The following is a 57,671-nucleotide window of genomic DNA, read 5'->3' on the forward strand; positions in this document are numbered from 1 at the left end:
GTGGTGACAGGAGCAGTGGGAGGACTCATTATTGGTTTTATTTAAAAAGCTAAAAGAGTTAGGAACCTGCTCCCTTGCTTTTTGATTTAAAGAGTTTTAAGGAAACGGTTTAGCACAGTGGAAAATAAAAAATGATCCGGGCAATAATGAACTATACCCCATAATTCGGACAGTTTTAAAAAAGAGCCTAGGCTGCTAATAAGTGACTCCGGTATTGTACCGGGGTCATTTTATTTATACCCCATTGATAACGCCGGTGATTATACTCCTCTATTACTCGATACACTTCCTTTCTGACTTCCCTAATATTCTTACATGTTTTATACTCTGCCCAATCCTTGAAGTGCCCAAAGAAACTCTCCATCGGGGCATTGTCCCAACAGTTCCCTTTACGTGACATCGATTGGGTTAATCCAAGTGTTTTCACCCTATTTTGAAATTGGGGATGTGTATAATGAAATCCCTGATCTGAATGTAATATGGCTTCAGAATGGAATGATTTCCCTACTGCGAGCTTTAATTTCTTAAGGGTACTATAAACGATATCCATTTCCAAGGAAGAGGATAGGTGATAAGCGACAATTTCCTTCGTCGTACTATCTTTCACACAGGATAAATAAGCTTTTTGCCCCTTTCCGTAATAAAGATACGTAATGTCAGTAAGGAGTACTTTGCCTGGCTCATTTTGATTGAATTCACGATTCAGGAGATTCGGACAGGTGCAGTGTTCTTTCGTCGCCTTAGCCATTTTCCGATAGGGATTAGCTCTTCTAATCTTTGTAATAAGATTATATTTAGCCATTAGTCGTCTAATCTTCTTGGGATTCATGACGGTTGAATGGTCATTCTCCATAAACATTTTAATCTGAAGAGCACCAGCTTTTTTATCTTTCTTCTCAAAAATTTCTTTGATTAGAACTATATCTGCTTCATCTTGTTCTTCTCGTTTCACACGCTTAGGGGAAGCGTTCAACCAATCGTAATAACCACTTCTGCTTACTCCTGCCAGTTCACATAGATAGGAAATAGTTTTCTTTAATCGGTGTTTTTGAATCGTTCTATCAATAAGATAAAACTTTTCGGACTGCCTCAATATCGTTTCTTCTTCAACGCCTGCCTTTCTAGAACTTCTAACTTTTTTAGGAAATCATTTTCTGCTTCCAGGAACTTAATTCTTGCCTCTGCTTTCTTCAATTGTTCTTCAGGAGATAGGGAACTTGAAGATGGGCGACCGGTGCTTCCTTTCCCTCTGCGTTCCGAAAGGAATCCTTCTTCTCCATAACGCTCAAACGTTTCTCTCCATCGCCGGAGACATCGTTTAGGCTGGTCCTTCCCAATCATTTCAATATCAAAACCATGTTCAATGAAGATTTGTGAAGGGATCTTCCCGTTTTTATATTCTTTAACTGCATTTATTTTAAACTTAGGGCTGTAGGAAATCGAGCGTTCGGAAACACTTGTGATATTCGAATTCTTCTTCAGTTCTTTCATTTGAAATTCACTATAAAGCTTCTTACTCATCTAAAAACCTCCGTCCATTTTCATTAATTCTATTGAAACACAAAAAAACCCGGATAAGGGGCACTTTTTTATCAGTGTCCGTTATCCGGGGTATAGTTCATAAATGCCTGGATCATTTTTATTTTTATCTTTTTATAAATCGATACGTCAGATATGCGATATACAGGGGTGTGGCAATGTAAATCAAATAGGGAAACTGCTCATAGGTCCCTTTGTAAATGACAAATAGTAATGCTCCAATGAAGAGTGTCACGATCGTTCCGTACTTAGGTAAAGGCACTTCCTTGAGGCTCGGAATTCGTATACGGCTCACCATGAGAAAGCACATTGCGGTGAAAATGACTGTTGTTACAATATTGGGTATGAAGTCGCCAAATAAGGTGAGAATGGCCAGGATACCACCTGCTGCCGTAATCGGAACCCCCACGAAATAATGAAGAGACGATTTTGGCGGGCTGGTATTGAACCTTGCCAGGCGGTAGGCTCCGAATAATGGAAATAACCCTGCCACAATTAACCCTAATAATCCAAATTGAAAGAAATATGTATAATACACAAGAAAAGAAGGTGCGACTCCGAACGTAACAATATCAGCTAATGAATCCAATTCCTTTCCTAATACACTATCCGCCTGCAGCATTCTCGCCAATCTGCCGTCCATGCTATCAAGCATCATGCCAATAATAATGAGTATAGCTGCGTTTTTAAATTGTCCGCTAGCGGCAAACCCAATGGATAAGAAACCGCAATACAGATTTCCCAACGTGACCATATTGGGGATTTTTTTCGTTAGTTTCATCTTATTTCCTCACTCTACCAAAAATTCTATTACTTCTAGGATACCATGTTACAGATTTTCTTAAAGAAATGTTGTGAAAAAACTTCTAATAACCTTATAAAATTTTATATTTAGAAACCAGAAAGTTGACCATACTATTTACTGAGTATGAAAGTAAACGATAATGGGTGTTGATCTCATGATTAGAAAAAAGCTTCGTGAATGTAAATGTCTTACTCTTAAACTATTGCGTCTTAAAGATAACACCCACAGTATTGCATTAGGATTCACGGTTGGATTATTAATCAACTTCGTTCCCTCTTTTGGCATAGGTCCATTCATTTCCACAGCAATTGCAAAGGTGTTTAAAGGGAACTCATTCGCTGGATTAGTAGGAGGGGTTTCCTTGATTTGGGCTTTCCCTTTTTTCTTCTACTTGAATCTATTTGTAGGATATCACTTCTACCCCATTGATGTAGTCGATCCGTCAATAAAGAACTCCAGTGAAGCAGTAGATGTAGGGCTGCAATTGGGGAAAGCATTTTTTATCGGGATGTTCATTAATATCCCGTTATTCGGCATCCTCACGTACTTCATCATGAATTCCATTGTTAGAAAGTACCGGGAGACAATGCTTACGTATGTGCATAAGAAGTGGAACTTATAGTTTATTCCATTTTGTCTTTAACGATAGAGGTTCTGGAATTCTCCGCAAAAGAATAATTGTTCCTGTAACTCTCCTCTTTATTTAGAAAACATGAAACTCTTTTATGTTTTGATCCGTATATTCTTCTATAAAGATTCTTTCTTAACATTATCACACTTTATACTAATCCACCTCGTGTTTTGTTATAATTTAACTATTAAGGAACGAATACGATTAGGAGAAAAAGGAGGATTGTCATGACTGGAACCATTGCTGTTATCATGATCTTTTCAATACCCATCCTCGGAATCATAACGGACCATTTCCAAAAACAATCCAAGCTAAAACAAAAAATGATAGAAGACCAACTCGAACTGGAAAAACTGAAACACGAAAATTTTGTGATTGAAACCCAGAAAATGAGACTGGAATTAGAACAAATGAAACTTCAGGATCACCAGGAAAAAACGCAAATTTTATAACTAATAGCGTCAGGATTTCCTGGCGTTTTTTTCTCTATGTGGCTATTTTTTTTGCACGTTAACTTAAGTTTTATTTCTGACATATTCCTTTCAGTGAAATTACCAATACTATTATCATTCTTAAATAAACATCATATCCCGTAAAAAACCCCTTGACTTTAGCGCTTAAAAGCGTTTAAGATATAAAGCATCTTGATCATACATATTTGTGAAGAGCTGTGATGGATTTGAAGTAGTGATCTCCTCCCTGTTATAGAGAGCTAGTGGTGCTGGGAACTAGTACATAGGAAAATCATGAATTACGTTTCTTGAGCTTCTTGTTCTGTAGTGGAATAAGACGGTTATTGTCCGTTATCAATTCGAGTGGTAGGCAATTTGCTTACAACAAGGGTGGTACCGCGATCTTTTTCGTCCCTGCTGATTTATTCAGCAGGGATTTTTTGTATGTATCTACTTTCGTGCATAAAAGCGTTTAAGCACTAAACAATTTCTTGAAATAAGGAGAATTTAATATGAACCAAACCATTCCAAGTCATTTACGCCCATTTGTAGCTGAACAGCATTATCATTCATACAGCCCTATCGATCATGCCGTGTGGCGTTATGTGATGAGACAGAATCATCACTTTCTTGAAGATACCGCACACGAAGCTTTCACTGAAGGATTAAAAGCCTCCGGTATTAACATACACGAAATTCCTAAGGTAAGTGATATGAACCGGCACTTAGCGAAAATTGGCTGGGGGGCTGCAATTGTAGACGGTTTGATCCCTGGCACAGCGTTCTTTGATTTCCAGGCTCACGGTATTCTCCCGATAGCTACAGATATTCGTCAAAAATCGAATATCGAATACACCCCTGCTCCTGATATATTGCATGAAGCAGCCGGACACGCTCCCATTCTGTTTGATGAAACCTATTCCCGATTTGTAAAGATCATCGGCAATATCGGAGCAAACGCTTTTGCCACTGAAGAAGAACACGAAGCATTTGAAGCAACCAGGCATTTATCCATTGTGATGGAGGATCCATGCTCTACTGAGAAAGAAATTGAAGAAGCAAAGCAGGTGTTAATTGAAAAGCAAGAGGCCGTTTCCGGTCTTTCTGAAGCAGAACAAATTTCACGAATCTTTTGGTGGACTGTTGAATTCGGTTTGATCGGTGATTTTCATCAACCGAAGATCTTCGGTGCAGGACTGCTTTCATCGGTTGGAGAAAGCAAGCACTGTTTATCAAGTGAAGTGATCAAAAGGCCGTTCTCCATCGAAGACGCCATCCATACCAGCTATGATGTTACCTCCATGCAAACTCAACTATTTGTTTGTGAAAGTTTCGAACAACTCATTGAAGAAGTCGAGAAATTCGGAGAGACCATGGCTTTCCGTAAGGGTGGAACAGACGCTATTGAGAAAGCGATTCATTCGAATCAACTTGCTCATATCGAATACAATTCCGGATTACAAGTCACCGGAATCTTCAAAGAAGTCATTAAAAATGAGCATGGTGAAGCTATCTACGTCAAAACCGTAGGACCAACATCACTTTCCATCCAAAACGATCAACTGGATCATCACGGGACAGATCATCATGCTGATGGCTTCGGTGCACCTATTGGTATCCTTGAGGATGGTACCATTCTTGAGAACCAAACCGAAGCGGAATTAAGGAAACTTGGTATTGAGATGAATAAAATGATGCAAATCACATTTCATGGTGGGATTGAAGTCTCTGGACATGTGACGAACCTCGTCTTTCACCATCATCATCTTGTTCTCATATCAATTGATGAATGTATGGTGACATTGGGTGAGCACGTTTTATTCCACCCTTCATGGGGAACTTACGATTTGGCAGTAGGCAGTGAAATTGTTTCAGCACGGCCACATGCGGCAGATTATGATGCTTTCTTCGGGGACACACCTCTTATCGAAGAAAAGGATGGCGAATCTCATGATCTTACACCATTGGACAGCCTCTTCAGAGAGGTCAGAGAACTGAGAGAACTAGCCTTTTCAAGAGATCTTATTCATAGTATAGTAGGCAGGCTGAAAGAGAATTTCCCTGAAGAGTGGCTGCTTAGACTTGAAATGATTGAACTACTGCAGATTCACGAGCCTGGGTCTCAGTTAAAGGAAGACCTTCTGAAAGACTTATATGCTTTAAGTAAGCAGGATCGGTTTGCACGTCTCATTCAAAATGGACTTGATGTCATTTATGGAACGAAAGGAGTTACAATATGAAAAAGTTGGGTGAAGCTGCCATTTCTCAAAATCTTGAAACTCTTAAGAAATGGTAGTTAAAAGAAGAGAAATGGATTGAACGGCGCTTTCGGTTCAAGGATTACCTTGAAGGAATACGGTTTGTCAACAAGCTGGCAGAGACAGCCGAGGAAGTGAATCACCATCCATTTATAACGATTCAATACAAATTGGTTATTGTAGAGTTGACTTCCTGGAGTGAAAATGGCCTGACAGATTTGGACTTCGATTTGGCCAATCAGTATGAAAAGCTCTATATGGAAATGGTGTAAACAAAGAGACAGTCACACGTGGCTGTCTCTTTTCTTCAATGCCTTCTAAACCAAATACTCAGCCGTCAAACTTGAATTCAAATATCTAGCCATACCCGTTTTCATTTTCTTCATTCCATGTTTTCTATAAAACTCTTCATTACCGGTTGTGGAGATTAATTGAACGCAAGAAACATCTTTTAACTGCTCTAAAAGGTCACTCATGATGAGACTGCCGATTCCAATTTTTTGATACTCTAGATGAACGACCACATCATATATTGCGGCATTGAATACACCATCCGTAAGGGCTCTTCCAACTCCAATGATCCTACCCTCACTTATTGCGAAAGTTATTATATCACTTTTTTGAAAAACCTTGTTAATTACTTCATTTGAATGCTTCAACCACCCTGCTGACTGATACACTTCACGTATCTCATCTATCTTATCCGGATCAAATCTGTTATGAATCCTGATATCCATTATGGTCTCCCTATTCTTTGTTTACTAAGAGGATAACTCATTTTAATAAATTCATAGCGACTTCCATTTGTTTCTTGAATGAATGTTCCAATGGGTACGAAACCCACTTTCTTATACACCTTGATGGCACGATTATTGAAGGACGCTACGGACAAAGTCAAAGTTTCAGGAGCATATTTCGCGATTGAGAAATCAACCCCCGCCCTTGTGAACGCTTCGCCCTTTCCCTTTCCTGTAAGATTCGGATGCATGCCTAAACCGATATCAATAGTCGACTCATTTAATTCATTAAATGAGTAAAAACCAATCATTTCCCCTTGATCAAGTACAGCATAGGTTGAATTTCCTCGCTGACCTCCATCTAAAAATTCCGCCAAATCCTCTTCATCCGCTGTAAGATCATAAAATGCGTATTCACCATCATATTTCCATTGGTAGGCAATATGCTGAGCTTGCTCCTGAGTTATGATTTGAAAAGAAAAATCCATCTTTAGGTTCCCCCATCTTTATTTATGTAAATGAAATGGCCATGATCAAAGTCTTGTCTCTTCATGGTTGATCAGCGTTCCCCACTTCTCACCTGAGCATATTTTCTCCATGATTCCTGCCTGGTCAAAGTTAAATATGTGTACAGGGAGTTTATAGTCCCTTGCTAACAGTAGAGCTGATTGATCCATGACTTTAATATTATTCGTTACAACGTCATCGTAATTTAAATTATGGTACATCTTCGCCTTTTTATCCCGTTTAGGGTCACATGTGAAAACACCATCAACTCCCTGCTTTGCTACAAGGATGGCCTCACTATTCGTTTCGATGGCTCTCTGAACGCTAGGGTAATCAGTCGTTACGAAGGGTTGGCCGTTTCCTCCACCAAATATGACAATGTATCCTTTGTCAAGATGGTGAACGGCACGAAGGCGAATATATGGTTCGGCAACCGTTGATACAGGGATAGAAGTCATCACTCGAACTTCTTTGTCGGTCTTACTTTTCAACACACCTCTAAGCATTAAACTGTTGATGATGGTTCCGAGAGTTCCGATACTATCCGCTTCTACTCGCTCTATTCCCCAAGTATCTGCCAGACTTCCTCGAAATATATTGCCACCGCCCACAACTAAGGAAACTTCAATTCCCATATTGACGATTGACATGATTTCGCCTGCAATGTGATCAAGCTCTTCAGTGCCAAAATTATTTCCTTCCTTATCCGCCAACGCTCCACCACTTAATTTAATTAACACACGCTTGTATCTCATCACTATTCCTCCCCTGGACATAAAAAAAGAACTAAAAAGGGAATGACTACCCTTTTAGTTCTTTTTATAGGAGAAGAAATGCTGAAATATGATTGACGATTGATTAACATAGCTTCTCCCCCTCTCGCACTATTCAGAATTTTCCTTTTCTCATTATATAGAAAATACAGGAAATATTCAAGGGATGTTTCATTTAATTCGCCTTACTACTCAAGTCGTTTACCTCTTCTTTTAATTTCGCTATAACCTCCCTTATCTTCAACATACCTACATTTCCTTCCTTCCTCTTACGTAACGAAATAGTATCACACTCGACCTCCTTATCTCCTATTACCATCATATAAGGAACTTTTTGCATCTCTGCTTCTCTGATTTTCAGACCGACTTTTTCTACACGATCATCGACTTCTACCCTAAACCCTTCACTTTCTAATTGAGACTTCACATGTTGAGCATATTGGAAATGTGTGTCGGAAATCGGAAGAATTTTGACCTGATGGGGAGCTAACCAAAGAGGAAAATCTCCTCCAAAATGTTCAATGATGATTGCCATAAAGCGTTCGATCGAACCGTAAATCGCTCGATGAATCATAATCGGTCTGACTGTCCCATTGTTTTCCCCGATATATTCACACTCAAATTTTTCAGGCATTTGGAAATCAAGTTGAACTGTTCCACATTGCCAGCTTCTCCCAATGACATCCAATAGATGAAAGTCTATTTTTGGCCCGTAGAAAGCACCGTCTCCTTTATTAACATGATAATTGACTCCTCTCTCTTTCAACACACCTTCCAAATCTCCTTCAGCTTGATCCCATAATTCAACGGAGCCCATAAAATCTTCCGGTCGAGTCGAAAGCTCAACTTTATAGTCAAACCCGAATTTGCTATAGAAAAGATCGATAAGATCCAATACGTTATGAAGCTCCGACCGAATTTGATCTTCCCTTACAAATAGATGAGCATCATCTTGAGTGAAGGAACGGACTCTCAATAATCCACTTAATGAACCCGACAGCTCATGCCGATGGACTAATCCCAATTCACCGTATCGAAGGGGTAACTCCCTATAACTTCTTCTTTTACTTTTATAGATTAAGACTGCTCCCGGACAACTCATTGGCTTTATCGCATATTTCTGATCATCTACCTCTGAGAAATACATATTCTCATGGTAATGATCCCAGTGACCTGACTTTTCCCATAGCTCCTGCTTCATCATAATGGGAGTTCTAATCTCCTGGTATCCAGCTTTTCGATGTTCCCTCTTCCAAAATTCCTCTAACTCATTTCGTAATAGCATCCCTTTCGGTAAATAAAAGGGCATGCCGGGTGCCTCCTCCATCGATACAAATAGCTCCAACTCCTGACCTAATTTCCTGTGATTTCGTTTTTCCACTTCAGATTGAATTGACATTTTGTTTCCTCCTAATCAATTTTTTTATATAAAAAACCGCATTCATCCCTGTCAAGGGACGAATGCGGTCGTGGTACCACCCTAATTCCGAAGTGCTAAACTAAAGCCCTCCGCTCAAAGCTGATAACGGTTTTCCCGATTATGGATACTGACATTTCACCATAATAGCTCCGAGGTGGTAAATCACTTCCTTTTCTTCAGGGCTTTCAGCCATGTGACCCTGTTCTCTGGTAAGAAATACAAGAAATGATTCGTGTCCTCTTCATCACTTTATTATACAATTAATAAAAAAACCGCACCCATCCCTAACCAAGGGACGAGTGCGGTCGTGGTTCCACCCTAATTCAGAAGTGTAAGATATTACTCTTCGCTTAAGTAAGATAACGGTTTTCCCGATTATGGATACTGGCATTTCACCATAATAGCTCCGAGGTGGTAAATCATTCATTTCTCTTCAGGGCTCTCAGCCGGTGACCCTGCTCTCTGATCAAGAAAAAACGGAATGAATCATGTCCTCATCTTTGCTTTCGTATAGTATATTCAATTTAGAATAAATTTGTTATTGAAATTATATGGTAGTATTTTCTAACTGTCAAGAGTGTTTAAATATAAACAAGGAAAATAATCGCGACTAGAACAAGCCGGTAGATCGCAAAAGGTATTAGCTTGATTTTATTAATCACCTTCAGAAAAAAGTGTATCGACAGATAAGCAAATAGAAACGCACTTAAGAATCCAACCAATAGAAACGGTAAAAACTCAGGGGTAAAATACATCCAGTTCTTCATAAGAGAAAGCGAACTTGCTCCCAACATTATCGGAACCGCCATAATGAATGTGAAATCTGATGCTGCCCGGTAGCTTAATCCAAGTAAAACTCCTCCAGAAATGGTCGATCCCGACCGGGAAAAACCTGGCCATAATGATAAGCATTGAATAAGCCCGATCACCAGCGCTTTTTTATGTGTTATCTGATCCACATTCTCCACTGTGACGATCTTGGGACGATACAAATCCGCTGCAATCATGAGGAAAGCACCGATTGTTAAACCCGCCAGAACCGTATTTAGTGAAAAAAGATGCTCATCGATATAATCCTCAAATAACAAGCCTAGAATCACTGCAGGAATCAATCCAGCCAGTATATGGGTCAATTTTAAATTGGACGATTTATTTGCGGTACGGTGATTAAATCCGAGTAATTCTTTAAATCTCTCTTTAAATACAATGACAACTGCTAAAATTGAGCCTAGTTGGATCACAACTTTGAATGTATTTGCCGGATATTTACCCAATACTTCTTTCGATTGAATCCATAAATCGTCTACTACTATCATATGGCCAGTGGAAGATACAGGCGCAAACTCCGTTAACCCTTCGACCATACCCAATATAAATGCTTTTATTAACAAGATGAAGTCCATTTATCATTTCTCCTCTATCGTTTAATCATGTTGTCAATATGACTAAGATGAAAGATAGTTGGAGTGGTATTTCACGATGACCCCAAACCCGGTTGAATCCCCACGATAATGGGAAAATAGTCCGTCATTGGAAAGAGTGGGAGGAAATTGAGGCAGACTTCTATTAAAAGGCATTCTGCTTTTATCTTCTATTTTTTTCATCACAAGAGAAGGAGTTAATGAAAAAGAATCATCGTCAAGATAGGCAATCTGAGCTTGATCCTGAATGACTTCTTCTCCCCTATGAGTCTGAATATCGTATATCTGCTGGAAACATCCAAACGTGCAAATTAGCACAAGCAACATGGTTTTCATCACTCTCTTCCCCCTCTATCGTGATAATCTAGCTTATCATACTATAACCGCCAGGGGACGACAATAAGGAAATGTACGCTACTTATCAGAGCACTTCCAATATATTATTAGTCTGAATGTTCACGAAAAGAGCCTAATTCAATTTTCAGTTTTAAATCAATAAAAAGCACAGTATAGGGACTTCCCTCCACTGCGCTTTCTCTCATGTCTAATGAATATCTTTCTTCTTAAACCTCCCACCTCTTACCTCTGCTATATCAGCAATGGCAAGAAAGGCGGATGGATCATGTTCTGCAACGATGTCTTTCAGTTTCGCTTCCTCCAGACGAGTGATGACGCAGAATATCACTTTCTTATCATCTCCTGAAAAAGCACCTTCACCATTCAAATAGGTCACTCCTCTCCCCAGTCGGTGTAAGAGGGCATCACCGATTTCCTTGTGGTTTTCACTTATGATCCAAACCGATTTGGATTCATCCAGTCCTTTAATCGTAATATCTATCATTTTAAAAGCTACGTAATAGGCCAGAAGTGAATACATTGCTCTATCCCAGCTAAATACAAATCCGGCGGAAGCCAAAATGAACAGATTGACGAACATGATGATTTCACCGACAGAGAAGGGCAGCTTTTTACTTGATAAAATAGCAAGGATTTCCGTTCCATCAAGAGATCCGCCGTAACGAATGACCATACCCACTCCTATTCCCAGAACGATCCCTCCAAATAAAGAAGCCAGCAGAATGTCCTGGGTGAAGGCAGCTACCGGATGAAGAAATGTAGTTGAAATCGATAGTATGATAATTCCGTATAGTGTAGAGAATGCGAAGGTTTTTCCGATTTGTTTATAACCTATGAAGAAAAAGGGGATGTTAAGGATAAAGATGAAAAGACCAAGCTTAACGCCTGTAATATGTGAGAGCATAATCGAGACACCAACGATTCCTCCATCAATGACCTGGTTGGGAACTAGAAATATTTCAAGGCCAACCGCCATGATCATCGCCCCGATGGTGATGAGGACAGCTCTTTTCACTACCTCTTTAAGGGGAATCTTCTTATGCTTTATTTTCACTTGCTGCATTTGATTTATTACCTGTCCTTCAATCATCTTCATTCCTCCTCCAAAGAAAAACATCCCGTGACAACAACTGAACTCATCTCATTGGAATCAAAAATGATCTATGTAACATACACAATATCCTCTTCAAAGCCTACAAGAACCGGCTTGTATAACTTATATATTCTATTATCACCTTCAAAATACCTGCTTATAATGAGGGACGGACCTCTAAATGAGCGACATCCAACTTTCATTGACATAACAATACCTTGCTATCATCAAGTTATCTGGCCATTTTCTAATTGTCATTTCAAGGTCCGTCCCTCAGCAAATTTAATTTGACTCAAAGGGGAAAATGAAGTATTTTTAATACTTGTATATTCATATTTTGGATAAGCTGGAACTGTTTTCTGTTTCCAGGTAAATTAGGTTTTGGAGGCTTTTCTTTGATTACATTAATCAAAACTTTGTTGGTCAATATTACAATTTTATTTTCATTTACGTATAATGCTAATGTATTATTTCCATTTAAAGAAAAACAAGTTCCACATTTTAAACATAAAATCACTTATGGTCTTATTGCATCCTTTGGAGCTTTATTATGTATGCTTTATCCGATTGAAACCCTTGGAAAAACTCATTTCGACTTACGCATGATTGCCATTTTAATCGCAACGATCTACGCCGGATTATTATCAGGATCGATCGTTTTAGGATGCGTGATCATCTTCCGCTATTTAATAGGCGGTCCATATGTCATGGTTGGAATAACGGTCTCTGTCCTTGCGTTTGTAATAGGCATTCTCTTTCGGAGGATGTTATTAAATACACAATATAAATTATTGGGGAGTACAATTATCTTCCTGTTTCATTCATTGTTTTACATCACGATTATCAACAGCTTTATACCTATTCTTCATTTGACATTTTATTTAATTTATTTCACTGTTTTCTATTTTACTTTTGTTGCTCTTGTATTCATTATTGAACATTTGATTCACACGAACAGACAGATCGAAGAAATGGTGTATCTCGACAAATTGAACATGGTGGGACAGATGGCGGCTTCTATTGCCCATGAGATTCGCAATCCCCTTGCAACCGTAAGAGGATTCATACAACATCTAAGCGAGGACACCGAGGATGAACAGTTTAAAAGGTACTCCCCTCTTATTCTGAATGAATTAGATCGTACGAATAAAATCATCACAGACTACCTTAGCGTAGCAAGACCTAGTGAATTTCAGTTGTCTACACTCCACCTGGAAAGAGTGATTCAGGACTGTGTCGACTTACTAAGACCATTTGCCTCCTATTCGAATACATCGATACTGTTCCAGCAAAACGGCACCCATTATATTAAGGGTGATGAACATCATATGAAGCAAGCGATTATGAACGTCATCAAGAACGGAATTGAATCCATTGAGGAACATGGGGAAATCACCATCTTTATAAAAGAAGACTCTTCCAGGGACAATGTGGTTATCAATATTTCAGACACGGGAAAAGGAATGACTGGGGATGAGTTAAAAAAAATCGGCTTACCTTTTTACACCACGAAAACAAAAGGCACCGGCCTTGGAAGCATGGTGACGAACAAAATCATTCGTGAAATGGGTGGCATGATTGAGTACGAAAGTGAGTTGAATAAGGGTACACTCGTGAAAATTCTGCTCCCTCTCATAACCAAACAATAAACATAACCAAAAGCTTAGGATATTTTATCCTGAGCTTTTATATTAGAGTAATCTCCTCTCTCTTAATCTGTGATACACTTAATTTATCAAGATTTTCCAGGACTCTACAACCTGGTGGGAGGCTAAATACAATGAGTAAAAAATGGACATTCCTATTTCTAATAGGTGTAATCGTAACCCTTTGCATAATAACCATTCTCAATAAGCCTACAGAAAAAGATTTTACACTTTGGCTGCAAGAAGAATACACTATTGATTGCAATAAAGACTGCTCTATCATTGAATTGGACAGCGGGAATGGGAACATTGCAGAGAGGATTAAACTTGCAAATGGAAACAGAGACTATTCTCCTGGACTATTTACATTACGTATAAAAAGACATTACATAAGCCTAAATGACCCGAACCGTATATTTAGTCTAGAAGTGATTGGCTTTAATGGAAGGTTCTATGAAATGAATTCTAAAATAGCCCTTTTAGAAAATCAGGAATGACTTAAGTTTACATAATAATATTATCCATAATTAAATCAACAATTCAAAACCCGACTCTACAATAGAGCCGGGTTTTCTTCGTCTAATCTAAAAACCTCAACAAATCTCCATAAATAATATCATCAGACATGCCTAATTCTTTTCTTACGGTTTCTTTAAATGGCTCACATAATGAGTCAGCAGTCGTTGCTTCACTGCTCTTATCATAGCAAACATTGTCTTTAAAGACGTACTTTTCAGTTACAAAGTCACCATCCCTGAAAATGACTGGGTGATCTTCTTTTCGTGTGAACAGATTATGTCCAAAGGAAAGATTATCCCTCGTTTTAATCCCCAATAAATGGAGAATGGTCGGGCGAATATCGATTTCTCCACCTATCGTTTCGATTGTTTTTCCCTTTTCACCAGGCACATGGATAATGAGTGGAACTTGTTGAAGTTTTACATGATTCACCGGGGTGTCTTCCTGCCCTAAAAGTTCGAACACTCCATTTTCATATTTTTCGGAGATGCCATAATGGTCTCCATATAGTACAAAAATCGTGTCCTTATATAATCCATTTTTCTTAAGCCTGTTAAACAATGATTTAATCGCTTCATCCTCATAACGTACGGTTGTTACGTAACGGTTCACAACATCCTCATTTGTTGAAGCCTCTGGAATAAGTTTATCCTCTTCTTCTAATAAAAAAGGAAAGTGATTGGTCAGCGTAATCAAACGGGTGTAAAACGGTTGAGGTAATTTCTCAAGATACGAAATGGATTGCTCAAAGAACGGGATATCCTTTAATCCGTAGTTAACAGAGTTTTCTTCCGTAACATTGAAATCTCTCTTTGAAAAATAGCGATCGTAGCCTAACGATTCGTACATGATTTCACGATTCCAAAAAGTGCGGTCATTCCCATGAAACACCGCCGCATAATAATCTTCTTTCTTTTCCAAAATATGAGGCATACTTTTATAACGGTTATCCGGTTTGCGAACAAATGCTGAACCACTTGCTAGAGGGTATAAACCTGTATCGATCATGAATTCAGAATCTGAGGTTTTCCCTTGAGCGGTCTGATCATAAATTTGATTGAAATAAAAACTGTCCTTGACCAATGAATTTAAGAAAGGTGTGATTTCTTCCCCATCGACTTTTTGGTTGATGACAAAATTTTGGGTGGATTCCATACTGATCAATACAACATTTTTTCCATCGGCAACACCGAACAGATCGGAATTGTTATGTTTCTTGGATTGTGTATATTTAATGGACGCTTCTGTGTCTGATTTACTGGCAAGCATCTTGGTGAAAGGTACCGTAGCTTCGACCCCAATATCATATAGGTGATAATTGTATGGTCCCACTGATTTGACCATTTGCTCTCTGTCATATGATTCAGCAAATAAATATGGCGATTTTATCAGCCCTAATCCTACTGTTACGAGTAGTAACAGTAGACTCAACCCGATATATGAAAGCTTCCACTTTTTTGAGACCTTAATGGAAGAGGTAGCCGTCCACTTTCTCTTTAATAACCAACCGACAATTAGGAAATCTACAATTAAAAGGAGATCCCATGGACTCATCAGTTCAAAGGTACTTGGCCCGATCCCCCCCACATTTTTAAACTGAAATAAAATCGGAACGGTAACAAAATCTGAGTAAAATCGAAAATATAATAGATCACCGTATAAGAGCCCGGTTGCAATCCCCATAACAAGGATGACAACAGCGGGTTTTATCTTCTTTGAGAAGTAAAAACTGAAACCAATTAGTAGCATTAACGAACCAAGAGGATTGAATATGATGAGTAATAAGTCCAAGAAGGATTCGATATGTAAATTAAACCCGATAAAAGAAACTAGTACGGTCTTCAACCATAAGGTCATGAGTGCAAACACAATTAATTTGTAGGTCTTAAAGCGAGAAATAAAACGGGATAACCTGCTCATTTCACAACCCTTGAATCGACATTGCTTTGATATTCTTTGTTGAGTATTTTCATTGCTTCCAAAACCTTTCGTTCGTTTTGTCTTCCCATAAGTGCTACCTGCACCCAATTTCTCTTTACTAAATAGTCACTTTCGTAGCTTAATAAAATACCTCTATCTTTACAAACATCACCAAACTGCCTACTACACTGTTCCCTCTCCAGTGCAATTGTAATCACTCCAGGAGAATAGTTTTCATCCCCTAATATATGAAATCCTCCTTGAGTTAATACACACCTTACTGTCTGAGCTAATTTTTCATGCATTTCATACTCAATAAAATGCATTGCCTCTTTTAGCGCCCTTACTAGATTAGATGAGTGAGTATATGGGATGCTTGCATTCACTTCGTACATTCCCATGTCCAGATACCTCGGAATTGATGGGCTGGGCTGTATTTCATCTCGATGAAATACAATGGCTAGGCCGGGATAAGAGCCTAAGCCCTTCCCACTGACCGTTGTGGCAAAGTACATTTCCTTAAAGTCCACCGGAATGGTCCCAACCGAACTACAGGCATCGACGCATAGCTCCACCCCATACCTTTGGCACAGAGAAAGTAGCCCTTTCAGGTCATACAAATATCCAGTAGACGTTTCACAATGAACCGTCCAAAGCCATTTAATATTTTGATTTCCCCGGAGTAAGCTTTCCACTTCGCCTAATGAAATTGCTTCATTCCAGTCCTTTTCTAACGAATGAAAATGTAAATCAAATCTGTTTGCATGATCAATCAACCTGGAACCAAATTCTCCGTTTGCAAGAATTAGGCCGCTGCCTGACAAAGATTTCAGCTGAGCTGCAACCATATCATTCGATAGGGTGCCTGTTCCCACTGCAACTTCTGCATAGTTTGCGTTTGTTATTTCACATAATGATCTTCTTACTTCTTCCATTTCATGAATAAACGAGCTGCTTCTATGAGAAATAGCTCCTCCTTTGAAAGCTTTTTCTACCTTTTCATGACGTGGAACCGGCCCTGGGAGGAAGGAAAGCGGAACTGAACTTTCTGTTTTGCGAATCATTAATCGCTGAAAGGCTTTCGTCGAATTTTCGAAGCTATAACGGGTTAAATACATTGGCTGAAATTTTGCCCCTTCCTCCCCCACGAGATCAGCAAATGGCTGAAAGCCGATTCGTTTATACAACTTTAGCTGACGAACCGTTCCTGAAATGAGAGCCATCGTATATCCTTTCTCCAAGCAAAAAGATACTAAACGCTCACATAGCTGATAGAATACCCTCGTACTTCTATAGGCTTCTTTTACAGCTAATAAACGAATTTCACATGGAACGGCACCCGCCGGCAAATATTCATTCAAATCACTCAGTTTTATATCCAAAGAGAAGGGGCGCTTGGCACGAACCGCGATCATGCCCACGACTTCACCTTCATCCTTAGCAATGACATATGTATTTTCATCGTGAAACTTATCAATCAATTTGCGTTCTGAATTTCCTTCGTGCTGAGGTATTTCTTCTACAAAGGTTTGATAATTTAGTGTATAGATTTGTTGAAACTCATTTGATTCACTTGCAATTTTATACTGAAGAGAAAGGTTTTCCATTCTCGTACCTCCTATGTATCCGCAGATTGCTTCAGTTATCGTTTATGGACCAACAGAACCGTCACAAAAAGTGACAATAATCCGATAAAAACGGTGAATGAACCCTCAATCACATATGCCGAAATCGGAATGGTTGCCATTGAAAGAAATCCTGCGATGGTGTATTTTCTCAAAATCATATATGAGGTTCCCATAGTGATGGCAAAAACCCCAATGATAAGTGGATTAAGGAATAATGCAGTGGCTAAATAAGCAACTACTCCCTTTCCCCCGTGAAGTCCAAGCTGGATTGGAAACAGATGTCCGATCATGACAAATATAGAACTGAGAACAAAATAGCCCTCACCTTCTGCCAGTTGTGCCGTGATCATTAATGCAAGAATCACTTTTCCGGCATCTATCAGCAGAGTCAGAAGAAAACCTTTTTTCCCTATAGCTCGACCTGCATTCGTCGCACCGACATTTCCGCTACCCAGTTTACGAATATCTTCACCGGTAAACATTTTCACTATATAATAAGCACCAGTTATACTTCCTAGACTGTAAGAAACCAAAATGATCATACTTATGATTATACTGTTACTCATCATTCCTACACCTGACTTTTCTTATATGTAATAGACGGATTGAACCCCAGGAAAGTTTCATGTATTTACATTTCCTTTACTTTTCCTATTTTCTAAGAGATAAAACGGTAAATATAGAAGGCTGAATAATATTATGGAGACACCTTCAAGAGCCAGGAGGTAGTAAGGATACTCGCCTAAATAGTCTATGGGACTTGCATTATACGGTTTATGGGAAAGAAACATATAATTTGCTCCTACCAATCTGTTCACCATGAACACGATGACAGCGATCAGATTTAAAGCAATGAATGCCCTCACCATAGACCGGAACGTCAATGTGAAGCCTTCGATCCATACCATGTACAAACAGGATAATACAATCGCCAAATGTGCTAGAAAAAATTGAAAATAACGGAAGTGGGGAAAACCAAAAAACAACTCAGGTGTCACGATGGCAATAAAAGCACCTGTCATACTGGCAAAAAAACTGATTTCAAAGATTCTATAATTTTTCGTGATAAGCATGATTGTGCACAAATACAATGAGATGGAACATAATTGAAACGGCAAATTAATGGCTACATCCCAATGATCATTGACAACGTACCAAATTTGAAATAATGCTTCACTCAATACAAGCAGCACCACGAGAAGCCATTTTAACAAAGCCTTACCTTTGCCGCTTAGTCGATTTCTAAGAACAAACAAGCCAATCATACACCCCAGCGAGAAAATCATTGCTGCCAAATGGGACACCGAAAACAACACAAAAGGATACTCCTCATACCTGAAATTCATCATCTCTTTCACGAAACCCTCACCCGCCTTTAGCACACCCATAGGTACTATATTCTCTTAATGTTTCATAAATCCTTTATGGGACACGGACCTCTCAAAAGAATATCACCCAATCATCGCCCTCCATCCCTCCCTATTCCCTTTCTCTAATTCCTTAACCACAGAACAAAAAAATCCCTGTTAAGAACCATCAGATTACTTAACAGAGATTTCTCTACTCTCTCATATTCATTCCTTGAGAATACAGGCATTTACAAAAAAACTCCCATCTCGATAAAGAAATGGGAAACATCTGTTTTTATTGAACCTTGCGTAACGGTACACCTTGATTCTTATAAATGAAATCAAGAGCCAGTCGATTAAACTCCTTCGGCTTCTCTACATTACAAACATGTCCACAATCTTCAATGAACACTCTCGTAGCGGATGGGTCTCCTTTTGTATCCTGATCAAGAGACTGTACAAATAGGTGGTCTTCTTTCCCTGATATGTAAAGCTTGGGAATATGAGAAGCCCGTTCTTGTACAGAAGCGTATGTTGATTTCACATAAGGGGTAAGACGATACCACCCGAGAAAATCATTACGGTTCATTTTCTTTGCTTCGCGTATGAATAATTTTCGTGAAACTTTGTGATTGCTCTTAGGCATCATAATATAGGCGAAAATTTTATATAACCACATAAATGGAATGATATTTTTTACTGCATCACCGATTTTTAGAAGTGTATTGGATAGTAAATTAAATCTTGTTATCCCCCCTCCTAAAACGGCACTTTTCACGCGATTTGGAGCAGTTTGGAGCAAAGCATGAATCAGAACCGAGCCAAGGGATATGCCGATAAAATGTGCCCTTTCCACTTTCAGATGATCAAGTACTTTAAGAACCTCACGAACATTTAAATCAATTGTGAACTTCTCATTATATGATTCTACACTTGGGGACTTTCCATGTCCGGGCAAATGAATCGTTATTACATTATAGGATTTCTTGAATATATCGAGCTGCTTGCCGAAAATCCTTGAATTTCCCCCGATTCCGTGGAGAAACACCACATACTCTTTGCCGACTCCTTGATGAACGTTGTATTCTAGCATCAATTCTCTCCTTAAAACAGCACAACCTACCAAAAGAATGAAATGAATCAGGCCAATTATTCGAGAACCGTTTTACTTCAATTATCTATCATTAATATGTAAATCGATTTTCAAAACAATTGCATGATGCACTCTATGCTCTTGAAGCCTTACCTTAATTATCTTTCATTCTATACTATCTGAACTCTCTTTGTCATATAATAGCTGAAGAAATTCCGAACATTTTGTGATGAAGGGGAGATCACCTGCCAATTTAAGTAATCCCTTACATTTACATCCCTGTTATCATCTTGATTTTCAACTTGATTTCAAGAAGCCTATACTTCCTTCACCATCATGACATCTTTTGTAAGCTCACTTAAACCCAATTCCTTTTGGATATTCTCTTCAGGAATATCTGCAGCATGGAATGTAATGGTTTTTGCTCCCCTTGCCCTTGCCTCATTCATCAACACACACATCATTTTACCCTTATGAAACTTGAATTCTTGTAAAATACCAAAAGACAATACTTCACTATACTTTGTATCTTCACGTAATGTTACTCCCATGACCCCAATCATCTGTCCCTCGTTAAAAAACGCAATGGAAAAGTCAAAATCAACGGATGAATAGTATTCTTCCATCATTTTGATTTGGGCTTCATTCCCTTCATCATTTTCCTCCATGATGGAACGCCAATCTTCAAAAATATACTCATTGGAAACCTTCCATGAAAACTCTATGTCTTCTGTCGATTCTACATTCGAAAGATATCTGCCAATTAATTTGGCTTCATTGGTGATTTCAAATCCCTTTGCTTCAAAATAAAGAATCTGATCCTTCCACTGTTCACGAAAGCGTTGAGCCAAAATCTTCCCTCCGTACTCTTCGCTTACAGCAAAACCATATACCCGCTCGAATAATTCATCCTGAATCCCTTCATATCCTGATAGCACCCAAGGGAAACCTAGAGAAACAAAATCACCTCTCCCTGTAAAGCTCATGTAACCAATAAGATCATCACCTTCATAGGCAAAGCACCGTGATCTAGGGTCAAATTCCTTTTGTTCTTTAAATATTATTGGAGACATTGTCGGTTTCCAGGCAAAAGGTAGTGTAGATGTTATTTTTCTCCAGAAATCATATTGAACAGCTAAATCATTTTCTCCTTCAAAATATTTGTATGTAATGGACATTTTATCTCCCGCTTTCTAGTTTGACTTTACTTTGCACACGCTTTCCTTATTTACAGTGTAACTTATGAACAAATTCACTCCAAGGAAATAAAAATATCCAAACCTAAAAATAAGATTTGGATACATTATCTTTCATATTTCATACTACCGTACTATATAAAATGCCGATACAACACTAGAGAACTTATACCTCACTGCATTCTCAACCCGATTTTTTATTAAATCAACTTTCATCACTGTAATCATTCCAATTAGAAAAATAATAATAATCTTCGAAACCATTTCTATATACCTCCAATCATCTCGATATCATTCGCTTAATTTTCCACGACTCTTCTGCTGTGGTGGCTGCTCCATCCAACCACGTTCAACTAACAGTTTAAGACCATCCGCACCATACTTCATGATTTCTGTCACAAAAAGTGTATAATGAATGGCTAAATCCTTCCTTGTAGACATCGTGATGGCGTGACAAAGTGTTGACAGCCCCACTGAGTTTGAAGAAGAGATAAAAAAAAGCATCAATTTTTCTGAAAATGGTGCCACATTTGAATCTGTTACCTCCATGGATACTGGATAAGTGGGGAATGAATCATCTTTTACCAGAACATGATTAAAAGTGGTAATCTGCTTTTCACTTAATTTTTTTCCTTTTTTGAGATAGTTCTTCACTTCGATATCTTTCGAAACTTGTATAAATCCTTTCAATAGAATGATTCCGATGCAATTTCTCTCAATTACAAAGAATAATTCGCTCAATTCCAATGCATTAAGCGGCCTTGTTTCACCTAACCAGCTCTCCAACAAAGATGGCTGTTCTGAAATGTATTCTATGGAATGAGGATAATTCATTTTAGGTGGACGATCATAGATCCCTTTTTCCAACATTAATTGCAATGATTGTTTATATAGTGATAGTGATTTCGTCAGCGCTTTTTCAAATAGATCATATACATCTTTACGGGCAACGGCCCCTACTATAGTAGTGTAATGACCGCTCGTGACCTGTCCACCTCGGTAAACGAAACTAAGAGCAAACAAATCAGTATATAAGGGTGGTGCGGTTGTATCAATGTCCCTGTCAGTAAAGCCCTTTGGTACAGGAAATCCTTCGGACATAAAAAGAGAATTAATCTTAGTCATTATCTCTACGTTAGACTGTAGACTCTCTTCGATGATGAATTTGATTCCTTCGTCTTTCAGGTATGTAAGGAAATGTGTGTAAAAGCAATTTAACGCCGAGCATTTAATATAAGTCGTCCACAAAGCGGAGATTTCTGCAGTAGTCAACCTTATGTCTTTTTCCTCCATCTTCCGACTCCTTCTCTTTTTCCCTTAGTGTTTTCCTAATCTTGTAAAATATTCGGTGATTTATAGTAAATGAAAAGAGCTGCCCGTGATCGGCAGCTCTCTTTCTTATCTGTTCTTATATTCATATTTCACAAATAACGGAAGAAATAGTGAAATAATAATGGCCAATAAAACGATTAAACCAAAGGTGAGCGGCTTTGATAGACCCTGTTCGGGTGCAATCAATAATCCGAATACTACCGCTGGAACAATGATGAGAAAAGAAACAATAAATTTCGAGGTGAAATTAATTGTATGTTTTTTACCACATTGACTGCATTCAATTGGTTTATAAGACCTCCAAATGGAGAATAACAACTCTTTCCATTGAAACTGATTCTTACATACATTACACTTTTGCAAAACACTTCCCCCTATGTAAATCATCTACTCTTTTCTCTAGTTTACCATTATAAGTCTGTCAGGAGTAGATGGTAATGAGGTCCGTCCCTCGTATTCATTGAACTGTCCGAATACTCATACCTAATTTAAAAATTATATATTATTTAAATTCACTATCACAATTACTTTTCTTCACACGATACATTCCATGACAGGATTCCTTCTTCCACTTCTGCTACACTTCCATGGTTCTCACAAGACTCAATCGCTTGTTTCAAACCCATTTTATCCAGCAGTATGATGGTGATCACCATCATGATGGTCAGGATTAAGAGCAAAGACTTCTGCTTCCCTTTCATATATTAAAAACCCCTTTATATCGTTTGATACACCAGTATTAGTAAATTATACCATATACATCCATTCAGTTACCAAAATTAACGATATTCCCTTCAAAAAAATGTCTTCATGCAGGATTTTTCAACTTTCATCCGAACTATGTACTATAACACTAAATCATAAGGGGTAACTAAATTGATACAATCATTTAAATTAAACGTTCAAACAATGGGTCAGAAAATGCCGGTTTACATTTTTCGAGTCGACGATGTCCTAATTGATACAGGGCCTTACAGTATGAAAAACGAAGTTCGGAAAATTGTAAAAGAGCTTCCTATCCAACGAGTGATCCATACCCATCATCATGAGGATCACACAGGTAACAGTTCATGGATCGAAAGGTTTTACTCTATTCCACAATGGATTCATCCGTTAGGGGTACAAAAGTGCGCTCACAGCACTAAACTGCCTTTTTACAGAGCTATGTTCTGGCATAACCGGAAGGCATTCCACGCGTTGCCACTTAAAGAAGAAGTATTTAATACGGTCGGGCATTCGTTTCAAATTGTTCATACACCAGGGCACGCTGATGATCACATCGTTCTCATCGATGAAGAAAAGGGCATTTGCTTTTCAGGTGATTTATACTTATTCCATTCCCCTACTTCTAATTTTTCATTTGAATCTGTACCTGAGCTCATTCGCTCAATAGAAAGAACCCTGCAGTATTCCTTTCAAGAAGTGTATTGTTCACATCAAGGATTCTTGAAGCAGGGAAGAAAGCTTTTAGAGAAGAAACTAGCCTATCTTCAGAACCTTCAAAAAGCTGTAATGAAAGCACACCTGGAGGGAAAAACGGCTAAAGAGATTAGAAAACACCTGCTTCCCAAAAACAAACTTTTTCAATATATATCACTTTTCGAAAACTCACCAGAACACACTGTCAAATCCATCATCAAAGAAATATCGTAAACAGAAGGTCCGTCCCTCAATAGGGACGGACCTTCTGTTTACTGATTTTCAAGGCGGTTGAGGCTTCGTTTGTATTCCACCTGACAAATGATATCAAGGATTCTTGTGCCTATGAATTGGCAGGCTAAGGCAAAGAGAATGATTTTTAAATCTACTACGATTCCTGTTAGTAGTAACACACTGCCATTAATGAAGAATAAAGTCTTCCCTGGGGTGTACCCTTTTAGCTTTGAAATAATAAGTGCTAGAATGTCCATCCCTCCAGAGGATGCTCCCATTCTGAAAAGGATGCCTATTCCGATTCCCAAAAGGATGCTGCCAATCAATAGATCGACCAAAATAAAAGAAACAGTTCCGATTAAATGAGAATTCAAGAAATTAACTACAAACGACGTAACTGTCACACAATACATGGTCCAAAGTGCATTCTCTTTTCCTAACCATTTTACTGCAGCTAGTAAAAGAGAAGCATTTAACACCCATAGCGTAATGGCAAATGGGACATGCAACAAATAGTTTACTAGCACACTCACACTTGCAGCGCCACCTGAAGGGATAAAGTGTGGAAACAAAAAGATAGCCATGGCCAATCCTTGTATGCTTGCTGCTATACCTAAAATAGTACCCTTTCTTACTACATTCATCTGTACATTGCTCCCGATTCTGTTAAGGACTCTATTTCATAGTCTAGTAGCTATACACTTCTTCTGCAACAGAGAAATGAAAATCAATGGTTGTGGACTAATTGAAACTCTTCAAATATTAGTGATATACATTCATTGTAAATATGGTTTTGTACCGTCAGCCCGCCAAATAAATTCATAATGAGCTCATTTCCAATCTCCCTTTACCTATTTAACAAATGCATGTCTTTCTTTTCACTCCTACTCTGTCTTTATCCTCTATTTTTTTTATATAAGTGACCGCTACCGGTACTTTACATGCTGTATTACCAACATCGACATGTACTTTCCCAATTTTATTCGCCACTTGTTTTGCCTCATCAAGCAAAGGAGCTACATGTGCACCAACAGAAATGACGAATCCATTCATAACGTAACGTACTCTATTTCTCTCTTCATGTATCGTTTTTTCAATATGTTGAAGATACTGTTTGATTTCGTCTATATTGATTTCTTGGTCTGGGGTAATACTAATATACCCTGCGTAGGCACTCCAGCCAGCCGTTGCCGTCATTTCATTTTCCGATTTAATCCACTCATTCGCTAATTCAATAGCGTAGTCGCTCTCTGCGGTTATATTAGCAACCGTGTATTCAGCCAGCATATACCAATCTGCTTTATTGACCCAATCCTGTAAAATTCCTTTATTCATTTCTTTAGGGTTTACAGATAATCCTGCCAGGTACATGGCATCGAAATTTCCCGATTCGTACAGGCTTAATGCAAGACCTTGCTCTTTCTTTACATGTTTCACCAGTTTTTTCATATCCCCAATTTTCACTCCGAATAATGGTTCATGTGCGCCGTGACGTAAATAAGTATTCTTTGTCTGTTCGTTACCCATCTGTTCAAGTGCTGCCATTACCTCATCATATTTCATGTTTGACCACCCTTTCATCATATTTGTTCAATTGTATTCTTCTCTGTAGAGTTAGCTGGTGAATGATCCCTTCATTCTCTCATTCATCTTACATTCATGTTCAATTAACCATTTCTTCCGGTTAAGACCACCTGCATAGCCGGCAAGATCTCCATTGGCTCGTATCACTCGATGACAAGGAATGATGATCGCAAGCTGATTACACCCGTTGGCCCTTGCGACTGCTCGAACAGCTGCTGGACGGGAAATATTTTCAGCAATCTCAGTGTAGGATCTGGTTTCTCCTAAAGGGATTCTCTGCAATTCGCTCCAAACGTTTTGTTGAAAAGGTGTTCCGTTGATTTTTAAATTGGTTTGGAAGGCTGATAAAGTACCCTCAAAATAGGCGTTCAATTCCTTTTCGATAGAAACAAGTGGCTCGGTAGAACATGGAACGATTGCCGCCTTTGTTTTCTCCCTCAATCTCTTCACTTCATTCTCCAGACCACGTCGGTCAACAAATTCCAGTAGGTATAAAGACTCATCATCTGAAATTCCAATCATCGGTCCAAGTTTCGTATCAATCCATGCTGCTTTTAGTATGTGCTGGTGATGAGACAAAGCTGGCGGCGTTCCCATAATTCTCGAAAAAGCATCTCTGAAACCGCTGCTTGATTCATATCCCGTTGTAAGTTGAGCATCCATCACCATTGAGCCTGATCTGATGTGCTTCATAGCAATTCCCATCCTCCGTGCTCTGGCATATTCTACAAAGGTCATACCGAACCGCCTCTTAAATTGACGCCGTGCAGTGGATGCATCTATGGATAGCTCCTGAAAATCCTTATCCTTCCAACGTTTTTCAGGATTTTCTTCCACTGCCTCTACCAGCATCTTTACTACATTTGAGATACTATTTGGGTGAGATAAGGGCTTACACCTTTTACAAGGTCGAAACGACGCCAGAAGGGCTTGTTGAGCTGTTCCAAAGAATTCACAGTTTTCAAATTTCGGTTTTCTAGCCGGACAAGTCGGGCGACAAAACACACCTGTCGTTTTAACCCCAACATAAAAAATCCCTTCGTACTCGGATCTTTTTTCCACTAACGCTTGATAATACTCCCTTTGTAGTTCGACTGATATCATCCTCATTCCTCCACTATTTCATTCTTCCTTTATTATAACCTCAATAAAACGACGATGCCGCCGAAAATCAGGCATCGATTTTTATTCCAATAGAAGCTTCTCATCTTCTCCCTTTTTGAGGGACGGACCTTTGTATTCCAACTAATTATCGTAACAAGCAGGGATTATCTCACCCAATGGATAATGTATTAAGATAGCGAATATTAAAAATTACGATTAAGGAGCATTAATTATGAAACTGACTTCACTACAATGGAATACAGCAGCTTCCTTTATCAAAACCCATGCAAGACCAATTGAACAAAAGCTATTCAGCTTTTATTTTGAAGAAGGTAGTAAAGTGGAAGCAATCAAAGAACTAGCAAGTTTTCAAAATACGGACGGAGGATTCGGCAATTGTATAGAGCCCGATTTTCGATTGGACAGTTCATCTCCAATGGCAACAACCGTTGGATTACAGCATGCAAAGGACTTAAAACTTCCAGCCGAACACCCCATCGTTCAAAATGCGATGAGCTATCTGCAAGACACATACGATGAGAAAATCAACGGCTGGCATGCTGTGTCTGCAGAGGTTAACTTTGTTCCCCATGCACCATGGTGGCATTTTGATCCTGAAAAGGGACATAGCGGCGTTCAAACAACTTGGGCTAACCCTAACGCTGAAATAGTAGGGTATTTTCATTTATTTAGTCCTGAACACCCTCGTTTAAAAGAATGGACTGAGAGAGCGATCACAGAGTTAAGGAATCTTTCACACCCAATAGAAATGCATGATTTTCTCTGTTATGATCGACTCCTTTCTGTGGTGAAAGGGGAAAAGGAATCCATACTTTATAGAACCCTTTCTTCATCCTTACGACAAACTGTTTGTACTGATCCATCACGCTGGAATGAATATGTAGCCAAACCATTGCAGGTAGCCAGTCATCCTGCTTCACCGTTTTATGAAGCTCTAAAAGAGGAGGTACATATGCAATTGAATATCGAGATTGAAACTCAACACCAGGAAGGTTATTGGCAGCCGAATTGGTCCTGGTTCGGTCAATATGAGGAGACCTGGCCAATTGCTGAAATGGAATGGAGAGGCATTCTGACCCTAGGAAAGCTACGGATTCTCGAGGCCTATCAGAGAGTAGAAGATTAGTTAATAAAGAATCCGGAAGACTTCCCTTCCGGATTCTAAAAATTATTTAAAATTCGCTTCAAACCATCTTTTTGCTTCATCTACTTCCTCACGACGAAGCTCATGCCCACCTTCTGTCCAGAACTCTGTTACCTGGGTTCGGGCCTCTTGAAGATTTTTAACGAGTTCCATTGTTTCTTGCATGGGGATGAGTGGATCTCGCTTTCCTGCACCTATGAATACAAGTGCTTCACTTAAGTCTGGAAGCTTGACATTTCGTCTAGGAACCATAGCATGGAACAGGATTCCACCTTTTAATGCATCCTTATAATGATACATTAAACTAGCCGCGATATTCGCTCCATTGGAGTATCCTAACGCAACAATATTTTGACGATCGAACCCGTAGTTATTTGCACTCTCATCAATGAATTCATTCAATTCCTTCGTTCGGAATACTAAATCCTCTTCATCAAAGACACCTTCCCGTAACCGTGCAAAAAAACGGGCCATACCATTTTCATCCACATTCCCTTTTACGCTTAACACAGAAGCATCTGGCTCAATCATATCAGCAAGCGGTAATAGGTCACGTTCATCACCACCTGTTCCATGAAGGAGCAGAAGTGTGGGTAAGTCTTTATTTCCTTGTTTAAATATATGTTTCAAGCTGACTTCCTCCTTTATTCTTTTGTATCCAATGGTTTTAATTTCGCTTCTATGGAATCTCTTTGTGCTTCAAAATATGGTGGAAGTGATAAATTTTCACCTAATTGATCAAAATCTTCATCGGTCTCAAAGCCAGGACCGTCTGTAGCCAGTTCGAAAAGAATGCCATTTGGTTCACGGAAGTAGAGGGAACGGAAATAGTATCTTTCAACAAAACCTGAATTCGGCAAGCGGTTTTGTGTGACCCAATCTACCCATTTACGTAATTCATCTTCATCTTCCACACGGAAGGCTACATGATGAACACTCCCTCTTCCCGGTCTTTCTTGTGGAAGATCATTTCTTTCTTCAAGATATACTTCTCCACCAGTACCGCCTTCACCTGTTTCGAACACTCGGATATCCGGTTGTCCATCCACATCTGAAGGAAAAGTCCTTGTTTCTCTAAAACCTAATACGTCTTTCAGTACCACTGCCGTGTTTTCCCCACGGGCAACCGTCAGCGTTATCGGACCGAGGCCAACTATCCCATGCTGGGCAGGTACCGGACTCTTGTCCCAAGGCTTCCCTCCAGGAACTCCTTCGTTCTTCTCATCTGACACAAGCATGAGTCGCTGTCCTTCAAAATCACGGAAGCTTAGTGTGGCCCGTCCACTATGATGAGAAATTTCGTCATGCTCAACACTCATCACTTCAAAGCGATTTTTCCAATATGCTAACGACTCATCCGAGTTTACCCGCAGTGCTGTTAATGAAATACTATTTGTCCCTTTATACGTATTCCCCGCATGTGGAATTTCGAAGAATGTGAGGTCCGTCCCTGGATTTCCTCTTTCATCTGCATAGAAAAGATGGTAGACGGATGTATCGTCCTGGTTGATTGATTTTTTCACGAGTCGAAGTCCCAGTGTTTTTGTGTAGAATTCATAATTCTTCTTTGCATTTGCTGTAATGGCAGAAACGTGATGCTGCCCTTTAAGTGGTTTTAGGTTCATAATTAAATCACTCCTTCGTATTATTCTTGCTTAGTTTCTACCTTCATCATACACGAAAATTATCTTTAATTCAAGATGTTTTACTTCAAAATGTTTTATAGTTATCTACACTCACCAATATCTCCACAAAAAAAACATCCGTACAAACTATGTACGAATGTTATAAAATAATCGATTATTCAACTTCATTATTTTTAATAGTCAGTGCTTGTGACAAGGTAGAAGTAATCGTCAGGTTATCAAAATTCAAGCCCAGTTGAACAGCTGTTTGTGCGATTTCAGGGCGTAACCCGGATAGAATCGGCTTAACACCGATCAACTGAAGTGCATCAATTAGCTGAAAGATTTGATGGGCTACCATCGTATCGATTAATACAACACCTGATAAGTCGATGAACAATTGCGAAACTTCCTTATGAACACATTGTTCCAACGCATTCTCTAATATTAGTTCCGCACGTGTTGGATCGATATTGCCTACAAGGGGTAAAAGCGCTGTATGTCCATTCAAGGATATGACAGGTGAACTTAATTCATTGATCACTTCCTGCTGGGACTGGATCTGCTGCTCCACAACTTCCGTTTGCAGCTCAACAAAACGCAACATAACCCGGTCAAATGCTTCTATGATGACTTGATTCCAACGGCTGAATTGTTCGAAGATGTTTTCTTCCATATGAGTTTCGGCATATTCTTTCAAAAATTCCAGGTATTGATGTCTAACCCTCATGAATTCTCTAAGAATATAGTGATTTGGGGTTTCTAGATGTTCCTTATCCTCTGCTATGGTCAAGACCCATTCATCGATCTTCTGATTAAATGTTTCTTTATCCTGAGCAAACACATTACAAAGAAGGCCGTGAAACTCAAAGTTTTGATTTTTTAAAGTTTCTATCACCTTGGGATCTGAGGAAGAATAAACACCATTTGTCGTACTCTTATCCAGGGAATTATACCAATCTTCCGTTAATTGACGAGCCTTACTTAATAAAAATGTATGTAGTTCCTGATTTCTATGCATGTATGATTCCTCCTATGATATCGAACAAATTTATATCAAATTCTTCTTCCCTGTCTGACGCAATGAGTAGTTGGGAAATCATACCCTTTTCTCTGGTTTTTTCTTTATCAATGATTCTATTTTTAAAGTGTAGTCGATCAATCCACTTTCGACTTTTTCCTTTACCATTCTCCATTATATATCACATTCATACAACATATCCATTCAGACGCTTTTTCATCTGCTCTGGTATAGTAACTATATCTAGCCTTTTCAACTAAAATTCTCCGATAATTACACCGGTAAGGGGAATTACCTTATCATTTTTCAACACTTTAATCGTATCATAGCTCTCATTGAATTCATTTCGGTTAATGCGATATATGAATTGATTAGTCAGCTCTTTATGCAAATCAAATAGTTTTTTTCAAAGTGTTCAGTGAATGAAACCCATAAGGTGCCTTCTCTTACTTCAAAATCAATGTTTTCATAATAGGGAGCTATTTTGGCAGTTTGATCTACTACACTTCCATTTATCACAACAAGAGAACTTCCCTTTTCATCTTCGTATAGAAAGATTCCATTTCCATAATCTGAAATAGATTCCTGAAGTGCTTTAGAAGTTTCCCTCAAATCCAGTTCTTGATACGGAAGATTTTCATCTATTCCAGTACACGCAGAAAGTAACAAAATGAACAGAATGTTTAAACTAAACAATTTCATCACGTTCCCCCTAAGCAATAATTTCAACACTCTTCTAATTATATAAAGAAATTCGGAACAATTATAAGTATATTCTAAAAACATTACATTATTTTGTAAAACAACTCTACAATTCACAATATAAAGTGTATAATGAGGGTATTAACTGAGAAACAGACAGCAGGTATGTCTCGATATACTATTTTGATGTATATGAATCTCCTACTAGAAACCAACCGCAAATCTTAATATGATGTCGTAATCCTACTACTTAGTCATTTGTCAAAATAGTTGGGAGCTGATGAGAGTGAAAAATAATCTGACAAGAAGGTGTATTGAAACACTTGCTATCCAAAGTGCCTATCATTTCTGTGTGTCTATAGGAATCAAGCCCAGTTTACTCAATCTATCGATGGTCACAGGATTCTCAGAAGAAACAATACTGGAAATACTCGAAACCAAGTTTAGTAATCAAAGTGTTAAAACAGAAGATCACTCTTTTTGACTCTGTGTTTCCCCTTTATTACTCTACAAGCCGATTATCCTTCATCCCATAACCATTAAATTCTTTCATTTTCTAAATTTTCATTTTATATTTTAAAGTAGTCGCCCTCTGCTGGTCTTGCAAAAAGATCAATAAGATTAGTCTGCTAACCTTTTCGCGACAAAAGAATAAAGGCAACTTCACTTTAGGAAGTTGCCTTTTTGGTATGGTATTTATAACACATTAAAATATCTTGCTTCCGGATGAGCGAAGACCATCGCTGTTACCGATGCTTCAGGTTCCATCATACATCCGTCTGTTAATTGGATTCCAATTCTTTCAGGTTGAATAAGCTTAAACAATTTCTTCTGATCTTCAAGTTCGGGGCAGGCTGGATACCCAAATGAAAAACGTTGTCCTTGATAATGAGTCCGGAACCGGTCCTGCATCGTAAAATCGACGGGATCAGGGAACCCCCACCTGCTTCTCATCATTTCATGGACTCTTTCAGCCAATCCTTCTGCTGTTTCTAAGGCAAGAGCCTGCAGGGCGTGACTTTCAAGGAATCTGCCCTTTTCCTTCATCTCTCTTGCCCACTGCCTGATTTTCACACCTGCCGTTACGGCAAAGAAACCGACATAATCCATTTCTCCACTTTCTATAGGCCGCAAGTAATCTGCTAAACATAGATGCTGATTTCCTTCTTGCCTTGGAAAGTGAAATCGTTCTATCTCTAAGGAGAAATCCTCCGGATGATAAATAACAACATCATCACCATCTGATTGTGCAGGAAAAAATTGATATCGTGCAGATGCCTGAATCATCCCTTCCCTTTTTGCTCTTTCGAACAATTCATCTATCACGGCTTTAAGGCCTACCGTTCGTTCGTCCTCTTCTTCCAGTAACCTCGAAATTTTCCCTTTAATCCCCAAATGATGACCAAGCAGCATTTGCTGATTAATGTAAGGATGAATTTGATCAAGTGAAAATTCTTTAATGGTGTGTGGAATTAAATCAGAAGGAATATGGACTTTTACATCTTTCGCAACTGTAGAACGTACTTTCACCGCAACAGTAGATGTATTTAGTTTCGGTGAGTCTTCAGTCGAAACGATCTTACTTAACTTTTCACGACTCTCCTCTTCCAGCTGCAGCCTCGTTTCCTCATGTTGAATCCCATTCATGATGCTAAGTCCATCCATTGCGTCCTTCGCATAGAGTACCAGTCCATCGTATTCACGCCCGATTTTATTTGTAGTGAATTTTCGTGTGAGGGCCGCACCTCCTACTACAAGAGGAACTGAAATGTCAGACTGTTTTAAATCTTGAGCAGTGATGACCATTTGTTGGGCTGACTTCACAAGAAGGCCGGACAAACCTACGATATCGGGTTGTTCCTCCCGAATGACTCCGATCAGTTCCTGAGGTGTTACTTTAATGCCTAAATCAATCACTTCATATCCATTATTACTGAGGATGATATCTACAAGGTTCTTACCAATATCATGAACATCACCCTTGACCGTAGCTAAGATCACTTTGCCTTTCGAAGATGAGCTTTCTGTTTGTTCCATATGTGGTTCCAAATGAGCAACGGATGCTTTCATGACTTCAGCACTCTGTAATACTTCCGCTACAATCAGCTGGTTATCATTGAATAATCTTCCGACTTCACTCATTCCGGCCATAAGGGGACCATTAATGATTTCAAGGGGAGCGTCATATTTTTCCAAGGCAATATTTAAATCGGCAATCAATCCTTCCTTCGTCCCTTCCACCACATAATGAGCCAGTCTTTCTTCCAGCGTCATAGTGTTGACAGGTACCTTTACTTCTTTCTTCCTCCCTCTGTAGAATGCAGTAAATTCAGCCAGTGTTTCATCATTCGTCTCAAATAGGAGTTTCTCTGCCATTCGAACTTCTTCTTCAGGAATTGAGGCAAACCGCTCTAATTTTTCCGTATTGACTATGGCATAATCCAACCCCGCTTTGGTACAGTGGTAAAGATATACCGCATTTAGGACTTCCCTTCCGACAGGAGGCAATCCAAAAGAAACGTTACTGACCCCTAAAATATGAGGGCATTCAGGCAAGACTTCCTTAATCTGTCTTATCCCTTCAACGGTGGCATTGGCAGATCCGATATATTGCTGATCCCCTGTGCCCACAGGGAAAACGAGAGGGTCAAAGATGATGTCTTCTGAAGCAATCCCATATTTCTCTGTTAACAGTTTATGTGAGCGGATGGCAATGTCAACCTTACGCTCTACAGACACTCCCATTCCTTTTTCATCAATTGTTCCAACCACAACCGCCGCTCCGTATTCCTTCATTAGCTTTGTTATCTTCTCAAATCGCTCTTCCCCGTCTTCGAGATTAATCGAGTTTATGATTACTTTCCCTTGAGAATATTTCAAGGCGGTTTCAAGTACTTTCTCATCCGTTGAATCAATGACAAGGGGAACTTTTACTTTTTTCACCACTTCTTGGATAAATACATTCATATCTTCTACTTCTTCACGATCTGGATCTGCAAGACAGATATCAATTACCTGAGCCCCATTTTTCACTTGTGCTCTCGCAATCTCTGACGCTTCTTCTATTTTATTCTCTGCAATCAATCGTTTAAATTTACGTGAACCGATGACATTCGTTCGTTCTCCGACCAGAATCGGCCTTCTGTCTGCATCCTCATAGACGAACGCTTCAATTCCTGACACTGCATGAGGATGAGACTCATTACGTTTACGAGGCGGTAATCCCCTCACCACTTCTGTAAGGGCACGGACATGCTCCGGTGTGGTTCCACAGCACCCTCCAACAAGATTCAGCCAGCCTTTCTCAGCAAATCCCTTCATCTTTAAACTAAGTGAATCAGCGGTCTCATTGTAATTTCCCTCTTCATCAGGAAGTCCTGCATTCGGATAACAGCTGACATAGGTAGTTGCCAGACTTGATAAGGAACGAATATGATCTCGCATAAATTCAGGTCCGGTTGCGCAGTTTAGACCAACGACCAAAGGGTTTAAATGTTCAAGGGATAAATAAAATGCTTCGATTGTTTGCCCTGCCAGTGTAGTGCCCATTGGCTCAATGGTTCCGGATAACAAAATGGGGATCTCTTTCCCTCTGGATTCAAAGGCAGTTCGAATTCCGAGGTTTGCTGCTTTTACATTTAAAGCATCCTGACTCGTTTCAAGCAGAAGTACATCAACTCCTCCATCGAGAAGGCCTTCTGCTTGAACACGATAGTTGTCTACTAACGCATCGAAACTTATCCCCCCTGTAACAGATAAGGTTTTGGTAGTCGGGCCGAGAGATCCTGCAACAAATCTGGGCCACTCGGGAGTTGAAACATCTTTAACGGCTTTTTGGGCGATTTCAGCTGCTACTTTATTGATTTCGTATGCTTTGTAGCCTAAATCATATTCATCCAATACGACGGGGGTGGCACCAAAGGTATTTGTTTCAATCACATCAGCTCCGGCTTTCAAATATTCCAAATGGATCTGATAAATTACCTCCGGCGCTGTCAATACCAGATTTTCATTACAGCCCTCAAGCTCTTCTCCCCCAAAATCGACCGGGGATAAATTCGCTTGTTGAAGCATTGTTCCCATTGCCCCATCGAGTACAAGTATTTTTTTCCTAAGCTGTTCTTCAAACAAAGTGATGGCCATAGGGAACCTCTCTTTCTGAAATGTTGGTTTTCTCTTGTATATGATGAATCAGTTCAATGCTCATATCGTACCTGACAAAAGGAGTGATAAGATAAATCCCATTAAAAAGATCTATCGCTGTACTAAGTAAGTCTTTTGCTATCTCCATTCCAACTGCTCTTGCAACTATTGGATCACTTCCGGCTTCCTTCATTCTTTGTCTTGTTTCTTCCGGAACATTGATTCCCGGTACTTCATGATGGAGAAACTCTGCATTTCTAGAGCTGATTAATGGCATGATTCCTATGAAGATCGCAACACCTAAATGCTTCGTAGCTTCATGTACTTGAACGAGCTGTTCTTTCCCAAAAATCGGTTGAGAAATGAAATAGTCAGCTCCGGCTTTCTTTTTCTTTTCAAGCCTTTTTACAGAAGCGTCTAAATGACGGAAATTAGGATTAAATGCTGCCCCTACTGAAAATTGAGTGCGTTCCCGGAGTGATTTGCCTGAGAAGGATATCCCCTCATTGTTCTGTTTAATCAATTCAATGAGTTCAAGGGAAGATAAATCATATACGGACGCTGCACCAGGAAAATCTCCAATCTTGGCCGGATCCCCAGTGATGGCTAATATATTGTGTATTCCTAACGTGTGTAACCCCATTAAATGGGATTGAAGTCCAATCAGGTTTCGATCCCGGCAAGTGATGTGAACTAAAGGCGTAAGATCAAATTTCGCCCTTACCAGGCTGCCAATGGCGTCATTGCTAATACGAGGCGATGCTAACGGGTTGTCTGCAAGCGTGAGTGCGTCAATTCCAGCAGCCTTTAATGCTTCAGCCCCTTGAAAGAACAGCTTCGTGTCGAGATGCTTTGGTGGATCGAGTTCAACTATGATTGTTTTCTTTTCCCTTACTTGCTCATGCAGCAAGTTTCCCTTGATAGAAGGTGATGATAACTGAACAACCTTTTTTGCTTTCACCACTTTTTCTTTCACAGGCTCCCGGCTTTTTAACCTGCTTGCTACAGAACGAATGTGATCAGGTGTGGTTCCACAGCATCCCCCAATGATTCTTGCACCTTGCAGCCGCAATTCGTTGCTTATACCTCCAAAGTAATCAGGCTCAGCAGAGTAATAGAATCGACCTTCTTCATAGTTTGGCAGACTGGCATTGGGGTAGACGGATAGAAATGCCCTTTTAGGTAAAGGAACTTCCTCTAATGAGTTCACCATATGAAATGGCCCCATTCGGCAATTGATGCCTACAACATCGGCCCCCAATAACTCTAATTGCTGGAGAGCGTCTTTTATCTCCATTCCATTTTGAAGAACTCCCGTTTCATGTAGAGAAACTTGAGCAATGACAGGAATGTCTGCTTCACGTTTAATAATGTTCAATACGGTGGTTAATTCTTCGAAATCATAATAGGTTTCAAGTAGAATTCCGTCTACTCCCTCTAATAATAAACAGTATAGCTGTTCCCTAAAACTTCTTTTGATTTCTTCCAGCGACACATTTTGTTTAATGCCCCTGATTCCACCGATGGTGCCCAGAATATAGGTGTATTCACCCGCGGCTTTTCTTGCCAGACGCACTGCAGCTGTATTTATTTCTTTAACCGAATCCTCCAATCCGTATCTGGAAAGCTTTTGATAATTAGCTCCATACGTATTGGTCTGAATGATATCTGCTCCTGCATCAATATACTCTTTATGGACTTTCAACACTTCATTTGGGTGAGAAAGATTCAGTTCTTCAAAGCATCTGTCCACTCCATATGAATACAACAACGTTCCTATCGCACCATCTGCAATTAAGATTCTCTCTTTCAGTGCTTCAAGCAACGGTTTCATGACATTCCCTCCTTTTTTATAAATTTATCACGTTTTTTCGATTGATCTTTTGTATACTATCTAACCCTTTTTGAAGATCGATAATTAATTCATCCACGTTTTCAAGTCCTACTGATAATCGTAATAAACCATCTGTAATCCCTCTTTTTTCCCGTTCTGCTTTTGGCATGGAAGCATGTGACATCCTTGATGGATAGGATAGAATTGATTCAACAGCTCCTAAACTGACCGCGAATACGGGAATGTTTACATTTTGAATGAGTTGCTTCACTTCCTCTGCCCCTTTTAACCGGAAGGAAAGAACCGCCCCAGGACCCTCTGCTTGGCGAACTTGGATTTCACGACCGGGATGATAGCTCAATCCAGGGTAATACACTTCTTCTACTTCTTTTCTCTTTTCTAAGAAAGCCGCAATCTTATATGCCGATTCTGATGACTCCTTCAATCGTACGTGCAGTGTTTTCATTCCTCTTAAGAGCAGCCAACAATCCTGAACACCCAGGACAGCACCAAACGAATTCTGTAAGAAAGCTAGTTTACCGGCAATCTCTTCATTTCCCGTTACGGCAAGTCCTGCCAAAACATCACTATGTCCTGCAAGGAACTTCGTTGCACTGTGTAGTACAACATCCACACCAAGGCTGATCGGTCTTTGCAGCAGGGGAGTCATGAATGTATTATCAAGAAAAGTTAAACATCCATTAGCCTTGGCAAGCTTTACAACTCCTTCAATATCGGTGATATTCAGAAGCGGATTGGACGGTGTCTCCATATAAATCACTTTCGTATTGTGCTTGATTGAACAAGCCACTTCATGTAAATCCTTCATGTTTACAAACGAATATTCAATGCCGAATTTAGTGAGGACCTCGGTAATCATTCTGTATGTCCCACCGTACACTTCTTCTGATACGAGTACATGATCTCCACTCGACAATAATAAGAAGCTTGTGGAGATTGCCGCCATCCCAGATGAAAAGGCAAAGCCTCTTACTCCACCTTCCATTTCCGCAATCGTTTCTTCAACCGTCTCCCTTGTCGGATTTCCCGAACGGCTATAGTCATACGTTCCATATTGATCAAAATCCTGTTGATGAAAGGTTGTAGCATGATGTAGGGGTGTAGAGACCGCTCCTGTTTCTTTATCATATCCGTGAGAATGGATGAGTGACGTCTGAAGTGAAAATGGTTTTTTACTCATACGTAAGCACCTCTTTTTCCAATTGTTGAAAAACATTCTCCAGGTCTTCAATCAGGTCAGCAATAAATTCAATTCCTACAGAGAACCGCAGGAGTCTGTTGCAGATACCCAATCTATTTCTTTCTTCTTCAGGAATGTCTGCATGTGTTTGGGTAGCGGGATAAGTGATAAAGCTTTCGACCCCTCCTAAACTTTCAGCAAACGTAATAACTTTTAAGTGTTGGAGAAAAGGAGAAACCCATTCTTCCTTTGCGATACGAAAAGAGAGCATGCCTCCTTTTCCAGGATATAAAACGTCTGTTACACATTCATGCGAATCAAGATACTCCGCTAATTCTCTTGCATTTTTTTCGTGCTGGGCCATTCTGAGACTAAGGGTTTTCATTCCTCTTAATAAGAGCCAACAATCAAAAGGGGCGAGAACCGCACCGATTGAATTTTGAATGGTATAGATTTTATCCGCCAACTCCTCTGTGTTTACAATCACAACACCTGCCAGCACGTCATTATGTCCCCCTAAGTATTTCGTGGCGCTGTGAATAACAATGTCTGCTCCTTCAGTTAGTGGCTTCTGCAGAATAGGTGTGTAGAAGGTATTGTCTACAATTAAAAGCAATCCGTTATCCTTAGCGAGCACAGCAACCTCAGAAATACTTGCTTCATTCATTAATGGATTGGTTGGTGTTTCAAGGAAGATGGCCTTCGTTCTCTTACAAATTTGACCTTCTATGGAGCCGGCATCACTTGTATCGACGAAATGAAATTTGATCCTATATTGTGCTTCATACTGTGCGAATAAACGGTAGCTCCCTCCATATAGGTCTTTCGAAACAATCAATTCGTCCCCGCTGGAAAATAAGCTGAGGATTGCCTGAATGGCCGCCATCCCCGAGCTGAAGGCAAACCCTCTGTGCCCTTCCTCCAATTGAGTGAGGATATCTTCCAAGGTGGCGCGGGTTGGATTTCCTGTTCTACTGTAATCATAGCCTGTCGATTGCCCAATGCCCTTATGTTCATAGGCAGTAGATAAATGAATGGGCAAGCTCACAGCACCCGTTGCAGGATCTTTCCGATTTCCTGCCTGGACAAGCATTGTATCAATATGTTTTTTCACCATTCTTCTCTCCTTTTCTATCTTGAATACGAAAAGGGAAAAAACAAAAAAACCTTCTTAATGAAAATAAGAAGGTTTTGTACGTTCGTTCTCCCTCTTATCGTCCAAGTTGACATCAACTTGCTGGAATTAGCACCATACCAAAACTCGCGGCTGGTTGCTGAGGTGTCTTCGGGCCAGTCCCTCTACCTCTCTTGATAAGAAACTATATGATTTTGTGAAAAATAACTTTCCCATAACTTATAACAAAGAAGAAGAAATGTCAATGAGAATTATGAATTATCTGAAAAACAAAATGATCATTGCGATTCCTTATTTTTTCTATTTCAATGATAAATTCCTATTTTCCTTTTAATCTCTTTCATAAATGGGATTGTTTTTTCCCGTGCTTTTTTTGCTCCATTTAGTAAGATCGCATCCAGCATATGGGGACTCGCCATCAGTTCTTCATATTTCGATCTCGGTTCTTCGATAAAAGAGTTCATTACTTGGAATAACTCTTTTTTCGCTTCTCCCCACCCTATTCCTTCTTGAAATCTCCTTCTCATTTCTTCACCTTGATTTAAAGTTGCAAATTCTTTATATAGCGCAAAAATGACGGAGGAGTCAGGATCCTTGGACTCTTCAGGGGGTGATGAATCTGTTTTGATTTTATTAATTAATTTTTGAAGCTTTTTTGGTTCTTCAAATAATGGAATGGTGTTGTTATAACTTTTAATCATTTTACGTCCGTCTAGACCCGGAAGAACAGCCGTTTCTTCGTGGATGACATATTCAGGGATGACAAAAATATCTCCATATTGTTTGTTAAAGCTTTCAGCTATGTCTCGGGCAATTTCAACATGCTGTATCTGATCTTTTCCGACAGGTACCTTCTCGGTTTGAAAAAGGAGGATATCAGCTGCCATTAAAATTGGATAGGTGAATAATCCCATATTGACTCCAGCATCGACATCTTTGCCGCTTTCTTTATTTTCTTCAACTAATGATTTATATGCGTGGGCGCGATTCATTAATCCTTTCGGTGCAAAACAAGACAGAATCCAACTCAATTCAAAGATTTCAGGTACATCAGATTGACGATAAAAGATCGCTCGATCGGGATTCAAACCTAATGCTAACCAAGCTGCTGCCACTCCATAAGATAGTTCTTTCATTTCATGCTTATCATGTATCTTCGTTAACCCATGATAATCCGCAACAAAATAAGCTGTGTTGTAGGATCGGTTCTCAGCCAATTGTAATGCCGGTTTGATTGCACCAATATAATTCCCCAAATGAATACGGCCTGTTGGTTTAATACCAGTCAGAACTTGTCTTTTCATATCAATTCCCTCCACTGAAAAATAATAAAAACAAACACAAAAAGGGCTTCTCATCCTCTAAAAAAGGACGGGAAACCCGTGGTGCCACCTTCATTCGCTTACACTTTAGTAAACGCACTCATCTGTACAGAAGTCGCCTTCGATACATCGTCTCTTTTATCGGTGAGACCTTCCGCCATAACCTACTTATTTTCAGCCTGGATGCTCAAAAGCCCATTCAACGATTTCACCATACTGATTCTCACCAGCCATCAGCTCTCTGAAATGTTTCGTTCGTCTACTCTTCTTCCTCATCGCATTTACCTATTTAATGTGTTTCCATTATTTTAATGTATGGGGAAATAATGGTCAAGTGGATGTAAACACATATTAGATTTCTTTGGATGAAAGAGGAAGGAAAAGCTTTATGCCTCTCTTATTGAATGGAAGAAATTTCATATCAGCGATCAGATGACTGGCATATCCGATTACACATGCTTCAAATACCCCATCAATCATTAAAGATGACTCTAGATAATGTGCAATCACGCCATAATATACGATTCCAAGGACAGAGTGAGTATAACTTCGATGTGAAACGAATGAGGCAATGAAAATATAGATACCTAACAACCATAACCATGTTTCATTCAACTGCCAACCGCATGCTGTCACACCGATGCCCGTAATCATCAGCATTCTTCTCTGGGTAATGAAACTTGAGAGAATCATCATACCTGCACCATATCCAATACCTAGCCATCGTTCTTTCCCGATTCCTTCCAGATAGCTGTATACCATCATTAAAAACCCAATGATTTGTGCTACTGCTCTGATCATCTTAGGTGAAAAAGTAACCTTGTTACTAAGCTTTCCGTCAATATCCATATCAGGCATGAGTCCGGATATCCCGCCTATTGCCACAAGTGCGGTCGTTATGTCAGGACCAGATCCAAATGAGTTGGCCACAATAAATCCTGTTGCTGCTCCAATTGCCATATGTGCTGTGCCGTTCAATTGTGTCCTCCTACTCTCTTATCACATTATGTATGTACTAGATTACTATAATAGCCTTTATTATCCATATTGACTATGGGAAGTACGAATTAATTTCTAAAGATGAGCCGAGATGCGCTTAATAATTTCAAGAAGATAGGACCTTCCATGTGGGACAAAGTGATGGTAACTCACCCTTTGCTTAATGAAGTCCTTTTCCCCCTTTTCATTAACAAGAAATCCTTCTATATCGATTTCCTCTTTCGTTTGTTGAACGAGAGCCTTAAAATCTTTAAGAGTACAATGAAAAATACCGGACACTTCTTCTAACTGAAGGTGAAACTCGTCATCTGCAACCGACTTGGAATAAAGGAAAACGTGAGTCAGCTCCCGATCGATCATATTCCGTTGAATTAACTGACCTTTTACTATTCCTAATGGTTGCAGTTCTTCTATCGTAATAAGAAGTCCAAGTTCTTCATGAACTTCTCTCACACCGTCTTCAATATTCTCCTGTGACAGTATATGTCCAGCAGCGGTAATATCAAGTAAGCGGGGGAAATCCTTTTTCTCATCACTTCTCAGCTGGAAATAAATAATGGTCTCTCCACTACTTTCATCAAAATGCGCAAGCCAGCAATGAAAGGTTTCATGCCAATATCCATTTGTATGCACCTCGGAACGACTGGCTACTCCAATTCTATTACCGTATTCATCAAAGACGGCAAGTTGTTCATCCTCCACCCGGATCCCTCCTTTATTTCATTTCCTCCAAATACTCTTTAACCTCCAAGAGATTTTCAACCACAATATCCGCTTCACTTAATTCATTTTCCTGAGAAAAGTCAAAGGCACAACCTATCGAAAGAAAGTGATTTGCCTCTGCTCCTTTAAAGTCAGACAATCTATCTCCAATCACAACCCCATGTGTCAGATTATGATCCTCTTTGATTTTTCGAATCAACTCCCCTTTGTCATCTGAATGTATTTCCTGAATGCTGTAGCAGTCCATGATCCATTGATCCAAACGAAAGTACTCCACGATCGTCTTTAAATACTGAGGATATCCATTGCTTGCCACAAAGATTGAAAACCCTCTCCCTGATAAATACGTTAATAGTTCCTCCGTATGTGGATAGAGAGCCCCATTTCCTTTCTGAATATGATCAATCAGTTTTTCATGAAATACATCATTCACTTTACCATGTTCATGTAAGGAATGATGAGGTAAAAGGGTTTTCCAGACGACAGAAAGAGGGACACCCATTATTTCTCTGTATATTTCAAGAGGTGTATCCCCTTTCCACATTCCTTCATCTCTAAGTAGTTGAAAGGTATCATGAAGTGAAGCTTCAAGAATACGATCCGTTTGAAACAACGTTCCATCCATGTCAAAAATCATTGCAGCTTTCATCTATATTCTCCTTTATTGCCTTTCGTACATTAATATGTTCGACGATTTATACTTAAGTCACTATCTTGCTTACATCAAATAAACCTTCTCTTATCATATCAAATTCACAGCCGAAAGAAAGCAGCTGCGTTTAGACGAACGATTTCTTACTGAGTATAGCTGTCCATTAGGCACCACCAATACTTTTTCAACAAAAAAACACACAAGAACCTTTCTCCCGTGTGTTTACTCTTATATCTTAAATCAGTATATGGACGTTGCTTTCTTTAAGATGCATTTGGAAGATAAAAGAGGACCGTCAACATCATGCCGATAACAGAAAAGATCACGATACTAACTGCTACAGACTTGTGAGACTTAGACACATGTTTCTTCTTTAACACGTTAAAAAACTTAAATGCCAATAACGAAAGAATAAACAAAGATACAAACAAGAGCTCGCTCATGGACAATCCCTTTCTTCAGTAAGGTGTTTTCTTTACAAGATATGAAATCACTTTACCATATTTTCTTATTCAATAAAAATTATTTATTCTTAGAAATAATAATATACCCATTCAGGCGTTTTACGGAGCGCTTTTTCCCAGGCTGGGAGTTCATTAAAAGCCTTCATTGTCAGTTTTTCACTATCACTAATGTCTTTATAGATAAGTGATTCTAATTCCCCGGCAACTTTTGCATCCCGAATGATGCAGTTGCTTTCATCATTTAAATAGAAGCTCCGCGGATCCCAATTGGCTGTACCAATATCAGCCCATTTATGATCAATGACCAGCACTTTACCATGGAAAAACCCTTTTTCATACAAATAGAAATCTACTCCGCTCTCTAACAAAGTTTTCTCTATTCTATAACTTGGAGGCTTCGTGAACCATGCATCTGTATCGTCCGGGACGAGGATCTTCACTTTTACCCCACGCTTCACTGCTTTCTTTAAAGCTGATATTAGTTTCCTATTTGGCAAAAAATATGGTGTTGTAATTGTGACACTCTCTTCCGAACTGTTAATCCAGCTTACAGTCTTATCTACAATACTGTCTCCTGTTGAGAACAAGAATTGAACGCTGCTCCCCTCATTTTCATTTGAAGTACGAGTAGGATGTGCGCTCTCCATACTATCTGCCCCATCCTCGATCCAGTCCCTTTTAAACTGCTGGGCCACCTCAGTTCCTGCCTCACCTTCCAACCGTATATGATAGTCCCTCCAGTAGCCAAGCTTCGGGTCTTTTCCTAAATATTCATCCCCCATATTGAATCCTCCAATATAGGTAATTCTTTGATCAATGGAAATGAGCCTGCGATGATTCCGATGATGAAGGGAATAGAAGAAATTCTTCAGGGATAGAGGCCTGCTTTTAACAATCTTCACTCCTTTTTTTTCCATCCTCTTTATACTTTCCTTCTTAATATCTGAACCGAGGAAGTCGACAGACAATCGAACATCCACCCCTTCCTTAGCCTTTTCAATCAGCAAATCAAAAAACTCGTTGGAAATCTGATCGTCCCTGATAATGAAAAAATGAATCCAAACAAGCTCATCTGCTGTTTGAATATCCTCAAACAACTTTTCATACAAGTCCTTCCCGGTATTGTAGACGTCGATTGCAGCTTTATGAGATTGAGTTTCCGTTATGGGGTGAGTTCTCGCATAGTTTTTCACACCTTTTTTTACATCCCAGTGCATGATGAGGAACAAAATCACGATGCAAGCAGCTGTGATAAGGATTGCTTTAAATCCTTTTTTCAGCAAGAGAACTCACCTCCTTTTTATATAGTGTTAGCTTTTGTTTAAGGAGAAGGACTATTCATTTCCATTCAAAATATATCTTAGTTTCAGTCACCTTTTGTGCACTTTTTAATATGTACCGAAAAAAAAGAGCATTAACATAACGTTAACACTCTCAGTTTATTTTCTTGTTGATTCTCAATAGATTATAGATTAAGCGTGCGAACACAAAAAGAAGGCCTCCAATAAATGAACCCAATGTATTCATTATCCAATCATCAATATCGGTTGCTCTTCCTAATGGTAGATAGTATTGCGCAAACTCAATACCAAAGGAGAAAAGTGCTCCGATAAATGTCACCATCAGAATAATCTGTTTCGACTGTCTCATCCACCAAGCAATAAAAAAGGTTAATGGAATAAACAATAAGATATTGGCCATCAAGTTTCGAATGGGTACATCTAAATGATTCCGGTAAATCAGATTCAACTTCAAATTAGAAAATGGATCAAAATTCACGGATCCCTCTGAAACATTTTCACCCGTCAATGGGGTCATTGTGATTAAACAGATCGCTCCAATCGTTATACACGTAAACAGAACAGGCAGTAAATTCATCCATCTGCCCTTACCCTTTCTTCTCTTCCAAAAGGAGACCGCAAAGATAAGGGAAATCGTCACAACCATTATAATTGGAAGAACCCAACCAAATGCGCTCCATAATTCCTTCATGATTCCTTTTCCTACTTTCCTCTAAGTTACAACGAAGATTTAGTTAATTTACGATGATATATGTTTGAAAGAGAAGCATTATGACAATTGGCGAATCGTCACCTCAGCAGTCTCTTTGTCCATTCCATTCCAGGAGGTGTGGATTTCAAAAGTTCCTTCCTCGAAAAACAAAGGGAATTTCCGTTTGAAAAAAGGCTGCATCGGTAAACCTATGGCTTCTGCCTTTGAGACCCAAACCAATTCCCCTTCAGGAGGGTTTTCGAGGAGCTCACCGGTGGTTTCATAGGCAAGGTAATTATACACGATATATCGAAATCCCTTTTCTGGTACAACGTATTCATCTAACCCTTTATACCTTAATTTTTCTACCTGTAAACCTGTCTCTTCTCTTACCTCTCGCATTGCACCTGCTGCAGGACTTTCAGGGAAGTCAATTTTACCTCCCGGTGCAATGTAACCAGGATAGTCTTTCTTCTCAGGCCTATTTAATAATAGCACTTTGTCCCCTCGTTGTATCATTACTAAAGAATACATCACTGTTTCTAACTTCATTCATTCCTCATCCCTTTATACTAGTTCCAATCCATTTACGAATACCCTCGCCTCTTAAGGTCAGACCATCTTTATCCAGCTTTTCTAAAAAGGGGATCAAGTATTTTCTGGATAATCCTAGAGCGGATTTGGCATCTGCAATATCGAATCTTTCACCGGTTTTTTCTATTAATTCTTCAACAGTTTTCATAAAAACTTGATAGGAATAGGATTTTTTATCATCCAATGGAATGATTTTCTTTTCCTGGATAAAAAAACGATAAAAATCAGACTGCCATTTTTTAGGTATACCTACTTGATGAAAATACTCTTCCATGTCTTTTACTTGTGTATCATCAGCCTCTATTAAGGTAATGAGCTGATTGCATCGTTTCTCCCATTCAGGAGGTAAATGAGGAATGAAATCCTCTAAACAAAGAAAACCACTGTTTCGTTTCCAATGTTTTTGCTCAATCGAATAATCCACTAAAGCTCCTGAGTACCTTTTTAAAGATTGCTTCAACTCACCAATATTGATTCCTTGTAATAAAGGAAACTTCTCATGGAATTCTCGAAGAATCTGATCGATCGAATTCACGCATTCATCCACTATTTTCAAATGCGTAACATTGGAATGTGAAAATACAATCCATTGATCATCACCCTGCAGCATATCACGCAGGTCTGTATGAGTGATAGATGCTTCTCTAACGATGAAATCTTCATCCACACATTTGTATTGTTCAACCAGCCTTAGAATTCTTTCCTGAGGTGTACCGTGCCGTTCAGACTGAAGAAGGACCATCGTTTCCTCTCCGAATTTGTATTTCCCACCATTCGGCTGAATAATCCACCCTCCTCCGATCGTTTCCATTGGAGAGGGTCTTCTTAGAATAAAACGATCGCCTCTTTTGGCAACAATCGATTCATCAAGCCGGATTTGACATAGAATATCGTTTGTTGCCGGATCGACTTTATTTCGATCAAAAAATACGAGCTTCCCCATCACTTCTGAAGTTCCTACATGTACAACAACTGGCATTCTTTGTTTTATAGGATGGCTTACAGTATGTAATACTCCCAGGCACACATCAATCGTGTCGGTTACGGTAAAATGTGTGGATGTGACGAGTACATTTCCTCTTTTCAATTCTTTGTAATCCACTCCAGAAATGTTTATCGCAGCACGCTGACCGGCAAAAGCACGACTCTCTTTCCTATGGTGGGCTTGAATTTGTTTCGCTTTCGTATGTATTCCTTGAGGTAATATGATTATTTCCTCTCCAGTTTCCAATGTTCCTTCAAATACAGTCCCTCTTACGACAGTTCCCTGACCCTTTACAGTAAAAACTTGATCAATCGGCAAACGAAAATCGCCACTGACATTTCTTGAAACCATGCCCTTCAATGTAGTAATGACTTTCTGTTTTAATTCTTCGACACCCTCTCCTGATAGACTATCTGCCATCAAGATATGAGCACCTTCAAATACTGTTCCCTTCAACTCATCTATCACTTCTTCAAGAGCCAAATCCCTTAGTTCTTCTTCAACTTTCGATATTTTCGTCAGCACGACAATGCCTTGAGTGATTCCTAGTAGCGCCAGTATATCAAGATGTTCCTTCGTTTGCGGCATCACCCCTTCGTCTGCTGCCACCACTAACACAACGAGATCAATCCCTGCCACACCTGCGATCATTTGTCGAATAAACCGCTCATGACCAGGAACATCCACTACAGAAATCTCCATATCTGCATCATTATATAATGGGGCAAACCCGGGTTCAATCGAGATGCTGCGCTCCTTTTCCTCAATTAATCGATCAGTATCGACAGAAGTAAGGGCCTTTGTGAGGGTGGTTTTTCCATGATCAATATGCCCGGCCATTCCAATGGTATAATATTGTTTCCTCATCCCCTCACCCTCTTTCTATCTTTTCTTTTTGAACCGGAAAAATAGGACGCCGGCCATTATGGCAAAACAAATGGAGAATAAGATTCCCTTCCATACATCTCCATCTGAAAAAGATTTCAATACCCATATCAATATAAATAGCGTTATGGCTATATCAATCATCATCATACCTTTTGAGTTTCGAATGTTTCTTCACCTGCTGCCTATTAATTTAGTTGCGATTCTTTTACTTTATCATAATCCTGCTACAACGTTCCATTAGGTCTAAACCCTGCCATACTATATTCCCCCGACATAGCAGCTTCCTTTTTATCATTATAATCCTTGAAACCCTGATTTTGGAATAAATTTTCATTAGTAAAAAGGAGAATCACCTGACATTCTGTGATTCTCCCTCCTATAAATTTTATTCAGATCCCTCTTCAATCAGTATTTTCATATCTCCGACAATTTCATCGTAAGGGACGTCACTATTGCCACTATACGTCTTTACGACTTTCCCTTTTTGATTCACCAAGTAGAAGCTGGTACCATGAATCATCTGATCAGAATTAGGATCGTCGGCTACAATCGAGCGGAAGGAATGTTCCGCAAGGTCCTTTACCTCGTTAAATTCGTAGCCTGTAAGCAGTTCCCATTTACTCGTGTCTGCTTCAAAGTTTGAAATATACTCTTTTAATGCGTCCGGTGTATCATTTTCTGGATCTACACTGAAAGAAACGATTTTGTAATCCTCTACCCCTTCTTCTTTCAGCTTTTCTTGAAGCTTCGATAAATTAAATGTCATGGGTGGACAAACAGTTTCACAATTAGTGAATATGAAATCTGCTATCCATACTTGTCCTTTTAAATCCTTCAAACCGACTTCTTGATTATTTTGATTCGTATAAGAAAATTCTTTCACTTCATAATCTGTTTCTGCTTGAAAGTTACTATTACTGCAACCTGCAAGGAGAATACCGATGATGGTCATCACCACTAGGAATGGTTTGGTTTTTGACATCTTTATCTCCTCCGACTTTATCTATCTCTCCCACTCTATGTTAGTAAAAAGGGGATAAAAAAACAATCAGCAGAAGCATTATTCATTGTCTATTTTGTGAATGCTCTGCTTCCCTTCCAACAACAAACGCTCCAAGACTGCCAGCGTATGCACCTTTCTCTGGAAAAATAGGGGTGTAGGATAACATATCTTGAAATTGTGCAAGGTCTTCTTTTAAAGCAGGATTTGATTTCAACGTACTTCCAATAAATACGAAATGCTCTAACGTATGAACTTTAGAAGCTTGAGATGCAAGCAGAATAATGGTTTCAGCTATCATATTCGTTAGCGCCCGCAGTTTGTCTGCTTTCATAGAAGAAGAATCCCCTTTAGCAAAATTAGCAGCTGTCAAATGCTCAGGAACCGGAGAATTCATTGCCTCATAGACGTCTCTCACGGATAAATCAACTAGTTCTCGTTTGCCTTCCTTTGATAACCGTACCAGCTCGTAATAGTCAGATTCTCCTGTTAGTAAACCTCCCAGCCCCATAAAGGTTCCTCCACCTAACCCGCTACCAAGCAATCTTTCACATCCGGTTTCATCAACCTTAAAAATAGAAGTCCCTGTACCTATATTTATGAGAGTGAACTTTTTCACATCACTTTTTTCCTCTTTAAGGAGAAGTTTAGCTCCAATGCATACCGCTTCGAATTCTCCAACCATACATGCTTGCGGAAAGGTTTCTCTCCACTTCTCTGCTTTTCCTCCCGTTATATAAAGCTTATGATTATGGGACAGGATTGTAAGCCACTGCAGTACACTCTCTTGCTGCTCATTGGAAAAGGTTTTATAATGCAGCCCGCCATTTTCCTCATACACGATCTTGGTTAACGTTCCACCAGCATCGACCCCGATCACATTCATTCTTTTCGTTCCTGCATTTTTTTCTTAGAAAATAAATAGTGCAGGGTAAAGCCGTGAACGACCATTATCGTAAGGAAAGCCAGAAAATAATAGAAAACTCCTATGACCCCATCTGAAGTATCCTCGGTAATGAGCCACCATACCGATGCAAAAAGAAGAAATAGAAACTGTAGAGCGACGCCCTCCAAGAATGGTTTTTTATAGGTATTGAAATCCAACAGTCTCTTCCAGCTCCATCCAATTGCAACTACGGCTGAAACGAACAATAATAATATGTAAATACTTATTTTCATCAATGATGCCTCCATTCTGATTCTTGCTATTTCCATGGTATTCAAATGATCTGGAAAATGAAAGAGAAAATGGGAAAAACACCAATTTATTTTGGTGTTTTTCCGCATTAATCCTATTCCAAGCTTTTATGATCGTAACGATAGGCGTTGAAATGAGTGATATCCACCTTTACTTTCACTTCGTCCAATGAATTATCTGTTAAATAAAATGAAGGCTGTTCTTCAAGCTTGCTAAATTTTAGTGGATGGTATCTATACCATTTTTCACCTACATTGAGTAAATCCACTTGTTTGTCCAACCCAATGTTGTACACTTTTTCAATTTCATTTTCCAAAGACTTTTCAAGTGTACTTTTCACTTCTTTATATTGAGCCTCCTGTAATTTTTCAATAAGCTCTGCTTTCACGCTGACTTCAAGTGAAAAGGAGGGAAAATCACCTTGTTCTTTCTTATATTTTATTTTTGGCTCCTTCGTCAATAGTTTAAACGTAGATACCAATTCATCATCAATATATAATGGATAATCTATTTGATTTTTTTTGGTAAGCAACCAATCAACGATGATTGAGGGTTTAGAAGGAAGGTCTCCTTTGAATTGTGATTGTTGAAACAGACTATACCCGTTCAAGTAAAGTACAGGATAAGGTTGATCTGCCTTCCAGGATTTTTTATCGATACTAATATTTGGAATGAACGCTGTGCCCATCGGTTCATAGTATTCCCTTAAAAAATGCATTAAACTTGTAGCACCGATATCATCTTGTAAAGACTCTATCGTTTCTTCCGTCAGCAAAACAGTATACACGGGAGGATAATTAAATAAGCCGTTCACCTTAAAAATTTCTTCAATGCTTTCATCAGTTGTAAATATCTGCAGATTTGGCCTCAATGAACGATTTCTTCCCACATCCTCCAAGACCTCTTTAAATTTGTACTTCAACACATTTTTTGAAAGTACGAGAGTTTTTGTATGTCCAAAGAATAATGATGGCCTAGTTGTTTTATATAGGTGTCTTACAGCCAAATTCAGTGTTTTTCCAGAAGCAGAACCAATGAACGCAGGCACAGGTTCTGTAGGCTTACTTCCCTCCTGTTTTGCTACATTGGCAAAATTCAAACCTTGAAGATATGCTGTGTATTCCTGATTATCTTCATTGTAATCCAGTCCGATCGAAACGATATACGTTAGATCCTGTATGTTTTTTGAACCGGTACATCCTGTCAATAAAAGGATTAAAGAAATGAAAATGAGTTTAACTGTCTTGTTGATCACGCTGATTGATTCCTTTCCTTGTACTGTCTTCCGGACTGGTTGAAGGGGTACGGTTTTTATAAAATTGAATAGGCAAGCGGAAAAATGACCGAATGACTTCATTCCAACTGATGGGAGCTACTGTACCAAGAAATGGAGTACCGAAGGAAGATTTTGTCGCTAAATATAGGACCGTCAGAATAAAACTCATAACAACACCGAATAATCCAAAAAACGTGCTAATGAGCAATACAACGAACCTTAATACCGTCGTTCCATACTTCAACGTTTGATTGACGAGTGTAAAGGACGAAATATAAGTAATGGCTCCAATGACCAGCATGGTTGGGGATGTCAAACCGGCACGTATAGCGGCATCTCCTACAATCAGTCCACCAAGCACAGAAACCGTCTGACCAATCGCCCTGGGTAGACGGACACCTGCCTCATTAAAAAACTCAAACAAGAATAGGACGATAAACATCTCAACAGGAGCGGAAAGTGGCAGGCCGAACCTGGAAATCGAGATCGTCGCCACGAGCAGATAGGGAATTTGTTCAATATTATAAGCGGAAAATGCAACCCATAATCCTGGCAAATAAGCTGAAATCAAAACCCCGCTTACTCTCAGGATCCTTTCCAAAGATACGTATACATAGTTGATACTTGAGTCTTCTGGTGACTTCGTTTGTAACAAGAGATTTATTGGTGCAATGGAAACTGTAGGGTAGCCATCCACCAAGAGGGCAAATCTTCCCTGAACCAATGAATCAACGATAAAATCGGGGCGACCTGTGAAATCGAAATTAGTGAAAATGGAATTAGGGTTGTCGTCCAGCATTGATTCCAACTGTTGATTGCTGGTTAGAACATCTATATCCACTTTTTTCAATCTTGTATATAACTCATTGAGAATACGCTCATCAATTACATCATTCAGGTACATGATGGCAATTTCTGTATGACCGCGGGTACCTATCTTGAATTTCTCCACTGAAAGGCTTGGCGTGAAAAGTCTTCTCCTAATTAAAGATATATTTGTATTTAAGTCTTCAACGAATCCATCTTTTGGCCCGCGGATGGATGTTTCAAGCGAGGATTCTTCCGGCTGCCGTTTAGGAAAGTTTCCTGCATGTAAAGAGATAATTTTTTCATCGATGAAAAACAAAATATACCCGTTGAATAGAGCAGTAGAGAGCATATCCAGGGACTTCCCTGTTTCTTCTACAGCTTGGAAATTCCCCGCTATCTTTTTTGCATAGGACTTTTCTGGACCTTCTTCTAATTTTGGGAGAATGAATTGATCGAGGTAATGTCGATCGACCAAACTCTCAAAATATACAAGGGTGACGACCTCATCGTGAAAAAAATGCTCTCGAATAAGTAAATCATGACTCTTTGAAAATAATTCCTTTAACTCTTTCAAAGTGTCCACTTTTTCTTCCTCAATCCGCTTTTCTTTCGAAGACTTCTTCATTTTGAACATCCTTTACTTAATAAATCGGAGGATCACTGCTGACGTAATTATTTGAACGATAAAAAGGACAACGGTTGCAGGAAAAAAGTATTCATATAAGAACTTATAAAAAAAATACGTATCAACATCTATAAAAATAAGTACCAGCAATATTAAAAAAATTGGCACCATCACTTTCAGTGATATTTGGTAACGATTCTTCTTTTTCGTAAAAAAAACGGCCAACAGAAACATGAATAAACTAATCCTGATAAGGGCACCACATAACCACTGATAGAGAGCGAAGAAATCCAAATGAGTAATAAATTCCCCAATGGATAAAATTCTCCATTGTTCATAAGCTGGATACCTCATATTCGCTGATTCTATATGACCAAATTCCATGATGGAAGCGGTTAATGGACCAAACATTAAGCCCATGAAAATTAGACCGAGAACGATTAAATGGTGAAATTTAATTTTCCCTTCACTAAAAGGCTGTATTAAGACAATCAAATATAATTCAAGTAAACCGGATAATACATAAATCATCCCTTTAAAGACAGGCTCATATCCATTACTGAAAATTGGAAATAAAAGATTGGGATCTTTCATATTGGTGTTTGTAAAAGCAATAAAAAATCCAAATAACATAACCAATGGCAATAAAATACCACTCGCGATGGCCATATGTTTGATCCCTGACCAACTGATTAAGAAGCAGATAAGGAAGATGCTTCCTACCACTAATAATGATGGAACGTCTGCTAAGAAATATGCACTTAACCATATTATTAAATCAACAAAGGTTATATATGCACTTGATAATAAAAATAAACACATTGGGAGTGAGAATAGGAAAACAAACCATTTGTTCCATTTTTGACTAAGCAGGTGATAGAACCCTTCCTGGGGGGAATTCTTTACTATGTAATAGATTAACAACGTGACGATAAATAATATTGGATAGGTTAATATAATACTGATCCATCCATCTCTCCCGGCTGCATTCAGGATACTTGGTATAAGCATGACATGATTTAATAAACCGGTTGAAAGGATGAGCAATAGGATTAATTGCCGGGGAATTAAAATAGGACGAATGCTTTTCATAAGTTTTCTCCAAATTTCAGATTGTTTTATCTCTATTTATGTCCTACATAAAAGAAATCAAACCTCCTAATCCAATAAAGGATCTTACATGTACGAATCATTTCTGAACAACGAATCGCATCTTTTCCTAAATAGAAAAAAAGGTCAAAGAGCTATTCTCTTTGACCTTTTTAGATGAAATTAGGATGATCCAAAGTATTAAAAAGCCTAAGCAAGAAATTGAAATTCAGTCCTGCTTCCGCTTTGAGAGGATATGACCTCTAATCTGGCGTCAATTCTCTCTTTTAATTCTGGAACATGTGAAATTAACCCTACTAGTCGGCCACTGCTTTGAATATCCATCAATGTTTCAATGGCATGGTCCAGAGATTCTGGGTCCAAAGTTCCAAATCCTTCATCAATAAACATTGTTTCAAGTGAAACACCACCTGCATACTGCTGCACGACATCTGCAAGTCCGAGGGCCAATGCTAACGATGCCTTGAAGCTCTCCCCTCCGGATAACGTTTTAACGTGTCGTTCCTGACCTGTGTACTGATCAAATATGAGAAGCTCTAAACCGCTCTGGACGTTTCCTTTGCTTCTATCCGTTTTTCGAATCAGCTGATATCGCCCCGCCGTCATTTTGATTAAACGTTCATTTGCCACTTGAAGAATATCTTCAAGGAATGACGCAAGCACATATCTTTCAAATGTTATGCGATTTGCATTCTGTCCCCGGGCCACTTCTGCCAGGTGCCCGACCATTTGATATCTGGTTTCTAAATGCTTTATTCCTTCATTAATAGATGTCACCTTTGCAAGAATAAGCTTATTTTCTTTCGTATTTGTCATGAATTTATTACGTTTATCATTTACAAGCCTAAGTTCCTCGGTAACCAGTGATATGTTTTCTTCAATGCTTTTTAAATTAGGCTTATGTTTATCCTGTAAGTGCTTTTCAATGTCATGTAGGCGATCGGAAACCGAACGCAGGTCTTCACCATACTTCTTCACCTTTTCTTGAAGACCCAGTATTTCTGCTTCAGACTTTTTAGCCTCCTGGAATGCTCTATAGTGAGAAAATCCTTGTTCTGTAAGAAGTGTAAGAAATGCTTCACGTTCTGTTTTTAACTCTGCATTAACTTTTGCAATATGGGTCTCTTTGTCACTCACTTGTGAATCTTTTACGCTATACATGTTTTCGAGCTCATAGTATTGCTCCTGGGCACGTTCGTATGCCGTCTTCAACTCTTCTCTTTTTCGTTTCTGCTCTTTTAACACTTTGTTAAATTGGACTTTTGATCTGAGCTCATAAGGAATATCTTCCTTCACCTTTTGGAGGGTGGTATCCTTTGTAAGGAACTGAGTATTAAGTTCCTGTAACTTGTCCAGGTTTTTCAATCTTGAGCCGTCCAATTCTTCTAGCTTTTCCCTTCCTCTTCTTACTTCTTCCCTCATTACCTTTGCTTGTTCGACTTCCCTTTCCTTTTCAGCCATTGTACGTTTCAAGTCTTCAATCTCTGATGTCACTTGAGAAAGAGTATCTTCTATTTCGTTCCGTTTAAATTCGCTTTTCTTTTCACGAATTTTCCTTACGATACCGTCTATCTGATCCTGAATACCCTGCATTTTTGTTTCCTCTTGAGCGATCGCAAGGCTCATCCTTTTCTCTTCCTGGTTGAGTTCCTCCAGCTTTTCCTTCGCCGCTTTCAAATCTTCCTGAGCGGGTAATGAATCAACCTCAAATGCCGGTTGTGGATGATGCTCTGAGCCACAAACGGGACAAGGAGCATGATCAACCAGTCCTTTTGCAAGGTATGCAGCTTGAGCAGAGTGCCACTTCTCTTCTAAATGGGCAAGAGTTTCAGAGGCATCCAAACTTTGTTTCTGAAGGTGACGATACTGTTCTTTCAAAATTTGCTCTTGCTTTTGGACAAGTTGAAATTTTTGATCCATTTTCTCTATCTCATTTACCTGTTCTAAAAAGGATTGATTCTCTTGCAAAGACTTTTCTAATTGAAATAAATCTGCTTGACCATTTTCCCCTTCTTCAAGTCGTTGCTCCCGGGATTTAATCCCTTCTTGTAAAAATGATATCTGTTCTGTCTGTTTTTTGACAATGTCTTGCTGCTGCTCATATCTTTCTTTCATTTCTTCGGTATCTTTCATCAACATATCCAGAGAATCTATATCTTTTTCCATTTCTTCGAGTTGAGTGATTTTCTTTGAAACGTCGTCCCTGTGATTTTCGTTATTCTTTTCTTCTTTTAGTGTTTCTTTAGCTACTATAAGCTTTTCCGAGATTGCATCCTTTTCCTCTGTAAGTTGAGCGAATTGACCCTTAAGTTCCTTCAAGTTTCGATTAAGTTTATGGCAATACTCATCTTGTGGAACTAAACGGGATGCTCGCTGAGCTAATAAAATGTCTCGATCGATTGATTCGATTTCAGGCTTTACTTTTAATAGGGATTCTTTCTCATCTCTTAGTTTTTCTTGAAGCTTGAAATGATCGACCAATCCTTCCGCCTCTTGAAGCTGTTTTTTTAGGGCATCTCTTTTTTCCTGCACGCTTTCATAGTAACCCTGCAATTCTTTCTCTTTTATTTCCATCCTTTCTATGTGAGCTGGAAGAAGTTGAAGAATATGATGGTCATTCAATGGATTTTCTAATAAAAGTGATTGAAGCTCTTCATTTTCTTCAAAATGAATTCTAAGTAATTCCCTTGTTAGTTCTTCCATAGAGGTTTCTACTGACTTCTTTAAATCGTCTGCCTCAGATTTCAGTTTTTCCTGGATGGTCTTATAAAGCTCTGTATGGAATAGACGTTGGAGGATAAGCTCCTTATCTTTACTGTCTGAAGTTAAGAGCTTTCGAAACTCCCCTTGGGGAATCATAAGAATCTGCCTGAATTGATTGGCATCCAGTTGAATTAACCCTTTGATCTTCTCATCCACGTCTCTGACGTTAGCCGCCAGTAACTGTTCTTTGCCATCTTCATCGTATACGTATAATTCAGAACGGGCATTGATGGTTGTGTAGCCTTCTCCTCTTGCTTTCTTTTTATCCTGCTGAGGGGAGCGCCAGATACGATACGATCTGCTTCTTAAACTGAATGTAAGCTCTACCTCCGTAATAACATCATTACTTGCAAATTGACTTCTCAGTTCAGTCGGGCTACGATCTTCACCACTTGCCTTACCGTATATCGCATAGGATATTCCATCA

Annotated in this window: 56 protein-coding genes, 1 riboswitch and 4 other annotated features (2 of these 61 cut by a window edge); of the genes, 11 read left to right on the forward strand and 45 right to left on the reverse strand. The window is 39.1% G+C overall.

Going from position 1 to position 57,671, the window contains the following annotated elements; translation table 11 throughout:
• Window positions 1-45: the final stretch of a chromate transporter gene (locus ACXAF2_RS17365; RefSeq protein ID WP_475140543.1), read on the forward strand. It extends 1,188 nt beyond the left edge of the window; the window shows 45 of its 1,233 coding nt (coding positions 1,189-1,233); the start codon falls outside the window, past its left edge; its stop codon occupies window positions 43-45.
• Between the two features lie 142 nt (window positions 46-187).
• On the opposite strand, the gene ACXAF2_RS17370 is transcribed toward ACXAF2_RS17365, so the two are convergent.
• Both ACXAF2_RS17370 and pssA read right to left on the reverse strand, forming a co-directional pair.
• Window positions 188-1,521 (reverse strand): IS3 family transposase gene (locus tag ACXAF2_RS17370; RefSeq protein ID WP_475140545.1). Its coding sequence is split into 2 segments (ribosomal slippage): window positions 188-1,134 and window positions 1,134-1,521, totalling 1,335 coding nucleotides; the frame shifts between segments, so codons are not numbered across the junction.
• Between the two features lie 124 nt (window positions 1,522-1,645).
• Entirely contained in the window at window positions 1,646-2,320 is a 675-nt protein-coding gene (gene pssA / locus ACXAF2_RS17375) for a CDP-diacylglycerol--serine O-phosphatidyltransferase (RefSeq protein WP_475140547.1), read from the reverse strand.
• A 178-nt stretch (window positions 2,321-2,498) separates the two neighbouring features.
• On the opposite strand from pssA, the gene ACXAF2_RS17380 reads away from it, so the two are divergent.
• The 4 genes from ACXAF2_RS17380 (at window position 2,499) to ACXAF2_RS17395 (ending at window position 5,957) form a co-directional block, all read left to right on the forward strand.
• Window positions 2,499-2,966, forward strand: coding sequence for a DUF2062 domain-containing protein (locus tag ACXAF2_RS17380; RefSeq protein ID WP_475140549.1), 468 nt, complete (start codon window positions 2,499-2,501; stop codon window positions 2,964-2,966).
• A gap of 236 nt (window positions 2,967-3,202) precedes the next feature.
• Entirely contained in the window at window positions 3,203-3,427 is a 225-nt protein-coding gene (locus ACXAF2_RS17385) for a hypothetical protein (RefSeq protein WP_148969181.1), read from the forward strand.
• A gap of 209 nt (window positions 3,428-3,636) precedes the next feature.
• Window positions 3,637-3,846 (forward strand) — a binding site (T-box leader).
• Between the two features lie 93 nt (window positions 3,847-3,939).
• Entirely contained in the window at window positions 3,940-5,667 is a 1,728-nt protein-coding gene (locus ACXAF2_RS17390) for an aromatic amino acid hydroxylase (protein WP_475140551.1), read from the forward strand.
• A 74-nt stretch (window positions 5,668-5,741) separates the two neighbouring features.
• Entirely contained in the window at window positions 5,742-5,957 is a 216-nt protein-coding gene (locus ACXAF2_RS17395; protein WP_475141272.1) for a 4a-hydroxytetrahydrobiopterin dehydratase, read from the forward strand.
• A gap of 45 nt (window positions 5,958-6,002) precedes the next feature.
• On the opposite strand, the gene ACXAF2_RS17400 is transcribed toward ACXAF2_RS17395, so the two are convergent.
• The 7 genes from ACXAF2_RS17400 to ACXAF2_RS17430 all read right to left on the reverse strand — a co-directional run bounded on the left by ACXAF2_RS17400 (window position 6,003) and on the right by ACXAF2_RS17430 (window position 11,963).
• Window positions 6,003-6,422 carry a GNAT family N-acetyltransferase gene (locus ACXAF2_RS17400; protein ID WP_475140553.1) on the reverse strand — a complete coding sequence of 140 codons (420 nt, stop codon included), beginning with the start codon at window positions 6,420-6,422 and terminating at the stop codon, window positions 6,003-6,005.
• Window positions 6,422-6,910, reverse strand: coding sequence for a GNAT family N-acetyltransferase (locus ACXAF2_RS17405; protein ID WP_475140555.1), 489 nt, complete (start codon window positions 6,908-6,910; stop codon window positions 6,422-6,424). The genes ACXAF2_RS17400 and ACXAF2_RS17405 overlap by 1 nt, the downstream gene beginning before the upstream one ends.
• A gap of 45 nt (window positions 6,911-6,955) precedes the next feature.
• Entirely contained in the window at window positions 6,956-7,684 is a 729-nt protein-coding gene (gene pyrH / locus ACXAF2_RS17410; RefSeq protein WP_475140557.1) for a UMP kinase, read from the reverse strand.
• A 193-nt stretch (window positions 7,685-7,877) separates the two neighbouring features.
• The gene (gene thrS, locus ACXAF2_RS17415; RefSeq protein WP_475140559.1) at window positions 7,878-9,101 is read right to left on the reverse strand and encodes a threonine--tRNA ligase; all 1,224 of its coding nucleotides are present in this window, start codon (window positions 9,099-9,101) and stop codon (window positions 7,878-7,880) included.
• A gap of 51 nt (window positions 9,102-9,152) precedes the next feature.
• Window positions 9,153-9,376 (reverse strand) — a binding site (T-box leader).
• 34 nt (window positions 9,377-9,410) lie between these two features.
• Window positions 9,411-9,632: a binding site (T-box leader), on the reverse strand.
• 71 nt (window positions 9,633-9,703) lie between these two features.
• Window positions 9,704-10,525 (reverse strand): undecaprenyl-diphosphate phosphatase, encoded by an 822-nt coding sequence (locus tag ACXAF2_RS17420; protein ID WP_475140560.1) that lies wholly within the window; start codon window positions 10,523-10,525, stop codon window positions 9,704-9,706.
• A gap of 42 nt (window positions 10,526-10,567) precedes the next feature.
• The gene (locus ACXAF2_RS17425) at window positions 10,568-10,882 is read right to left on the reverse strand and encodes a hypothetical protein (RefSeq protein ID WP_475140562.1); all 315 of its coding nucleotides are present in this window, start codon (window positions 10,880-10,882) and stop codon (window positions 10,568-10,570) included.
• Window positions 10,883-11,087: 205 nt separating this feature from the next.
• Window positions 11,088-11,963 carry a YitT family protein gene (locus tag ACXAF2_RS17430; RefSeq protein ID WP_475141273.1) on the reverse strand — a complete coding sequence of 292 codons (876 nt, stop codon included), beginning with the start codon at window positions 11,961-11,963 and terminating at the stop codon, window positions 11,088-11,090.
• A gap of 425 nt (window positions 11,964-12,388) precedes the next feature.
• Here ACXAF2_RS17430 and ACXAF2_RS17435 point away from each other — a divergent pair, with 425 nt between their 5' ends.
• The gene (locus tag ACXAF2_RS17435; RefSeq protein WP_475140565.1) at window positions 12,389-13,642 is read left to right on the forward strand and encodes an ATP-binding protein; all 1,254 of its coding nucleotides are present in this window, start codon (window positions 12,389-12,391) and stop codon (window positions 13,640-13,642) included.
• Between the two features lie 131 nt (window positions 13,643-13,773).
• Complete coding sequence (locus ACXAF2_RS17440) at window positions 13,774-14,136, forward strand: hypothetical protein (protein ID WP_475140567.1); 363 nt, start codon at window positions 13,774-13,776, stop codon at window positions 14,134-14,136.
• Window positions 14,137-14,218: 82 nt separating this feature from the next.
• Here the strand turns inward: ACXAF2_RS17440 and ACXAF2_RS17445 are convergent, their stop codons facing one another.
• The 9 genes from ACXAF2_RS17445 to ACXAF2_RS17485 form a co-directional block, all read right to left on the reverse strand.
• Window positions 14,219-16,078 (reverse strand): LTA synthase family protein, encoded by a 1,860-nt coding sequence (locus ACXAF2_RS17445; protein WP_475140569.1) that lies wholly within the window; start codon window positions 16,076-16,078, stop codon window positions 14,219-14,221.
• Window positions 16,075-17,685 (reverse strand): aminotransferase class V-fold PLP-dependent enzyme, encoded by a 1,611-nt coding sequence (locus ACXAF2_RS17450; protein WP_475140571.1) that lies wholly within the window; start codon window positions 17,683-17,685, stop codon window positions 16,075-16,077. Before ACXAF2_RS17450 ends, ACXAF2_RS17445 begins: the two co-directional genes overlap by 4 nt.
• Window positions 17,686-17,720: 35 nt before the next feature.
• Window positions 17,721-18,272 (reverse strand): glycerol-3-phosphate acyltransferase, encoded by a 552-nt coding sequence (locus ACXAF2_RS17455; RefSeq protein ID WP_475140573.1) that lies wholly within the window; start codon window positions 18,270-18,272, stop codon window positions 17,721-17,723.
• 57 nt (window positions 18,273-18,329) lie between these two features.
• Entirely contained in the window at window positions 18,330-19,055 is a 726-nt protein-coding gene (locus tag ACXAF2_RS17460) for a YwaF family protein (protein WP_475141274.1), read from the reverse strand.
• 295 nt (window positions 19,056-19,350) lie between these two features.
• Window positions 19,351-20,148 carry an alpha/beta fold hydrolase gene (locus tag ACXAF2_RS17465; RefSeq protein ID WP_475140575.1) on the reverse strand — a complete coding sequence of 266 codons (798 nt, stop codon included), beginning with the start codon at window positions 20,146-20,148 and terminating at the stop codon, window positions 19,351-19,353.
• A gap of 317 nt (window positions 20,149-20,465) precedes the next feature.
• On the reverse strand, window positions 20,466-21,326 hold the full coding sequence (locus ACXAF2_RS17470) for a hypothetical protein (RefSeq protein ID WP_475140577.1): 861 nt from the start codon (window positions 21,324-21,326) through the stop codon (window positions 20,466-20,468).
• 309 nt (window positions 21,327-21,635) lie between these two features.
• Window positions 21,636-22,637: a DUF3231 family protein gene (locus ACXAF2_RS17475; RefSeq protein ID WP_475140579.1), complete on the reverse strand. Its 1,002-nt coding sequence runs from the start codon at window positions 22,635-22,637 to the stop codon at window positions 21,636-21,638.
• A 105-nt stretch (window positions 22,638-22,742) separates the two neighbouring features.
• Window positions 22,743-23,039, reverse strand: a complete 297-nt coding sequence (locus ACXAF2_RS17480) for a TIGR04104 family putative zinc finger protein (protein ID WP_475140581.1) — start codon at window positions 23,037-23,039, stop codon at window positions 22,743-22,745.
• A gap of 161 nt (window positions 23,040-23,200) precedes the next feature.
• Window positions 23,201-23,377: a hypothetical protein gene (locus tag ACXAF2_RS17485; protein WP_187443373.1), complete on the reverse strand. Its 177-nt coding sequence runs from the start codon at window positions 23,375-23,377 to the stop codon at window positions 23,201-23,203.
• 175 nt (window positions 23,378-23,552) lie between these two features.
• On the opposite strand from ACXAF2_RS17485, the gene ACXAF2_RS17490 reads away from it, so the two are divergent.
• Window positions 23,553-24,329, forward strand: a complete 777-nt coding sequence (locus ACXAF2_RS17490; protein ID WP_475140583.1) for an MBL fold metallo-hydrolase — start codon at window positions 23,553-23,555, stop codon at window positions 24,327-24,329.
• 38 nt (window positions 24,330-24,367) lie between these two features.
• On the opposite strand, the gene ACXAF2_RS17495 is transcribed toward ACXAF2_RS17490, so the two are convergent.
• The 3 genes from ACXAF2_RS17495 to ACXAF2_RS17505 form a co-directional block, all read right to left on the reverse strand.
• The gene (locus ACXAF2_RS17495) at window positions 24,368-24,973 is read right to left on the reverse strand and encodes a YitT family protein (protein WP_475140585.1); all 606 of its coding nucleotides are present in this window, start codon (window positions 24,971-24,973) and stop codon (window positions 24,368-24,370) included.
• A gap of 211 nt (window positions 24,974-25,184) precedes the next feature.
• Entirely contained in the window at window positions 25,185-25,892 is a 708-nt protein-coding gene (locus ACXAF2_RS17500; protein ID WP_475140587.1) for a DNA alkylation repair protein, read from the reverse strand.
• A 51-nt stretch (window positions 25,893-25,943) separates the two neighbouring features.
• On the reverse strand, window positions 25,944-27,017 hold the full coding sequence (locus ACXAF2_RS17505; protein WP_475140589.1) for a bifunctional transcriptional activator/DNA repair enzyme AdaA: 1,074 nt from the start codon (window positions 27,015-27,017) through the stop codon (window positions 25,944-25,946).
• 232 nt (window positions 27,018-27,249) lie between these two features.
• Between ACXAF2_RS17505 and ACXAF2_RS17510 the strand changes: the two genes are divergently transcribed.
• Window positions 27,250-28,164 (forward strand): hypothetical protein, encoded by a 915-nt coding sequence (locus tag ACXAF2_RS17510; RefSeq protein ID WP_475140591.1) that lies wholly within the window; start codon window positions 27,250-27,252, stop codon window positions 28,162-28,164.
• A 42-nt stretch (window positions 28,165-28,206) separates the two neighbouring features.
• Here the strand turns inward: ACXAF2_RS17510 and ACXAF2_RS17515 are convergent, their stop codons facing one another.
• From ACXAF2_RS17515 to ACXAF2_RS17530, 4 genes are all read right to left on the reverse strand, one after another.
• Window positions 28,207-28,812 (reverse strand): alpha/beta hydrolase, encoded by a 606-nt coding sequence (locus ACXAF2_RS17515; protein ID WP_475140593.1) that lies wholly within the window; start codon window positions 28,810-28,812, stop codon window positions 28,207-28,209.
• Between the two features lie 14 nt (window positions 28,813-28,826).
• Window positions 28,827-29,807: a ring-cleaving dioxygenase gene (locus ACXAF2_RS17520; RefSeq protein ID WP_475140595.1), complete on the reverse strand. Its 981-nt coding sequence runs from the start codon at window positions 29,805-29,807 to the stop codon at window positions 28,827-28,829.
• A 175-nt stretch (window positions 29,808-29,982) separates the two neighbouring features.
• Window positions 29,983-30,828, reverse strand: coding sequence for an STAS domain-containing protein (locus ACXAF2_RS17525; protein ID WP_475140598.1), 846 nt, complete (start codon window positions 30,826-30,828; stop codon window positions 29,983-29,985).
• Between the two features lie 375 nt (window positions 30,829-31,203).
• Entirely contained in the window at window positions 31,204-31,530 is a 327-nt protein-coding gene (locus ACXAF2_RS17530; RefSeq protein WP_475140600.1) for a hypothetical protein, read from the reverse strand.
• Between the two features lie 286 nt (window positions 31,531-31,816).
• On the opposite strand from ACXAF2_RS17530, the gene ACXAF2_RS17535 reads away from it, so the two are divergent.
• Window positions 31,817-32,014, forward strand: a complete 198-nt coding sequence (locus tag ACXAF2_RS17535; protein ID WP_475140602.1) for a hypothetical protein — start codon at window positions 31,817-31,819, stop codon at window positions 32,012-32,014.
• 212 nt (window positions 32,015-32,226) lie between these two features.
• On the opposite strand, the gene metH is transcribed toward ACXAF2_RS17535, so the two are convergent.
• The 13 genes from metH to selB form a co-directional block, all read right to left on the reverse strand.
• A complete protein-coding gene (gene metH, locus ACXAF2_RS17540) occupies window positions 32,227-35,673 on the reverse strand; it encodes a methionine synthase (RefSeq protein WP_475140604.1) in 3,447 nt (1,148 codons plus the stop codon).
• Entirely contained in the window at window positions 35,654-37,507 is a 1,854-nt protein-coding gene (locus ACXAF2_RS17545; RefSeq protein ID WP_475140606.1) for a bifunctional homocysteine S-methyltransferase/methylenetetrahydrofolate reductase, read from the reverse strand. The genes metH and ACXAF2_RS17545 overlap by 20 nt, the downstream gene beginning before the upstream one ends.
• Window positions 37,508-37,523: 16 nt before the next feature.
• Window positions 37,524-38,708 carry a cystathionine beta-lyase gene (gene metC / locus ACXAF2_RS17550; protein ID WP_475140608.1) on the reverse strand — a complete coding sequence of 395 codons (1,185 nt, stop codon included), beginning with the start codon at window positions 38,706-38,708 and terminating at the stop codon, window positions 37,524-37,526.
• On the reverse strand, window positions 38,701-39,825 hold the full coding sequence (locus tag ACXAF2_RS17555) for a methionine biosynthesis PLP-dependent protein (RefSeq protein WP_475140610.1): 1,125 nt from the start codon (window positions 39,823-39,825) through the stop codon (window positions 38,701-38,703). Before ACXAF2_RS17555 ends, metC begins: the two co-directional genes overlap by 8 nt.
• Window positions 39,826-39,916: 91 nt before the next feature.
• Window positions 39,917-40,026, reverse strand: a riboswitch (SAM riboswitch).
• Window positions 40,027-40,148: 122 nt separating this feature from the next.
• Window positions 40,149-41,147, reverse strand: coding sequence for a tryptophan--tRNA ligase (locus tag ACXAF2_RS17560; RefSeq protein WP_475140612.1), 999 nt, complete (start codon window positions 41,145-41,147; stop codon window positions 40,149-40,151).
• 60 nt (window positions 41,148-41,207) lie between these two features.
• Window positions 41,208-41,450, reverse strand: a binding site (T-box leader).
• 66 nt (window positions 41,451-41,516) lie between these two features.
• Window positions 41,517-42,143: a metal-dependent hydrolase gene (locus ACXAF2_RS17565; protein WP_475140614.1), complete on the reverse strand. Its 627-nt coding sequence runs from the start codon at window positions 42,141-42,143 to the stop codon at window positions 41,517-41,519.
• Between the two features lie 96 nt (window positions 42,144-42,239).
• The gene (locus ACXAF2_RS17570) at window positions 42,240-42,866 is read right to left on the reverse strand and encodes an NUDIX hydrolase (RefSeq protein ID WP_475140616.1); all 627 of its coding nucleotides are present in this window, start codon (window positions 42,864-42,866) and stop codon (window positions 42,240-42,242) included.
• A 13-nt stretch (window positions 42,867-42,879) separates the two neighbouring features.
• Window positions 42,880-43,536, reverse strand: coding sequence for an HAD hydrolase-like protein (locus ACXAF2_RS17575; protein ID WP_475140618.1), 657 nt, complete (start codon window positions 43,534-43,536; stop codon window positions 42,880-42,882).
• A 266-nt stretch (window positions 43,537-43,802) separates the two neighbouring features.
• Window positions 43,803-43,982, reverse strand: coding sequence for a hypothetical protein (locus ACXAF2_RS17580; RefSeq protein WP_044337264.1), 180 nt, complete (start codon window positions 43,980-43,982; stop codon window positions 43,803-43,805).
• An 89-nt stretch (window positions 43,983-44,071) separates the two neighbouring features.
• The gene (cls, locus tag ACXAF2_RS17585) at window positions 44,072-45,286 is read right to left on the reverse strand and encodes a cardiolipin synthase (RefSeq protein WP_475140621.1); all 1,215 of its coding nucleotides are present in this window, start codon (window positions 45,284-45,286) and stop codon (window positions 44,072-44,074) included.
• Window positions 45,287-45,437: 151 nt separating this feature from the next.
• On the reverse strand, window positions 45,438-45,995 hold the full coding sequence (locus ACXAF2_RS17590; RefSeq protein ID WP_475140624.1) for a VanZ family protein: 558 nt from the start codon (window positions 45,993-45,995) through the stop codon (window positions 45,438-45,440).
• A gap of 78 nt (window positions 45,996-46,073) precedes the next feature.
• Window positions 46,074-46,547 (reverse strand): NUDIX domain-containing protein, encoded by a 474-nt coding sequence (locus ACXAF2_RS17595; protein WP_475140626.1) that lies wholly within the window; start codon window positions 46,545-46,547, stop codon window positions 46,074-46,076.
• A gap of 7 nt (window positions 46,548-46,554) precedes the next feature.
• Complete coding sequence (selB, locus tag ACXAF2_RS17600; protein ID WP_475140628.1) at window positions 46,555-48,441, reverse strand: selenocysteine-specific translation elongation factor; 1,887 nt, start codon at window positions 48,439-48,441, stop codon at window positions 46,555-46,557.
• 58 nt (window positions 48,442-48,499) lie between these two features.
• Between selB and ACXAF2_RS17605 the strand changes: the two genes are divergently transcribed.
• Window positions 48,500-48,703 (forward strand): hypothetical protein, encoded by a 204-nt coding sequence (locus tag ACXAF2_RS17605; RefSeq protein WP_475140630.1) that lies wholly within the window; start codon window positions 48,500-48,502, stop codon window positions 48,701-48,703.
• A 144-nt stretch (window positions 48,704-48,847) separates the two neighbouring features.
• Here ACXAF2_RS17605 and ACXAF2_RS17610 read toward each other — a convergent pair whose 3' ends face one another.
• From ACXAF2_RS17610 to ACXAF2_RS17640, 7 genes are all read right to left on the reverse strand, one after another.
• Window positions 48,848-49,444, reverse strand: coding sequence for an SCO family protein (locus ACXAF2_RS17610; RefSeq protein ID WP_475140632.1), 597 nt, complete (start codon window positions 49,442-49,444; stop codon window positions 48,848-48,850).
• 82 nt (window positions 49,445-49,526) lie between these two features.
• Entirely contained in the window at window positions 49,527-50,348 is an 822-nt protein-coding gene (gene coaW, locus ACXAF2_RS17615; protein ID WP_475140634.1) for a type II pantothenate kinase, read from the reverse strand.
• On the reverse strand, window positions 50,345-50,641 hold the full coding sequence (locus ACXAF2_RS17620; protein WP_475140636.1) for a hypothetical protein: 297 nt from the start codon (window positions 50,639-50,641) through the stop codon (window positions 50,345-50,347). Before ACXAF2_RS17620 ends, coaW begins: the two co-directional genes overlap by 4 nt.
• Window positions 50,642-50,754: 113 nt before the next feature.
• Window positions 50,755-51,915, reverse strand: a complete 1,161-nt coding sequence (locus ACXAF2_RS17625) for a Ger(x)C family spore germination protein (RefSeq protein ID WP_475140638.1) — start codon at window positions 51,913-51,915, stop codon at window positions 50,755-50,757.
• Window positions 51,896-53,371, reverse strand: coding sequence for a spore germination protein (locus ACXAF2_RS17630; RefSeq protein WP_475140640.1), 1,476 nt, complete (start codon window positions 53,369-53,371; stop codon window positions 51,896-51,898). Before ACXAF2_RS17630 ends, ACXAF2_RS17625 begins: the two co-directional genes overlap by 20 nt.
• 12 nt (window positions 53,372-53,383) lie before the next feature.
• Window positions 53,384-54,463 (reverse strand): endospore germination permease, encoded by a 1,080-nt coding sequence (locus tag ACXAF2_RS17635; protein WP_475140642.1) that lies wholly within the window; start codon window positions 54,461-54,463, stop codon window positions 53,384-53,386.
• Window positions 54,464-54,670: 207 nt separating this feature from the next.
• Window positions 54,671-57,671, reverse strand: partial view of an AAA family ATPase gene (locus ACXAF2_RS17640; protein WP_475140644.1) — the 3' portion only. 134 nt of this gene lie beyond the right edge of the window; only the last 3,001 of its 3,135 coding nucleotides appear in the window; the start codon falls outside the window, past its right edge — the gene reads right to left on this strand; it ends in the stop codon at window positions 54,671-54,673.

This window comes from Rossellomorea sp. ABR4_004 (assembly GCF_056159585.1).

What these genes read in the sequence shown, in the direction of transcription:
- ACXAF2_RS17400 (WP_475140553.1), bottom strand. Translation starts at nt 6,422, where the DNA reads ATGGATATCAGGATTCATAACAGATTTGATCCGGATAAGATAGATGAG.
- ACXAF2_RS17440 (WP_475140567.1), top strand. Translation starts at nt 13,774, where the DNA reads ATGAGTAAAAAATGGACATTCCTATTTCTAATAGGTGTAATCGTAACC.
- ACXAF2_RS17420 (WP_475140560.1), bottom strand. Translation starts at nt 10,525, where the DNA reads ATGGACTTCATCTTGTTAATAAAAGCATTTATATTGGGTATGGTCGAA.
- ACXAF2_RS17390 (WP_475140551.1), top strand. Translation starts at nt 3,940, where the DNA reads ATGAACCAAACCATTCCAAGTCATTTACGCCCATTTGTAGCTGAACAG.
- ACXAF2_RS17520 (WP_475140595.1), bottom strand. Translation starts at nt 29,807, where the DNA reads ATGAACCTAAAACCACTTAAAGGGCAGCATCACGTTTCTGCCATTACA.
- selB (WP_475140628.1), bottom strand. Translation starts at nt 48,441, where the DNA reads ATGAGGAAACAATATTATACCATTGGAATGGCCGGGCATATTGATCAT.
- ACXAF2_RS17470 (WP_475140577.1), bottom strand. Translation starts at nt 21,326, where the DNA reads ATGTCCATTACATACAAATATTTTGAAGGAGAAAATGATTTAGCTGTT.
- ACXAF2_RS17385 (WP_148969181.1), top strand. Translation starts at nt 3,203, where the DNA reads ATGACTGGAACCATTGCTGTTATCATGATCTTTTCAATACCCATCCTC.
- ACXAF2_RS17485 (WP_187443373.1), bottom strand. Translation starts at nt 23,377, where the DNA reads ATGAAAGGGAAGCAGAAGTCTTTGCTCTTAATCCTGACCATCATGATG.
- ACXAF2_RS17545 (WP_475140606.1), bottom strand. Translation starts at nt 37,507, where the DNA reads ATGAAACCGTTGCTTGAAGCACTGAAAGAGAGAATCTTAATTGCAGAT.
- ACXAF2_RS17610 (WP_475140632.1), bottom strand. Translation starts at nt 49,444, where the DNA reads ATGTCAAAAACCAAACCATTCCTAGTGGTGATGACCATCATCGGTATT.
- metC (WP_475140608.1), bottom strand. Translation starts at nt 38,708, where the DNA reads ATGAGTAAAAAACCATTTTCACTTCAGACGTCACTCATCCATTCTCAC.
- coaW (WP_475140634.1), bottom strand. Translation starts at nt 50,348, where the DNA reads ATGAATGTGATCGGGGTCGATGCTGGTGGAACGTTAACCAAGATCGTG.
- ACXAF2_RS17405 (WP_475140555.1), bottom strand. Translation starts at nt 6,910, where the DNA reads ATGGATTTTTCTTTTCAAATCATAACTCAGGAGCAAGCTCAGCATATT.
- pyrH (WP_475140557.1), bottom strand. Translation starts at nt 7,684, where the DNA reads ATGAGATACAAGCGTGTGTTAATTAAATTAAGTGGTGGAGCGTTGGCG.
- ACXAF2_RS17560 (WP_475140612.1), bottom strand. Translation starts at nt 41,147, where the DNA reads ATGAAAAGACAAGTTCTGACTGGTATTAAACCAACAGGCCGTATTCAT.
- ACXAF2_RS17580 (WP_044337264.1), bottom strand. Translation starts at nt 43,982, where the DNA reads ATGAGCGAGCTCTTGTTTGTATCTTTGTTTATTCTTTCGTTATTGGCA.
- ACXAF2_RS17635 (WP_475140642.1), bottom strand. Translation starts at nt 54,463, where the DNA reads ATGAAAAGCATTCGTCCTATTTTAATTCCCCGGCAATTAATCCTATTG.
- metH (WP_475140604.1), bottom strand. Translation starts at nt 35,673, where the DNA reads ATGGCCATCACTTTGTTTGAAGAACAGCTTAGGAAAAAAATACTTGTA.
- ACXAF2_RS17505 (WP_475140589.1), bottom strand. Translation starts at nt 27,017, where the DNA reads ATGATATCAGTCGAACTACAAAGGGAGTATTATCAAGCGTTAGTGGAA.
- ACXAF2_RS17500 (WP_475140587.1), bottom strand. Translation starts at nt 25,892, where the DNA reads ATGAAATATGATGAGGTAATGGCAGCACTTGAACAGATGGGTAACGAA.
- ACXAF2_RS17530 (WP_475140600.1), bottom strand. Translation starts at nt 31,530, where the DNA reads ATGAAATTGTTTAGTTTAAACATTCTGTTCATTTTGTTACTTTCTGCG.
- ACXAF2_RS17555 (WP_475140610.1), bottom strand. Translation starts at nt 39,825, where the DNA reads ATGGTGAAAAAACATATTGATACAATGCTTGTCCAGGCAGGAAATCGG.
- ACXAF2_RS17455 (WP_475140573.1), bottom strand. Translation starts at nt 18,272, where the DNA reads ATGAGTAACAGTATAATCATAAGTATGATCATTTTGGTTTCTTACAGT.
- thrS (WP_475140559.1), bottom strand. Translation starts at nt 9,101, where the DNA reads ATGTCAATTCAATCTGAAGTGGAAAAACGAAATCACAGGAAATTAGGT.
- ACXAF2_RS17595 (WP_475140626.1), bottom strand. Translation starts at nt 46,547, where the DNA reads ATGAAGTTAGAAACAGTGATGTATTCTTTAGTAATGATACAACGAGGG.
- ACXAF2_RS17620 (WP_475140636.1), bottom strand. Translation starts at nt 50,641, where the DNA reads ATGAAAATAAGTATTTACATATTATTATTGTTCGTTTCAGCCGTAGTT.
- ACXAF2_RS17445 (WP_475140569.1), bottom strand. Translation starts at nt 16,078, where the DNA reads ATGAGCAGGTTATCCCGTTTTATTTCTCGCTTTAAGACCTACAAATTA.
- ACXAF2_RS17460 (WP_475141274.1), bottom strand. Translation starts at nt 19,055, where the DNA reads ATGATGAATTTCAGGTATGAGGAGTATCCTTTTGTGTTGTTTTCGGTG.
- ACXAF2_RS17475 (WP_475140579.1), bottom strand. Translation starts at nt 22,637, where the DNA reads ATGGAGGAAAAAGACATAAGGTTGACTACTGCAGAAATCTCCGCTTTG.
- ACXAF2_RS17525 (WP_475140598.1), bottom strand. Translation starts at nt 30,828, where the DNA reads ATGCATAGAAATCAGGAACTACATACATTTTTATTAAGTAAGGCTCGT.
- ACXAF2_RS17605 (WP_475140630.1), top strand. Translation starts at nt 48,500, where the DNA reads ATGGCAAAACAAATGGAGAATAAGATTCCCTTCCATACATCTCCATCT.
- pssA (WP_475140547.1), bottom strand. Translation starts at nt 2,320, where the DNA reads ATGAAACTAACGAAAAAAATCCCCAATATGGTCACGTTGGGAAATCTG.
- ACXAF2_RS17575 (WP_475140618.1), bottom strand. Translation starts at nt 43,536, where the DNA reads ATGAAAGCTGCAATGATTTTTGACATGGATGGAACGTTGTTTCAAACG.
- ACXAF2_RS17630 (WP_475140640.1), bottom strand. Translation starts at nt 53,371, where the DNA reads ATGAAGAAGTCTTCGAAAGAAAAGCGGATTGAGGAAGAAAAAGTGGAC.
- ACXAF2_RS17450 (WP_475140571.1), bottom strand. Translation starts at nt 17,685, where the DNA reads ATGGAAAACCTTTCTCTTCAGTATAAAATTGCAAGTGAATCAAATGAG.
- ACXAF2_RS17510 (WP_475140591.1), top strand. Translation starts at nt 27,250, where the DNA reads ATGAAACTGACTTCACTACAATGGAATACAGCAGCTTCCTTTATCAAA.
- ACXAF2_RS17465 (WP_475140575.1), bottom strand. Translation starts at nt 20,148, where the DNA reads ATGCTAGAATACAACGTTCATCAAGGAGTCGGCAAAGAGTATGTGGTG.
- ACXAF2_RS17495 (WP_475140585.1), bottom strand. Translation starts at nt 24,973, where the DNA reads ATGAATGTAGTAAGAAAGGGTACTATTTTAGGTATAGCAGCAAGCATA.
- ACXAF2_RS17430 (WP_475141273.1), bottom strand. Translation starts at nt 11,963, where the DNA reads ATGCAGCAAGTGAAAATAAAGCATAAGAAGATTCCCCTTAAAGAGGTA.
- ACXAF2_RS17380 (WP_475140549.1), top strand. Translation starts at nt 2,499, where the DNA reads ATGATTAGAAAAAAGCTTCGTGAATGTAAATGTCTTACTCTTAAACTA.
- ACXAF2_RS17590 (WP_475140624.1), bottom strand. Translation starts at nt 45,995, where the DNA reads ATGAAGGAATTATGGAGCGCATTTGGTTGGGTTCTTCCAATTATAATG.